Consider the following 56,145-nt stretch of genomic DNA (forward strand, 5'->3'; position numbering starts at 1 on the left):
CGGGAGTTCGACCTAGGTGTGGGGGTCTCCAGCAAGTAGGGCCTCGGCGACGGCCGTACGGGCGTAGAGGACATAGCGCCCCGTGCGGTGGGCGCTGCACAGGCCCGCTCTGCGCAGCGCGGTGAGGTGCTGGCTGGCGCCCGGCTCCGACAGGCCGGTGCGGACGGCCAGCTCGCGCGTCGAGGCGGGCTGGTCGAGCGAGGCCAGCAGGCGGGCGCGGGTGCGGCCGAGCACGGCCGCCAGCGCCTGCGGCGGGTCGCTCTCGCGGTGCTCCCACAGCGTGGCGATGCCGCGCGGCGAGTAGCGCAGCGTCGGCTGGAACGGCGGCACGGTGATGGAGAAGATCCTCGGCCAGGTGAAGACCGACGGCACGAGCAGCAGGCCGCGCCCGTCGAGCGCGCGCGTGCCGTGGCAGAACCGGTGGTCCAGGCGCAGGCGCTCGCCCTGCCAGCGCACGTTCTCGTCGAGGCCGGTCAGCATGCCGCGTACGCCGTCCTGCGTCAGCGCCTTGGCGCGGTAGAGCACGTCGCCCTCGCACAGGCTGCGGATGCGCGGCCAGTAGGGGGCGATGGCTGCCGCCCAGTACGCCCGGATCTCGCCGGCCAGGCGGGCCAGACCGGCGGCGGGGTCGTCGTGGAGTGCCTGGATCCTGGGGGTTCGCGGGCCGCCGTGGCGCCAGGTGTCGAGCTGGTCGCGTACCTCGTGCTCGGCGGCGAGCAGTCCGGCCAGCTCCAGCTCCAGATCCGGTACCGCAGTCGCGGGCGGCGGGCTGATGAAGCAGACCAGGGAGATCGTCGGCACCGGGACGAGGTCGGACAGCAGTCTCCAGTCGACGTCGGCCAGGCGGCGGCGTACCCGCTCGGCCCAGGGGCGGTTGAGGCCGGTCGGCTCCTTGAGCACGCGGACGCTGGCCACGACCTCCCACAGCGGAGAGATCGCGAAGCGGGTGTTGGCCACGTCCTCGGCGGTGAAGGACAGATCGAGGGTCATTCGATTCGCTGCTCACTTAATCAATCGCGTCAACGGACGTTAGTTCACCATCGTGGGCGGCGTGAAGACAACCTCGTTGCTGCTTGAAGCCGGATTCCGGAACCTGTACCTCGGCTCGGCCGTGAGCGCTTTCGGGGCCCAGGTGGGATATGTCGCCCTGCCGCTGCTGGCCGTGACCACGCTGCACGCGGGCGCCGGTCAGGTGGGGCTGCTCAGCGCGCTGGCCACGATCTCGGTGCTGGTCGTCGGGCTGCCGGCCGGGGCGTGGATCGACCGGATGCGCAAGAAGCCCCTCATGATCGTGGCCGATCTCGTGCGGGCCGTCCTGCTGGCCTCCGTGCCGGTGGCCGCCTGGCTCGGCGGGCTGACGATGGAGCATCTGTACACCGTGGCCGCGCTGACCGGTGTGGGCACGCTCTTCTTCGACGTGGCCGCACAAAGCCTCGTGCCCAGGCTGGTCGGCAGGGAGCGGCTCACCGAGGCCAACTCATTGCTGGTCGGCACGAACGCGGCCATGGACATCTCCGGCCGCAGCTTCGCCGGAGTGCTCGTCGGCGCGGCGGGCGCCCCGGCGGCCGTGCTGCTGAACGCGGCCGGCTACCTCGGCTCCGCGTTGTTCCTGCGCGGGGTGCCCGGCATCGAGACCCCGCCCGCCCCCGGCCCGCGGCCCAGGCTGGCCACGCAGATCGGCGAGGGCGTGCGCTTCGTGCTCGGCCATGCCACCCTGCGGCCGATCGTGCTGCAGGGCGCGATGACGAACCTGGGCTTCCCGCTGTACTCGGTTCTGCTGCCGGTGCTCGTCGTCTCCCAGCTCGGCTACCCCGAATGGGTGCTCGGCCTGTACCTGGCCGTGGGCGGCGTCGGCACGCTGGCCGGTTCGGCCACCGCCCACCACGTCGGCGCCCGCCTCGGCCGCGGCCGCGCGGTGTGGATCGTCTCCTTGATCACGACGCCCGCGTCGCTGCTGGTCCCGCTGCTGAACGACGGCGCGTGGATCTGGGTCTCGGCCGCCGCCTGGTTCGCGCTCACCTACCGCACCGGGCTCAACAACGTGCTGCTGGTCAGCTTCCGCCAGCGCGTGACGCCGGATGAGATGCTCGGGCGCGTGAACGCCACCATGCGCCTCATCCTCATGGGCGCCGTCGGCATCGGCGGCCTGCTCGCGGGCCTGGTCGGCGAGCTGTGGGGCGTGCGCGCCGCGCTCTGGGCGGGCGCGCTGTTCATGTCCCTCAGCTGGGTGCCGATCTACTTCTCGCCGCTGCGCGCCGAGCGCTGAGTCACCAGCCGATCTCGTCGCAGCCCTTGTGGTTGGCGGGCTCCACCTGCAGCGTCGCGTGCGCGACCCCATGCCGGGCGCGCAGCACGTCACGAGCCTGATCCAGTACGGCGTGGCTGCGCGACTCCTCGGCGACCAGGTGCGCGGTCGCCACGTGCATGCCGGAGGTGAGCGTCCACAGGTGCAGGTCGTGGACGTCCTCGACACCTTCGATGGCCGCGAGATCGCCCGCGACCTCGTCGGCGCTCATGCCCTCCGGCACATGCTGGCCGAGTACGGCGAAGACCTGCTTGCCCAGCCCGACGGCCCGGATGGCGACGAACGCGCCGATGGCCAGCGCCACGAGCGTGTCCCAGACGGGGTTGCCGGTGGAGGAGACGAGCCAGCCGGCCACGATGACGCCGACCGAGCCGGCCGTGTCGGCCATGACCTCCAGGTAGGCGCCCTTGACGTTGAGGCTCTCCGAGGCGCCGCTGCGCAGCAGGAACAGCGCGACCAGGTTGATCAGGAGGCCGATGGCGCCGACGATCATCATCGGGCCGGTGGAGATCTCGGCCTGCTCGCCGATCCGGCCGATCGCCTCGGCCACCACGTACACGGCGACGCCGATCATCAGTGCGACGGCGAGAAGTGAGGCGAAGACCTCGGCGCGGTAGGAGCCGTAGCTGCGCCGGCCGGTGGTGTCCGGTCTGCTCGCGATCCGCGTGGCCACCAGGGCCGCGCCGAGCGTCACCACGTCCGCGGCCATGTGGCCGGCGTCGGACAGCAGCGACAGCGAGCCCGTGATCAGTCCGAAGATCAGCTCGACCACGAAGAACGAGCCGATCAACACGAAGGAGACGACCAGCCGCCAGCGGTGCTTGGCGCCCGCGTGGCCGTGTCCGTGTCCCGCTCCCATCAGTCGTTCCCTCCACGCTCGGGATGAATGGCCTGCGTGTGCCCGGTGTGGGCGATCGCCAGATCAAGCAGCATCCGCACGTGCGCGTCCTCCAATCGGTAGTAGGCCATCCGGCCGGCGCGGCGGACCGCGACGACCCGGTGCGCGCGCAGCAGCCGCAGGGCGTGGGAGACGGCAGATTCGCTCTGGCCCGTCACCGCGGCGAGGTCGCACACGCACAGTTCGCCATCCAGGAGGGCGAGCAGCAGCCGCAGCCGGTTGGGGTCGCCGAGGAGCCCGAACACCTCTGCCGTGTCGGCGAGGTCTTCCTGGCCCGGCATCCGCGAGCGCACGGACTCCACCCGCGGCGCGTCCACGACCCTTACCGTGCAGCCATCGATCTGCACCTCTGAATAGCTGTTCATATGAGAAGGCTAGCGGAAGTTGTCTTCTTTCTGTCAATGCATACGTCTGATTTCCGCCAGTCGCCAATCCTGTCCGGCACATACTGTCGATGACATGGCACCTGTAGAGCTCGACTTCGACTCCTGCTACCGGGCGGTCTCCGCACGGGACGCCCGGTTCGACGGGCGCTTCTACACCGCGGTGAAGACGACGCGCATCTACTGCCGGCCGATCTGCCCGGCGCGCACCCCCGCCTCGCGCAACGTGCGCTTCTACCGGCACGCCGCCTCCGCCGAGGCGGCCGGATTCCGCCCCTGCAAGCGCTGCCGGCCCGAACTCTCCCCCGGCGACCCCGGCTGGGACCTGCGCGGCGACCTCATCGGCCGTGCGCTGCGCCTCATCGACGACGGCGCGGCCGACGACACCGGGGTGGCCGGGCTGGCCAAGCGGCTGCACATCACCGAGCGCCACCTGCACCGGCTGTTCGTGACCGAGCTGGGCGTCGGGCCGCTGGCCGTGGCCAGGACCCGGCGGCTGCTGCTGGCCAAGCAGTTGCTGACCGAGACGGGGCTGCCGGTGACGGAGGTGGCGTTCGCCGCGGGGTTCGGCAGCGTGCGGCAGTTCAACGCGACCATGCGGGAGACCTACGGCTTCACGCCCAGCGAACTCCGGGCCACCGCGGGACCTTTGTCTGAGTCGTCCGCCGCGGGGTTGCGGCTGCGGTTGCACCGGCGGGAGCCGTACGACGTGGAGGGGATCTTCGCGTTTCTGGCCAGCCGGGCGATTCCCGGTCTGGAAAGCGTGGACGGGCTCTCCTACACCCGGCTGGTGGCGGGCGGGACGCTCACGCTGACACCGGGGCCGGGCGTGTTCCAGCTGGACGTCAAGCTGGACGACACCCGCCAGCTGGCCCGCGTCGTGGCCCGCTGCCGCCGGCTGCTCGACCTCGACGCCGACCCGGACGCGATCGCCTCGGCCTTGGGCGCCACCTCCCTGGAGCCCCTGGTCACGGCCCGTCCAGGACTGCGGGTCCCGGGCACGTTCGACGGCTTCGAGCTGGCGGTACGCGCGATCGTCGGCCAGCAGATCTCGGTGGCCGGAGCCCGCACGCTCCTGGGCCGGATCGTCACGCGGCACGGCCCGCTGTTCCCGAGCGCCGCCGTCCTGGCCGAGGCCGACCTGGATGGCCTGGGCTTCACCACCCGTCGCATCGCGACCATGAAAGACCTGGCGGAACGGGTCGCCGACGGCCGCATCGACCTCGACGGCGGCCAGGAACCCGGGCACGCGGTGGCCGAGCTGCTGAAGGTTCCCGGAATCGGCCCGTGGACCGCCGCGTACATCGGGCTGCGGGCGCTGCGCGACCCCGACGCCTGGCCCACGGGCGACCTCGTACTGAACAAGCGCATGGCCGCCCTGGGCATCCCCGCCGACCACATCGAGCGCTGGCGCCCGTGGCGCGCCTACGCCGCCCTACACCTGTGGAGCTCCAAATGATCGAAGCCCAAATCCTGCCGACTCCCGTCGGCCCGCTCGCGCTCCTCGCCCGCGAGGGTGTCCTGGTGGCGGCGGGCTTCACCGCCGACCCGGTGGAGATGTTCACCCGCCTGTCGCCCGACCTCCAGCCCGAAGGCCTGGACGTCGTGGACGACCTGGGCGACATCACCCGCCTGACCAAGGCCTACCTGGACGGCGACCTGGAGGCCATCGACACCCTGCCCGTCGCCCAGCCCGGCACCGCGAAGCGCCGGGCCCTGCACAAGGCACTGCGCGAGGTGAAGCCCGGCACCACCGTCACGTACGGCGAACTCGCCGAACGCGCCGGCCTCCCCCGCACCGCGGCCCGAGCCGCCGGCACCGCCTGCGCCCAGAACCTGATCGCCCCCTTCGTCCCGTGCCACCGGGTCCTTCCCGGCAGCGGGGGCTATGGCGGGTATTACTACGGCACGGCGGTGAAGGAGTGGCTGCTGGCGCATGAGTCGGCAAAGATCTGAAACACTCCGTCATCTGACACCAACAGTCCGTAATATTTACTCCATGCCGGCATTGGCTCACGAGTCCCTCGTGGACCTGTTCAGAAACCACCCCCTGCTCGCATCCACATTGGTGGGCGAACACGGCGTGGACATCCCCTCCCACGATCAGGTCAGCTTGGAGTCGGGCGACTTTCCCGACATCAGGCCAACCGAGTATCGCGCCGACGCCGTCATGGTGCTCCGGCGCAGGAAAGAGGCACAACTCGCCGTTATCGTCGAGGTCCAGCTCAAGCACGACCCGCGCAAGGAGTGGTCATGGCCGGTCTACATGACGACCCTGCGCGCCCGGCTGAAATGCCCGGTCGTCCTCTTGGTCGCCTGCCCCTGCCCCAACGCCACCAAGCGGTACAGCGCGCCCATCCCCCTGGGGCATCCGGGCATGACCCTGCTCCCGCTCATGGTCGGGCCAGGGTCGGTTCCCGTGATGTCCGACGTCAAGGAGGCGATCGAGCGGCCGGAGCTCGCGACGCTGTCGGCCATCATGCACAGCAAGACCGCAGACGCCGCTGTATCGTTCGACACGTTCCGGCAGATGCTCGCATTCCTGCCCGTCGAGCAGCAGCCCGTCTACTGCGACGCAGTGCTCGGAGGACTAACCTATGAAGTAGCCATCGCGTTCTGGAGGGAACTCATGTCCGTGGCGACCCAGAAGTTCAAGAGCCCGATCATGCAGAAGTTCCAAGCCGAGTGCATAGCCAAGGGTGAGGCGGAGTCCATCGTCAAGTTCCTGCGCGGCCGTGGCGTCGAGGTCACGGAAGACGCCGAGCACCGCATCCTGAGCTGCGATGACACTGAGCAGCTCGACTCCTGGCTGACCGGTGCCATCACCGTCAGCCACGTGGACGAGCTTTTCGACTGAGCACGTAGCAGAGCAGGAGGGTCCCGGTTCTGGGCCCTCCTGCTCTGTATTCAGGCGGTGGCCAGGGTGTGGCGGCGGGCCTGGACGCCTGCCAGACCGGCCACTCCCAGGCCCACCAAACCCAGGAGGGCGGCGGTCCAGGCGGGTGAGGTGTAGCCGAGGCCCGCGTCGATGGTGAGGCCGGCCGCGAAGGAGCCGATGGCGTTGCCCACGTTGAAGGCGCCGATGTTGGCCGCCGAGGCCAGGGTCGGGGCGCCGGCGGCGGCGTCCAGGACTCTGGTCTGGAGGGGCGGGACGGTGGCGAAGGCCGCCACCCCGAACAACGTGATGGCCGCCACGAAGGCGATCTGGTTGCCGGCCAGCCAGGCGACCACCACGGCGAGCAGTGTCAGCGCGGCGACGGAGCCGTAGATGGCGGGCATCAGTGCCCGGTCGGCCAGTTTGCCGCCGATGATGTTGCCCACGACCAGTCCGACGCCGAACAGGGCCATGACGACGGGGACGGCGCCGGGTGAGAAGCCGCCGACGCCGGTCATCATCGGGGCGATGAAGGTGATCACCGCGAAGACCGGGGCGAAGCCGAAGACCGTCATGGCCAGGGCCAGCCATACGCCGCCCTTCTTGAACGTGGCCAGTTCCGCGCGCAGGCTCACCGGCCGGCGGTCCTGGCGCGGGACCAGGGCCAGGACTCCCGCCAGGCCGATGACGCCGATCACGACGACGACCCAGAACGTGGAGCGCCAGCCGTACGCCTGCCCGATCCAGGTGCCGAGCGGGACCCCGAGCACGTTCGCGAGCGTCAGGCCGGTGAACATCAGCGCGATCGCGCTGGCCCGCTTCTGCGGCGCGACGAGGTCGGCGGCGACGACGGAGCCGACGCCGAAGTACGCGCCGTGCGAGAACGCGGCCAGGAGGCGGCCTGCCATCAGGACGCCGTAGTCGGGCGCCAGGGCCGACAGCAGGTTGCCGGCGATGAACAACAGCATCAACGCGAGCAGCATGGTCTTGCGTGACCACCGGCTGCCGAGCATGGTCAGCGGCGGCCCTCCGACGGCGACGCCCAGGGCGTATCCGGAGACGAGCAGGCCGGCGGCGGGGATGGTGACCCCGAAGTCGTGGGCCATCTCGGGGAGCAGGCCGTTGATGATGAACTCGGTGGTTCCGATGCCGAAGGCGCTGATCGCGAGCGCGAACAAGGCGAGAGGCATAGAATATCCCTTAGGTGACGTTAGTGAGCGTATGCATTAGTTGCACACGCCGACTATATGAGCACACAACGAGCTGAGGGGTCAAACCATGGCCATCGCCGACGACGCCGTGGAAGCTCGCGCCCAGGGCTGGCGCACGCTCGCCGCGCTGCACGCCCGCATCGAGGAGCGCCTGGAGAAGTCGCTGCAGAAGGGGCACGGGCTGAGCGTGAGCGAGTACACCGTGCTGGACGTGCTCGACCGGCAGGACGGCTGGCACATGCGCATGCAGCAACTGGCCAGGGCGGTCGTCCTGAGCCAGAGCGCCACCACCCGGCTGGTCACCAGGCTGGAGAACCGCGACCTGCTGCGCAGGTACCTGTGCGAGGACGACCGGCGCGGCATCTACTCCGAGGTGACGCCCGCCGGCCGCGCGCTCCTCGCCGAGGCGAGTCCCACGCACGACGCCGTGCTGAAGGAGGTGCTCGACGAGGCCGCGCGGCTACCCGAGCTCGCCCCGCTCGTCAGCGTGATCGCCGACCGCTAGGGCCGGACCGTGCTCTGGACCTCCCCCACGGGAACGTCGCGCCGCGCCTGGACCTGGACGGGCGCGTACTGGAACGGCACCACGTCGTCCACGACCTCCACCGGCCACACCGTGGTGACCGTGAGCACGTACACCTTGCGCGCCTGGTCGACGGAGGCCTGCAGGTAACGCACGCCGCAGGTGAACTCCCCACCCTTCACGTACGGCCGGCCGCTCGTCCCGCACTGCTCGCGCACCTCGGCCCGCCGCTTGTCGGTGCCGGGGTCGATCTTGATGTCCTCCAGCGTCGCCCGCACCGTCGCCGACATGACGCCGGGGATCGAAGCCGTCACCGACCGGCTCGTCTCGCCCACGCCGTCCAGCCACACCCAGGTGGGCAGGTTGACGTAGCTCTTGGCGTCGGGGTTCAGCTTGACGTCCGGCTCCGGCACGGTCAGCGCGGCACGGGCGATCTCGGCCAGCTCGGCCAGCGTGATGCCCGACGGCGGGGTCGTACCCGGCGGAACCCAGACGAACTCATCCAGGCCGCCCCAGCACGCGCGGCCCCGCGAATCGGCCTCGTTGTAGGCGGGCGTCCACCAGCGGCCCGGCTGGCCGATCTTGTCCTTGAACTGCTTGAGGAACTTCTCGAACTGCTCCTCGGTCCCGTTCGGGTTCATGCGGAACCAGTACGCCCGCACGTCCTCCTGGGTCTTCAGCATCTCGTCGGCGCCGGGTCCCGGCTCGTACCAGCAGGGGCGTTTGAGCTGGTAGCCGTCGCTCTTGCCGCCCTTCACCCCGTTGCCGGTGATCACGATCTTGGAGTTCTCCAGCCGGACACCGGCGGTGCGGCCGTCCTGGAAGCCTTCGCCACGCGTGCCGCCGGGGTCGAGCAGCAGGACTCCCGCGGCCAGTACCGAGAGCAGGCGGTTCATCGGTCACACCCTTCGCTGCTGTGGCGGAAGTCCTTGACCCGCCAAACGCCGTCGTCGCCGCGGTGCGTGATCGCGGCCTGCAGGTAGGTCTCGCGCGTCCACGAGGGCTGGCGCGTGAAGGCCCGGCCGGTGCTCTTGGAGATCAGCCGCAGGCCGGTCTCGTCGACACACGCGTTGATCTGCGCGCCCTCGCCCATCCGCGCGCTCACGGCCAGCGCGTAGAGCTTCGCGGTGCCGGTCACCGAACTCCTGCCGAAGCCCTTCACCCAGTCGTAGGACTCCTTCGCGGCCGGCCCCTCGACCTGCTCCAGATAGGTGTCGTCGCCGCTGACCACCGCCCGCCACGAGTCCACGTAGTAGTCGGTGAACGTCTTCAGCAAAGGGTCGGCGGCCGCGGGCCACTCGACCTGGACCGTGAGCTTCTCGCCGACCTCGATCGTCTCCGTGGTCGGCGACGGTACGGCGGAAGCCGCCGACCCGACGGGAGCGGGAGCGACCCTGGGCGTGTAGACCTTCTCCGGCTGCGCCGCGCACCCGGCGACCAGCAGGCACGACACGATCAGCACGCGCCTCATGCCGACGACTCCCTCACGATGTGGATCCGCCAGGACGGCAGCAGTTCGTCGATGAGCGCCTCGGTCTCCGGCGCCATTCCGCCGCCGTACGGGTGCGAGGACGACCTCCTGGTCAGCCCGTCGACGACGGCGCGCAGCCGTACCTGGTCGCCGGTGGCGTGGGTGGCGCGCAGCAGGTCGCGCCAGAGGCCCTCGTCGTCGGCGGCCAGCAGCAGCCCGGCCCGCGCGGCCGCGACGGCGGCGTCGGGCTCGCCGTGCGCCAGGCGGATCTCGCACAGCCGGTGGGCGGCGTCGGCGACCCCGGCCGCGACGTCGTACTCCAGCTCGTCGGCGGCCAGCCACGCGTATCTGCCGGGCGGGCGTCCGCTCAGCAACGGGCCTCTGACCAGCCCGAGGGCCTTGTCGAGTATGACGGCCCGCGCCGTGGCATCCCCGTGCGAGCGCCTGACCAGCTCGCGGAAGAGCACCCAGTCGGTACGCACGCCCGGTCCGAGCCGCAATCTCCCGGCGTCATCGGTGAACAGGTGTTCCTCGCCCAGCCAGTCGGCCACGCGGGCGATGGTCGCGTCCCTGACCATGGCCTGCACGCCACGGGGCCACAGCACGCCGCCGAGCACCACCGGATGCACGCCGCCGGGATGGGTGGCCAGGTAGATCAGCAGCTCGACGGCGATCGCCATCCGCCCGGCCTCCAGCGGTTCCGGGCCGATGACCTCGATCGGGCCGAGCAGCCTGATCTCGACGGCGGGGGGCTGCATCTCGTCCAGCGGCTCCGGGTCGGGCACGGCCTCGCCGTCGAGCTGCTCCGCCGTACGGAAGAGATCGATCAGGGCCTTGTAGTGACGCCGCGGCAGGAGCTGCGCGGCGACCTCGAAGCCGAGTTCGGCGATGCGGGCGCGGCCGTCGTCGGTGATCTCCAGCGTCCAGGTGGCGTGCGGCGACTCGCCGGGCACGACGTATCCGGCGGTGTCCTTGCGGGCCAGCAGCGCCAGGCGGCGCGCCTCCTCCTGGGTGGGCGCGACCGCCGACAGCAGGAAGTGGGCGTCGCGCGGGCTGCCGTTGACGCGCCCGGTGAGCACCTGCTCGCGCGGCGCGGCCGTGGCCTCCAGCTCGGGCAGCACCTCGGCGAGGCTGCCGACCGCCTTGATCCGGTCGGGGGCGATCGCGGTCAGCTCCTCGCCGAACCCGATCAGCGTGACGCGCATCCGGTCGGACCAGCGGTTGGTGGCCAGCTCCACGGCGAGCGCGCCGAGCGCCGCGGTCGTCTGCGCGCCGCGGATGTTGATCAGGCCCTGCGCCGCCTCCAGGTCGATCAGGACCCGTCCCGACTCGTCCGTGCCGAGCGAGACCAGCCCGGGGTACGGCGCGCCGCCCTGCTGGGCCGGTCCCTGGTCGGTCAGCAGGCGGCCCTCGTGCGCGTACAGCCGCCACACCTGGCCGCCGTCCTGGACCGTCCAGGGCGCGGGCGGGTCGTTGTCCGGCGGGTGGATCCACAGGTCGAGGTGGCGCGCGGACAGATGTGCGGCGTAAACGGTGGGCGGCGTGCGGTCCTGGGCCGCCAGCTCCGCCCCGAGCAGGCGCAGGCCGACGTCGAGAATGCGGGTGCCCGGCGCGTCCGCGCCGAACCTCAGCGCCACCTCGGCCTTGGCGGCGTCGTCACGCGGTCGCACCACGCGATGGCCGAACGCGCGCCGCCACAGTTGTTCGCGCCTGCGCCTGCCCAGCACCACCAGCAGGCCCGCCGCCGCGAGCGACGCCCCCGCCAGGTAGTCCACCAGATCCAGCCCTTGGCTCATCTCCTCCTCGGGCATGGGCTGTTGCGGCGTTTCGCCTACTATTTCCGGCTTTTTCGTGATCTCGGGCTGGCTGGTCGTCTCCTTCTTGACCAGCGGCGCCTGCTCCTGCGTGGCCGACTTCTCCGCCTTGCCGGACACCCTGCCGACCGGCTCCGCGCGTCCCGGATGCTCGCGCAGCGTCTCCACCCGGCCCTGCCCGGCGGGCACGACGTGCACGTTGCGCGCGTCGTCCGGCATGTCCAGCACCCAGCCGGGCCGGATCAGGTCGGCCATCCGCAGCCGGGTGCCGTCGGGCTGCTCCTTGTGCTGGTTGAGCCGGTAGATCTCCGGATATCGCCGCCCGTCGCCCAGGCACTTCTCGGCGATCTCCCACAGGCTCTCGTGGTGGCGGCCGTGCGGCGGCTGCACCACGTACACCTTCTTGGCCTTCTTCGTCGTCTCCGCCTCGACGATCGGGGCCGCGAGCGCGACCGTCGCGATCGGGTGCGAGGCCGGCGGCGGTGCGCCCAGCCGGGCGATCGGCACCACGGCGGCGGAGGCGGTGAACAAGAGCAGCACCGCCGAGACCAGCTTGTTGGCCAGCACCTGAGTGCCGCCGGACAGGGGTACGCGGGCGGGCATCCCGACCCGTCGTACGCCCGCGTAGACCTCCACCACCACGCAGACCAGCAGTTGGAACCAGGCCAGCCACACCAGCAGGACCAGCAGCGCGACGATCGTGCTCGGCCCGACACGGCTGGTCAGCAGGTCGAGGTCGAGCAGTTCCGCGGTGATCGGCGGGCCCGCCAGCACGAGCAGCGCGTACGGCACGCCGCCCACGAGCGCGACCAGCACCACGAGCGCCCCGAGCCCGGCGAGCACGTCACCCGCGGTCCGCCTGGTCGGGATGCGCACGGGCGCCCGCCTGGGCCGCACCGGCTCTCGCGTCGGCATCGCCACTCCCTTCTCGCTCCAGCGTTGTCATGAACGGCCCGCCCGGGCCAGCGAGTGGCCGGTTTCGGTCTGGATCATCTGGCGTCCGGCGCCGCGGTGGCCTCGCCCTCCATCTCCGATCCGGTGAAGCCGAGCGCGCCGAGGAAGAAGGCGTCCCAGCGGACGGTCACGGTGACGCGTACCTCGGCGCCGCCGGAGACCGCGCAGTCGCCGCGCGCGACCTCGTCGGCGTCGTGCGCGGAGACCACCTCGTCGGCCCGCCCGCACACCTCGCTCTCGCCCAGCAGCCTGGCCTGCCCGGTGGCGCGCAGGTGCTCGACGTCGACCTGGTCGGCGGCGGCGCGCGCCGCCTGCTCGGCGATGTCGGTGGCGCGCAGCTTGGCGTTGATCGCGGCGCCGCCGTCCACGAGCAGCCCGGCCAGCAGGAACACCACGACCGAGAAGAGCACGGTGAACACCGACATCGAGCCCCGCTCGCCGCCGCTCATTCGACCCTCCTGAACTGCTCCAGCGGCACCACCGAGGTCCCGGTGAGCCGCTTGGTCGCGCCGAATCCGAGGAAGCCCAGGTCCAGCTCGCAACTGACCTCGGCGTGCACCTGGCCGCCCTCGGTCCACTCCGACCCGGACAGCGACACCTCGTGCGACTGGCACCTGCCCCTGAGCGCGTGCCCGGCCGACGACTTCGCGGCGGTCTCGGCCGTGTCCATGGTCCGCTGCACCGACGCGGCGCGGGCGGAGTCCCTGGCCGCGCCGTTCACCTCGCCCTGGGCCTCCACCAGCCGTCCGGCACCGACCAGGAACATGAGGAACAGCAGGAACACCGGCGCGAGCATGACCGTCTCGACCGCCATCGACCCCTGGTCACCTCTCATCGCAGTCCAGCCCGCCGTCGTCGGGACGGAAGCACTCGACCGGGCCGCCCGAGGTCGCGCTGACGGTGAACGCCAGTTCGGGCAGCAGCGGAATCACCTGGACGGCGGTGCCGGTCACGGTCACCCAGCGCTCGTCGGGCTCCCTGGTCGAGGTGGTGGCGTCGGCGCCGGTCAGCAGGCGCGGGCCGATCGCGCCGACCACGGCCTTGGCCTTGGCCTTGGCCGGTTCCTCCCAGGCTCCGCTCACGGGCGCCGACCTGGCGACCCGCGCGCCCTCCCTGGCCGCGGCCTCGGCCACCTGCCTGCCGTGGAACCAGAGCGCGACCTGCACGATGAGCAGGGCGACGGCCAGGATGACCGGCATGAGGAAGGCCAGCTCCACGACCGTGGCGCCGCGGTCATTCCTTGCCGCCACCGCCGCCGCCATTGCCGAAGCTGTTCTGGATCTCGCTCTGCTTCTGCTCGACCAGAGTTTTGATCAACGTCGCCAGGCCCAGCGCGACTCCCGCGATGATCGCGGTAATGATCACCCATTCGACGGCCGAGGCGCCGCGCGAGGGTGCGGTGCGCGCGCGATGGACACGCACTCCCAGGTAGGCGACCAGGTAGACGACCCAAGGATGGTTCAGCATCACGACCCCAACATCTTCATAGCGGCGGGAAAACTGAGAAAGATCACAAAGCCCGCGCAGAGCAGCAGCTGGGCGACGAGCATCGACTGCGAGCGCTCGCCCGCCCGCCCCTCGATCTCGGCCAGCTCACGTCGGCGCAGGGTGGCGGCGCGGGCGGTGAGCGAGGCGCGCACCTTCGCGCCGTCGTCGGCCACCAGGCCCAGCGCGGCGGACAGGTCGCGCAGCTCGTCGACGTTGATCTCCTCGCCGAGCTGGCCGAGCGCCTGCCACGGGGTGATGCCGACGATCCGCGCGCCGCTCAGCGCGTCGCGGATGCGGGACATCGCCCAGTTGGGCTGCTCGCCGCTGACCGACACGGCCATGACCAGCGCTTCGGGTACGCCCCGTCCGCCGGCCAGGTTCATCGACACGAGGTCGAGGAAGGCGCCGACGACATGGCGGAAGTCACGCCGCCGGGCCGCCGCGTCCCGCCGTATCTGCAGGTCGGGCAGGAAGAAGAAGACCACGGCCACCACGACGGCCGCCCAGAACGGCATCGCCGGCGAGGTGCCCCACTCCATGAGCACCAGCCAGCCGAGCAGCACGGGGAAGGCGAGCAGCCCGGCCGCCGCGAGCAGCACCTTGGTGGCCAGGAACCCCTCGAACGAGCGCCCGACCAGCGCCAGGTCCGCCCTGATCGAGCGCGCCTCCCAGCCCCGCGACAGCAGGAGGCGAGCCAGGCGCACGCCGAGCCCGCGGCGGAACGCGCTGACCTCCTCGTCGGGAAGGACGAGCTGCAGCCGGGGCGCGCCCGCGTCCTCGCGGACCGCGTCCAGCGCCAGCAACCGCGCCACCAGCCCCGGCCTGGCCGGGAACAGCGCCCGCAGCAGCAGGAAGGCTCCCAGCCCGAACGCGCCGCCCGCCAGCACACCCTCAACCATGCTTCACCGCCTGCGGTACGTCCGCGGCGACCTGCGGGGCCAGCAGCCGCGTCGGCTTGTCGAACCTCGCCAGGCGCCGCATCCACGCGAACCCGGCGCCGAACAACCCCGCCACCACGAGCAGCACGGCCTGCCCCAGCCACGAGCTGTACTCGCTGACGTAGGAGGGGTTGAACACCACCAGCAGCCCGGCGAAGACCAGCGCGGTGATCACCACGATCTGCACGCTGCGCCGGGTGGAGCGGCGTTCGGCCTCGACCCGTCGGCGCATGTCGAGTTCCTCGCGCGCCGAGACGGCCAGCGCCCCCAGCACGTCGCGCAGACCCGGCCCGCGCAGCCGCGAGTTGAGTATCAGCGCCGCCACCACCAGGTCGGCCGAGGGGTCGTCCAGCTCGTCGGCGAACAGCCGCAGCGCGTCGGGCAGCGCCATCCGGGAGTGCATCCGGTCGACCAGCGCGCGCAGGTGCGGCCTGAGCATCGGCGCGGCGGCCCTGATCGAGGCCGGGATGGCCTGTTCGAGCCCGGCGGCGCCGGCGATCGTGTCGCGCAGCGACTCGGTCCAGGCGGCCAGTCCTTCGAGGCGGCGCATCGCCCCGCGTTCCTCCGAGGCGCCCCCTGACAGCCCGCGCCACGCGAACACCAGCAGCACCGCCCCCACCGCGACCACCGGCCAGCCGGTGACCACCATGATCAACGCCGCGCTGACGCCGGCGATGGCGGTGCGGGTGGTCAGCATCCTGATGACCTCGCGCTTGGGCCTGCCGGGGTGGGGACGCATGCCGTACAGGGAAAGAAAGAGCAGGAACAGGCCGCCGCCGGTGGCGGCGCCCGCGAGCATCGTGAAGGGGTCGAGGTTGATCATCACCAGTTCCCCAGATCGGCCTGCACGGGAGCATGGGGTACGGCGTGGCCGTCGGGACCGGGCGCGAAGATCTCGCTCGACAGCACGCGGCCGTCGCAGCCGTTGACCTCGCGCACGCTGGAGACGAAACGGCGCAGGCTGCCGCCCTGGTCGTAGTCGTTGTGCTTCTCGATGAAGACGACGAAGTCGATGGCGCCGGCGATGAGCATGTGCGTGGCGTCGATGGGCAGGCGCTCGTTGGCCTGGAGGGCGTAGGTGGCGATGCGGTTGAAGACCTCCATGCTGGAGTTGGCGTGGATGGTCGACAGGGAGCCGTCGTTGCCCTGGGTCATCGCGTTGAGCATGGTGACGATCTCGTCGCCGAGGACCTCGCCGACGATGACGCGGCTGGGGTTCATGCGCAGGCTTCTGCGGACGAGCTCGGCCATGGTGATCTCGCCCTGGCCCTCGGAGTTGGGCAGGCGCTGCTCGAAGGCGACCACGTTCGGATGGAGCTCGGGGAACTGGTCGAGTCCCAGCTCCAGGGCGCGTTCGACGGTGATGAGACGCTCGCCGGAGGGGATCTCGTTGGCCAGGGCACGCAGGAGCGTGGTCTTTCCCGCGTTGGTGGATCCGGCGATCATGATGTTCTGGCGCGTGGCGACCGCCGCCTGGAGGAACCTGGCGATGTCCGGGGTCAGCGTGCCGTTGCCGACCAGGTCGGACAGGAACACCTTGCCCAGGCGGCTGCGGCGGATCGAGACGGCCGGCCGTACCGTGACGTCCATGACGGCGCTCAGCCGGGAACCGTCGGGCAGGCGCAGGTCGAGCTGGGGGTTGGCGGTGTCGAACGGGCGGCTCGACAGGCCCGAGTAGGCGGCCAGGATCTGGATGAGCTCGACGAGTTCGTCGTCGGAGTCGGCGACCGGCTCGTGCAGCGACTCGCGGCCGTCGGCGTAGGAGACGAAGACCTTGTCGTGGCCGTTGATGTCGATGTTCTCGACCTCGGTGTCGTCGAGGAGCGGCTGCAGGCGGCCGACGCCGAACAACGCCGCGTGGATGCCCGCGGCCAGCCCCTCCTCCTCCTCGATCGTCGGCGGGGTGCGGCCCATGCCGATCTCGCCGCGCGCGTGCTCCTCCAGGACCTGCGAGATGAGCGCCCTGGCGAACTGGCGCTCGTCCTCGCCGGTCATCGCGGGCAGGCCGTTGGCCTGGTCGATGCGGCGCTGGTGGGCCAGGCGGTCGCCCACTTCCTGGCGGAAGCGCTTGACCAGGGAGTGGTCGATCACTGGTGGTTCACCAGCCTTCCCGCCAGGTCGCGTGCCGTACGGATCAGGAGAGATCGGTCGAGGCGGCCGCCCCATTCGCCGCGTAGCAGTTCGGCGCCCTTGGGGTCGTCGGCCAGGCCGTGGACGAACGTGACGTTCGGGCCGACGACGCGGCGTACCTCCTCGATGGAGGCGCGGTAGCGGCGCGGGTTGGCGATCACCACGACGCCGTGGGCCTTGGTGATGGACAGGCGCTCGCGCAGGTGCGCGACGTGGTCGAGGCTGGGCCTGGTCAGCAGGACGGTCACCGCGGCCTCGTGGATGAGGTCGTTGACCTGTGGATAAGTTCCGAGGCGGCCGCAGTCGGCGATGACGTCGGCGTTGGGCATGCCCGCCAGCGAACGTCCCAGGGGTCCCCACAGCCACGTCAGGCCCGCCGCCTGCTCACCGTGCGTGAGCCCGGCCAGCACGTCGAGCCCGCCGACGATCTTCTGGGTGTGCTCGTGGATCTGGGCGGGTTCGATTCCCCTGCGGGCGACGGCGCCCAGGCTGAGCAGCCCCTTTCCCGGGTTGAGCACGCCGCCGTCGGCGGCCGGCAGCCGGTAGGCCAGATCACCTCCCGCGGGATCGCACTCGGCGAGCAGCACCGGCCGCGGCCACACGGCGGCCAGGGCCGTCGCGGCGGTGGTGACGCCCGGCGCGCCCTTGTCGGCGGCCAGCACGATCAGCGCCACGTCAGCGGGCCCCCGGGAGTTCGGCCACGGCGATCTCCCCGCTGGAGGCGTAGCCGACCACCTCGGCCGAGACGGCCGTGTCGACGATCACGGTGACCAGGCCCTTCTCCCCGACGCCGTGGACCAGCGCGCTCGCCGCGAGAACCCTGGACCGTTCGGTACCGCTGCGGCTGGGCACGTGCACGACCTGGACCCGGTCACCCTTTGTCAGGCCCTCTGGCATCTGCCCGGGTTTCAGCGCCAATCCCACCTTGGCCTTTCCCGGCCCGAGCTCCCTGCTGGCGTTTATCCCCATGTCACTCGTGAGCAAGGTGCCGGGCAGGATGGTGACGGCGGCAAACGATTTGATCACCTCTCCGCGCTGCGACCACGGAACGTAGTCAATGCCGGTGTCGGCGATCTGGACTTCTTCCAATGCCTGTTCGGTGAATTGCTGACCGGCGCCCACCTGCTGGATCACGCGGACCGCGGAAATACGGTCGCCGCTGCGCATCACCAGAAGCGTGGTCGCCAGGGCGCCGCCCAGAATCAGGAGGACGGCGAGGGCGGCCAGAGCGGGCTTACGCTCGCGTGGGGGTACGGGGAGCTTGCGCTCGGCGGAGAGCGCGCCACTTGGCCCCGCCGAATTCGTGGCGGGTTTCTCACTGGTCCTCATGGGTGGGGGGCTCCCATATGCGAAATTGTAGAATTCACGCCATTATGTGCATCCACGTGCGGGAGTGGGGCGGGAATGCGGTGACCAATGCTCGTTTCGCAGGTGGGGGCCTGTCAACACCAAATCGGTAGACCGGTTGGGTTGGGTTGGTTGATTCAGACCGAAATTTCGTGATACAGGGCGCAGAAATCACAGGCGTCACAGATGTCACAGTGCTGGGGATCTTGATGTGATATTTGGGGATCTTCTGAACGGGTTCAGGTTGTGGGATCATTCGGGCATGGCCAGTCGTGTGCGGTCGTTCCTTGCTCGTCCTGGTGTGCGGGCGTTTGTGGGGCGGGTGGCTTCTGCCCGGGTGTCGCGGAGGGTGGCCGGGAGGCTGCATCGGGCGGCGAGCGGGCTGGCGGCGGTGACCTCCGAGGTGGACGCCTATGCGGGCCTCCTCGAAGAAAAGGCCGACGCCCTCCACGCCAAAACCCACCCCCAAAAATCCCCCTAACCTCCCCACCTCCCCCACCGCCCTTACCCCCACTCGCCCCCCTCGGCCACGACACCCACCCCGCCACGCCTCGCACCGCGCCCCCACCCCCCGCGCCCCGCACGAGCTTCCACGCCACGCCGACCCCGTCCCTGCCCGTCAGCACACCCCTCGCTGCACGCCCGCAGGCACTTCCTCGCCGGTCACGGTGTCCACGCCGCCCCTTCCCCGACGCCTCTCACGCTCCACAACGCCTCCCCTCCTTCCGCTCCCGGCGTCCACCACGCCCCTCGCCCCGCCGGCTTTTCGCCGCCCCGCCGCCTCCTTCCACGCTCGAAATCGTCACTCCCCGTAATCGAGCGCTTGTCGCCGTTGTCCGCGCTTCCGGAGCGGCGGGGCGCGGCCCGGCACGCCCGTCGATCCCCAAGCTCCCCCTGGCCAAGGCCCTGGTCACAGCGTGCGTCCACAGGGTTATCCACAGGCCATGTCCCAAGTCCTGGCAAAATCTCCCCATGTTTTCCACAGGTCCGTTTCGTTGTCCACAGGCAAGCCCGATCATGCCCGTGCCGTCAATCCGCGGGCCTAACCTCACTTCTGGCGTTACCGTGACGCCGAGGTCCGACCCCCTGCGAGGAGACGGCACATGCGGATCATGCTCACCGTGCTCGGCGAGCAGGGCGACCGTGACGTGGTGGTCGAGCTCGACGACGGCGTCACCGTGGCCCGGGTGGCCGAGGCCCTCGACGGGGGGCGGGAGCCGCTGGCCAAGGTCGTCAAGCTGCCCCGGTCCCGGGCTCCTTATGGGATGTCGTCGGCGCCGCCGTACCCGCAGCGTCATGAGCGTGCGGTCCCGCGCGTCCCCGAGCAGCGCGAGCCCGAGCGGGGCGACGGGCTGGGGCAGGAGGGTCCGGCGCTGTGGCGGGGCGGGCGGCAGGTCGACTCGCGGGCGCTGGCCAGGGCGGTCCTCCACGACGGCGACCGGATCACGCTCGAACGCCATCTGGCCCGCGCGACCGTCACCGAGGAGCCGCTCGGGGTGGCCGAGGTGCGGATCGTGGGTGGTCCGGGGGCGGGAGCGGTCCACCGGCTGAGCCTGGGCTCCCATGTGATCGGCTCCGATGCCATGTGCGCGATAGCCGTACCGGATCCTGTGCTGGCGCCGGAGGCGGCGACGCTGCGGATCACGCCCGAGGCGATCACGATCGAGCCGGTGCGCAGAGAGCCGCCGCCGGGACCGCGGCGACGGCGGATCAAGGGCCGCTACGCCGAGGAGCTCACCGAGCTGGCCGAGCGCGACGACCAGCGCGAGGCCGACCGCTGGGAGGCGTCCGAACGCGCCCGTTATCTCGCGCCCGCCGACGACGACCTGCGTGCCGTCTGGCCCGGCGGTCCGCCCGAGCTCGACGGCAAGCCACTGGCCGAGGCCGCCGACTGGCCGGAGCACGCGTTGCTGACGTGCGGGTCCTCGGTGTTCGCGCTGGGTGCGGTGGAGCCGCGCGACGCCCATCTGGCGCCCGCTCCCGAGGGGGGTGTGGCGTACAACCGGCCGCCGAGGCTGCGGCGCCCCGAGCCGGAGCGCAGGTTCGAGCGGCCCGCGGAGCCGCGCAAGAACGAGGGGATGCGGCTGCAGTTGCTGGCCGCCTTTCTGCCCGCCGTGCTGGGAGTGGTGCTGACGCTGGTGCTGGGTCAGTGGTACTTCCTGCTCATCGCGCTGATGACCCCGCTGATCATGATCGGTCAGTGGTGGAGCGACCGCCGCCACGGCAGGAAGCAGCACCGCCAGGCGATGCGCGAGCATCAGGAGCGGCTGGCCGAGTACGAGCGGGTGGTCGAGCGGGCCCGCGCCGACGACGAGGTGGCACGGCGTTCCGACGCCCCCGACCCCGCCGAGGTGCTGCTGACCGCGACCGGCCCGCGCAGGCGGCTGTGGGAGCGGCGCATCCACGACCCCGACGCGCTGCGGCTGCGGGTGGGTCTGGCCGACCTGCCCGCCAACCTGGAGCTGGTCGAGGAGAGCGGCGGTGGGCGGCTGGACCCGCCGATGTGCGCCAGCGTGCCCGTGGCCCTCGCGATGCGCCGCCTCGGCGTCGCCGGGGTCACCGGTCCGCGCGAGACGTCGACCTCGCTGGCGGGCTGGCTGATCGGCCAGGCCGCGACCCTGCACAGCCCGCGTGACCTGGCCGTGGTGGTGCTGTCCGCGCATGCCGACGGGGAGCGGCGCTGGAGCTGGGTGCGCTGGTTGCCCCACTGCGCCCCGCGCGGCGGTGAGGACTGCCTCGTGCTGATCGGCGCCGATCCCGACTCGGCCGCGCGGCGCGTGTCCGAGCTGGCCGCCCTCATCGACGAGCGCCAGAACACCGCCATCCCCGAGCTCGGCAAGATCCCCACAGGCTGGGACGATCTGGGCGGCCCCGAGCCTCCCGCCTTCTCCACCTACGACGAGCGTCCCTACGACGTCCTGGTCGTCCTCGACGGCGCCCAGGCCCTGCGCGGGCTGCCGGGCATGCCGCAGGTTCTGCGCCACGGCCCGCGCGCGGGCGTCTTCACGCTCGCGCTCGACGAGGACCAGCGCCTGCTGCCCGAAGAGTGCGCCACGGTCGCGACGTGCGGAGCCGACGGTCTGGTACGCCTGCGCGGCGGCGGCCTGGACGCCATCGGCGCGGTGCTGGCCGACCAGGTGTCCCCGCAGTGGTGCGACCGGCTGGCCAGGTCGCTGGCGCCGATCCGCGACGTGAGCAGGGACGACCCGTCGGGCAACCTGCCGGAGTCGGTACGCCTGCTCGACCTGCTCGGCCTGCGTGCCCCTACCGGCCAGGACATTCTCGCCGGATGGCGCGACACCGGGTCCACCAGGGCGTTGATCGGCATGGGTCCTGATGGCGCGTTCCCGATCGATCTGCGCCTCGACGGTCCTCATGGGCTGGTCGCGGGCACGACCGGCGCGGGAAAGTCGGAGCTGCTGCAGTCGCTGATCTGCTCGCTGGCCGTGGCCAACCGGCCGGACCAGCTGGCGTTCGTCCTGATCGACTACAAGGGCGGGGCGGCGTTCAAGGAGTGCGCCCGGCTGCCGCACACGGTGGGCATGGTCAGCGACCTCGACGGGCACCTGACCCGGCGGGCGCTCGACTCGCTGGGCGCCGAGATCAGGCGACGCGAGCGGCTGCTGCTGGACGCGGGGGCCAAGGACATCGACGACTACACCGACCTCCGGCGACCTGACCTCCGGCGGCCGTCTCCCGGCGACCGGGACGTCACCGGCTCACGGCTCGGCAGGCCGTACGCGGCTTCCTCTGCGGACGGCCTGAGTCCTGGTGTGCCCGCCGGTCAGGCCCGGCTCGATCGGGGGCTGGCCGGAGAGGCTCGGCTCGATCGGGATTTGTCCGGAAATGACCGGCCTGCGATGCCGCGACTGGTGCTGATCATCGATGAGTTCGCGGCGCTGGTGGCGGAGCTGCCCGACTTCGTCGCCGGGCTCGTCGACATCGCGCGGCGTGGCCGTTCGCTGGGCGTTCACCTCATTCTGGCGACGCAGCGACCGGCCGGGGTCGTGACGGCTGACATCCAGGCCAACACCTCGCTCCGGATCGCGCTGCGGGTGACGGAGCCGGTCGAGTCCACGGATGTGATCGACCTGCCTGACGCGGCCCACATCCCCAAGTCGGCGCCGGGCCGCTGTTACGTGAAGTCGGGGGCCGGGGCGGCGGTAGCCGTACAGACGGGGCGGGTGGGGGGTCGCGCGCCCGGCGCGGCCGCGGACGAGGACGGCAGGCGGCGCGCGGTCCGCGTGGTCGAGCTGGACTGGCGTGCCCTGGGCAGGTCGCTGCCCGCGGCCCCGGAACCCGCCGAGACCTCCGCCGTCACCGACCTCACCCTGCTGGCCGACGCTCTGACGGAGGCCGCCAGGCTGGCCGGCGTACCGCCCCAGCCGAGCCCGTGGCTGGAGCCACTGCCCCACCACCTCGTCCTCCCCTCCGACGGCGGCACTCCGCGTACCGGCGACTTCGACGGGGACATACCGCGGACCGGCCATTTCGACGGTGGCACCCCACGGACCGGCGACTTCGACGGGAGCACGCCGTGGCCCGGCGACTTCCGTGAGGTGGAACCGCTGGTGTTCGGCGCCACCGACCGTCCCTGGGCGCAGGACCGGCGGCCGCTCACCCTCGACCTCGCTCACGGCGGCCACCTGCTCATCGCGGGCGCCGCGCGAAGCGGCAGGTCCACGGCGTTGCGGACGATCGCGGGCGCCATAGCGGCCCGCACCTCCCCCGCCGATGTACACCTGCACGCCGTCGACTGCGGTTCCGGCGCCCTCCTCCCCCTGGTCGCGATGCCGCACTGCGGCGCCGTGGTCACCCGCGACCAGCTGGACCGGGTCGAGCGCCTCCTGTCCCGCCTGCGCGCCGAGGTGGGCCGCCGTCAGCAGATCCTCGCCGAGGCCGGTCACGCCTCCCTGGCCGAATGCCGGCAAGCGGGGCACCGGCTTCCCTGGCTGGTGCTCATGCTCGACCGCTGGGAGGGGTACGTGGCCGCTTTTGAGGCGTACGACTACGGCCGGCTCACGGAAGCCCTCCTCCAGCTGCTGCGCGAAGGCCCGGCGGTGGGGTTGCGGGCGGTGGTGACCGGTGACCGTTCCAGCCTGCTGGGGCAGGTCTCCACGGTCTTCGACGACCGCCTGATCCTCCGCCTGGCCGACCAGGCGGACTACGCCCTCGCCGGCCTCCCCCTCAAGGACCTTCCCGCCGCCATGCCCCCCGGCCGCGCCCTGTCCACCGGCGAACACGGCGTGGTGGAGAACCAGATCGCCCTCCTGACCGAAGACCCGTCCGGCCAGGCCCAGGTGGCGGCCCTGCAAGCATGGTCCAGAGAGGCCGCTCCCGCCGGCCTCGGCGAAGACCAGCGCCCCCTGCGCGTGGACGCCCTCCCCATGCGCATGACCGCCGACCAGGCCTTGGCCCTGCGCCCGTCCTTCACCGCCCCGTCGCCGCTGTGGGCCCTCCTCGGCGCGGGCGGCGACGCCCTGGCGCCCATGGGCATCGACCTCCTGGCCCACGGCCCAGGCGCGGTGATCGCCGGCCCGCCGAGATCCGGCCGCTCCTCGGCCCTGATGACCGCCGCCCACTCCCTGATCGCCCAGAACACCCCGGTGATCGCGGTGGTCCCCCGCCGCAGCCCGCTACGCGACCTCGAAGGCGCCGCGGCCATCCTGGACGGCAACGGCACCGGTCTCCAGGATCTGGTGGCCCCGCTGACGAGCTACGTGGTGATCGTCGACGACGCCGAACTCATCAACCCCGACGCCCCACTCGGCATGGCCCTGGACGAGATCCTCCGTACCGGCCGGGACGGCGACCATGGCCTGATCATCGCCGGCGCGACCGGCGACCTGGCCACGGCCTACCGCGGCTTCGTCGCCGAGGCCCGAAAGTCCCGCACCGGTCTCCTGCTGTCCATCCAGAGCCCGGCCGACGGCGACCTCTTCACGGTACGGCTCCCGCGCGGCGCCGTGGGCGGCCCCCCGGGCCGCGGCCTCCTCCTCACCATGGGCACCACCACGCCCATCCAAACCGCCCTCCCCACCCGGCCTTCGTAAGCTCCCACCCGCCTGAAGGGCCCGTTCGGAAATCCGCGACCGTTCCGTCACCCCGTTCCAGAGCACCGCACATGACATTCCCCAGCTCACATCACGGTGGGTTGCCGGCACGGGACGCGCCGCCCGGCCTGTCGGCACGGCGCACAGCCCGGGTTGTCGGTCGGCCCGGGTCCGGGAGCCTGGGAGAACTCGGCCATCGAGAAGTGGGACTACTCGGCCGCCGCGGGTTGGCAGGCAGGGGATCGAGGCTCGGCCGTTGTGGACTGGTTGGCGTGGGTTTGGGGTGTTGGCGGCGGGGTGTTGGGTCAAGGGGCTAGGTGGAGGCGTTGGGAACGCGTCAATGGGGTGTAGGGAGGGCGTCAAGATCGCTGAGGTGGGGGCGGTGGGGTGGTTGTGTTTGGGAGGAAGGGGGATGCAATGCCCGATCTTGGCAGCCTGCTCAATCACGGACACGCACGGCCCAGCGGCGCCCCGCCCGGGATGCGCGCGGACCAGCCGATGTGGAGGGATTCAGGACCAGACAACGAAGCGGCTCCGCACCGGGGTGAGGCGGGGATGGACCGGGGGCGGGTACGGCGGCTGGCCGAGGATCTGACGGAGCAAGGGGTTCCGCCTCTGGCCCAGGCGCTGGAGAAGATCGTGGGGCTTCGGGTGATCGAGGCCGCGCCGACCGCGTTCACGCTGAGTCTGTTCGCCGCTTGTGCCGAGGCCGAGGGGTATCTGGCCCAGCGTGTACGGCGGCGCCTGCAACGGGTCACGGAAGCCGGCGCCAAGCTCATGGACGGACGGCAGAACTGGAAGCGGGGCGAGGATGCCAGCACGGTGTCGCCGGGGACGTTCGATGCCTGATCCCTGGCAGCGCGTCCCGGAGGCGACCGTTGCCGCGCTGGGCTATGGGAAGTACCTCGCGCATGCCAACATCGGGCTCGCCACCGCCGCCTGCGCGGTCGTGTGGGGCGGGTGGCCGTTGCTGGGCAAGCTTTATGTGCATCAGTACGACACGGGTGCCCTGGCGGCGGCGTACCAGGTGCTTGAGGATGCGGCCGGCGATCTCGGGGCGGGACGGACGAACATCGCGGACCTCGTGGCAGGGTTGAGTGCCGAGCAGTGGCCAGGGGATGATCGCCGGGACTTCGACGCCTGGATGCGCACGCTCGGCAGCGACCTGCTGTCCGAGGAGATGTCGGCCCGGCTGCTCGGGATCATGTTGCTGGTCAGTGCTTCGTTGTTGTTCGCGTTCATCGTCTACACCTCGGCGGTCGTGTTGCGGTTGGTGTGGCTTGCCGTACAGGTGGCGCGAGCGTCGTTCGGCGGCGGGGTGGGGTTTCTCGCGGCGCAGGTGGCGGCGGGCAAGCAGGCGCGGGTGTTGTTCGCGCAGTTCCAGGCGCGGGAGGCGCGGCTGACGACGGCGCTCAACGGGATCGCGACGGCCATCGCCGCCGGACTGGGGGCCAAGGTCGCCAAGGACAGCCTGACCGGCGACCGGCAAGGACTGCTCGACCTGCGGCAGGCGACGATCAATCAGGGACCGGCGCTGGTGTGGGGGTTCGCCAACCATGTGGAGCGCAACCTGACGGCGAAGATGATGACCGGCCGTTCGCCGCTGTCCTCGGGCCGCGCGGGAACGGGCGCCAAGGGCCAACCCCGACCCATGCCCACATCTCCCCACGACCTGACCCCGACCAAGTGGCAACTCGGCGCCGCGGCCAAGGGCGCCATGGACGTGATCAGTGGCCGCATGCCCACCGGCTTCCTTCTGCCAGATCGCTACGAAAGCGGCGCGTACCAGGGATACGAGGACATTGAGCGACGAATCTAGGCATTCCTTCGGCTTCGACCCCGACGAGATGCACACCTTCACCGGCGACTTCCTTACGGCGCTCAGCCAGGTGCAGGAGGAGATGGCAGAGCTGACCGGCCAGGGACAGGCCGCGGACGGTCAGGTATCGGTGGCGTACTCGGAGCTGGAGGGCGTCCACAACCTCAGAATCGGCCCGCGCGCGATGCGGCTGGGCGCCGACGTGCTCGCCGAGACCATCCTGGAAGCCATCGCGACCGCCAGAACCGACCTCCGCACCCAGGCCGCCGACCTGGTCACCGACTCCCTGGGCGCCACCTCCAGCCTCGAAGACACGGTGACCACCCTGGCAACCTCCGCAGAAGACGCCCTGACCCGCAGCCTCCACAACACCACCACCCTCACCAACCGCCTCCGCTAGCCATCCCCACACCCGCGCAAAACCCCAAGCACCAGCCGGTACGGCAAGCCGCCCCGGCACGAGAGGCCGAGGCGCTGGCCCGGCACCGGCAAGGGCAGGGGATGCGGGACACCGGGCGTGAGACACCCGCAGAGCACAGGCCCAGGACGGCAGGCGCGCGCGGACACCCACAGAGCACGGGCCCAGGACGCCAGACGCGCGGCGCGCGGACACCCACAGAGCACGGACCGCGACGCCAGACGGGACACGAGGCACGGGAGACGAGGCGCGAGGCGCCCGCAGAGTGCGGACCCAGGACGCGCGGAATGCGTGACACGGGGACACGAAGCGGGCAGGGGAAGTGGCGGGATGGCTGACAGGTGTGAGGCGGCGGGGAGCGAGAGGACGGGGAGGAGGTGGGGTCAGGGCGGGAAAGCAGGGCTGGGAGCGAGAACGCGGAGCGGGGAGGAGGTGGGGGACAGGGCTGGGAGCGAGAACGCGGAGCGGGGAGGAGGTGGGGGGCAGGGCTGGGAGCGAGAACGCGGAGTGGGGAGGGGAGAGGGCGGGGAGGGGGTGGCGGGCAGGAGGCAGGGCGGGGAGGGGTGGTGGCGGGGAGGTGGGGTGGTGTTTGGGGGTGGTGGGGTGGGAGAAAGGTGGGTGTTGTCCGGGGAAAGGTGGTTCACCACTACTCTGGGGCGCGTCGTGTGATCGGGGAGAGGTGACATGCAGACCAAGAAGGACCTCTACCAAGCGCACCGCCTGATGCAGCAACGCCTGGGCATGGCGCTGCTGCAAGCCGAGCCGGATGTGCCAGAGTCGCCCCTGCGCCGCCAGAACATCGCGATGTTCGGCGGCATTCTGGTGGCTGTTCTGATCATGGCGGTGTTCGGGATCTGGGGTCTGGTCAGCCCGGGTGGCGCCACCAAGCTCACCGAACCCGGCCAACTCCTGGTGGAGAAGGAAACGGGCGCCAAATACGTCTACAGCCAGAAGCAGAGCAGGCTGCTGCCGGTGGCGAACTATGTCTCGGCGCGGTTGATCCTCGACACCCCCGACGTCAAGACGCGCAGCGTGGCTTCGGCGTCCCTGGACGAGCTGGCCAGGGGGCCGCTGGTCGGCATCCAGGGGTTGCCCGACTCCCTTCCTCCCCGGGCCAAACTGGTCAAGGCGCCCTGGTCGGTCTGTGTGGTGGACGGGCCCGACCCCGCGGGGGGCGTGAAGCAGTACACGACGATGATCGGCGGGATCGACGTCGGCGGGCGGCCGGTCGGCGCCGGGGTGATGGTCGTCATGGACGACCACGGCCAGAAGTGGGCGATCTGGAACAACCAGCGCATGCGGATCAACGACTCCGGTGTGAGTGCGCTCAGCGCCAAACCTCGCAAGGTCCCCGCCTCGTGGCTCAACGCGGTCAAGGTCGGCGTCGACTTCGCGGGGCCGAAGGTGGCCGAACGCGGCAAGAAGGTACGCGGCCCGGACGGCAAGGTGACCGCGATCGTCGGCCAGGTGTTCAAGGTGCCGTCGATGACCGGGGGCCCCTCCCGCTGGTACGTCCTCCTGAACGACGGCCTGGCCGCGATCACCGAGACCCAGGCCCTTCTCCTGCTGGAGGACCCGGCCACGAAGAAGGCGTACGGTAACCGGAGCGCCCAGCCGATCCAGATCGACGCCGCCTCCGCCAACGCCTCCCCGTCCCGCCAGCAGATCGCCGGCGCCGGGCTGCCCGAGACCTTGCCCAAGGCGATGTCGCTGCCCGCGACGGCGCCGCTGTGCTCGGTGTACGGCGACACGCTGAAGGGCTCCTTCTCCGCCAGGATCACCGGGGGCAGTTCGCTGGCCCTGCCGATCCCGGCGTCGAGCGGCGGCCAGGACCGGGTGGACCAGATCCTGCTGCCCCCGGGCAGCGCGGTGGTGGCGGGTCAACTGCCCGGAGACGGACAGATCGGCTCGATCACCACCTACTTCCTGATCAGCGATCAGGGCGTCCGTTATCCGCTGCAGTCCGGCGACCAGATCGCCAAGCTCGGCTTCGAGGGCGGCGACGTGGCCCCAGTCCCCGGCAACCTTCTCCAGCAGATCCCCACGGGCCCGGTCCTCGACCCCGCCGCCGCCCTGTCCCCCCTGACCGTGGCCAGCCGATAGAACCCGTGGCCACCCGGTAGAACCCCACCCTGACCTCTAGGCAAAGCACCAAGCCGGAAAGGCCCTGGACGCGCTGCTCCGCACCATCCTCGGGGCCATCACCATCGGATAGGCGCTCTCGGGCGGGCGTCTCTGCGGCACTCGCGTACGGCAGGGCGATCCGCGCGGTCGGCCAGGCGGTGGGCCCGCTGAGATGGCTCCGGCCTTCAACCTGAGCCCGATGACGTTCACACAGGCTTCGCGCATCTCGGGTCGCTGGGCACGGTGATCCTCTCGGGCGGCAGGGCGATGGCCGGGTGTCAGGGATGGGAGTTCGGCGAGGCGTGGGGCGCGTCCGGCTCGACAGGGGCGGCCAGCCTGGTGAAGTCCGGCGGTGACATCGGCGTCTCGGCGGTGGCGTCCGGCGCCCGCGTCTTCTCGCGTCACGGCATGATCCGCCTTCAACCCGGCGCCGGCCGTGCTCAAGAACCCGCTCACATCGGGCTTCCGCGTCGTCATACCGCTCAACACGCCGGCCGAGGTCGGGAAACGTTCCACATTTCGCGGCACGGAAGCCCAGCCATGCCGTTCGAGACGGCTCGCTCGCCGACGCGGGTGCCCTCGACCCGCTAGATGCCCATCTCGGGCACGATGCTGGTGTCGGGTGCCTTCATCTTGGGCATCGGGTCATCGCCGATCGTCAGTTCGGCCGGATTCCAGACGGCCTTGGCCTCGATCAGGTTCGGCGCGCTCTGGTTCAGCGCGGACATCATGGGCAGCATCCGGGTGAACTGGCCGAACGCCGCCCCGGCGACCGCCACGACGGCGGAGGCCTTCCAGATGAACTTGGTGTGGGAGCCGAACACTTCCTTCAGGCCCTTCCAGAGGCCGATGACAGCCCTGGAAGCGGCGACACGGGCCTGGGCGTGCATGGGTGGATACACCGTGGACGCCAGCACGTACGCCGCGATCATGGCGATGACGAGGGCGTAAGCGCCAACCAGCCAGGACAGGAAGTGGGTGACCGAAGCCGAGGTGTCAAGCGTCCGCCCGGCCCCCTGGCCGCACCGGTCGATCTCGTCGAGTGATTTGTCGAGAAGATCGACCTTTCCCATGAACGCCTGATATGCCTCGCCGGTCCAGATCTTGTCCTTGCCCGCGTTCACCGCCATCGTCCGCACCGACTCGCGCAGGAGCTTGATGGAGGACGACGACGGGCACTGGTCGTCGATGGAGGTGGTGGCCACGCTGAGCCATTCCTGCGAGGCCTTCTTCATCGCCGCCGGATCGGAAATGATCAGGCCGAGTATCGCCGCGATCGGCGCGGCCTCGGGCAGCACGACGGTGGCCGCGGTCACCTCGGCGAAAGCGTTGCGGAAGCGCTCGAAGTCGTCCTCGTAAGCCATGCCGGTCGGTCACTCCTTGCCGAGTACGGGCGGTGCGATGTCCTCGTCGCCGCCCCAGACACCCTCGTCCTCGGTGAGGTACGTGGAGCGTTCGCGGTCCTGGTTTCCGTCGCCGCCGGTGCCCGCGCCGCCCATGGGAGCCATCGGCATCATGGGCATGCCGCCGCCGTTGAGCGCCTTGGCGATGTTGCCCATGCCGTTGGCCCCGCCGAGGCCGCCGCCCGCACCACCCCTGCCCAGCCCGCTGTCGGCGCCGGAGAAGCCGCCGGTGCCGGTGCTGGTGGGCGTACCGGTGAGCCGGCCGTCCGGCAGGGTGGGGTTCCGGTTGGCCAGGTCGTTCAGGCCGGGCACCTTCGGATCCACGCCCGCCAGGTCCGTCTTGGCATCCTGCAGCCTCTTGTCCAGGTCGCCGGTGTCGAGGTTCGGCGTATTGGTCGTCGGCAGGTTCGGGTTGGGAATGTTCGGGTTGGGAATGTTGGGGCTCGGGGTGTCGGGGCCCGGCCGGTTGCCCAGGTTGTCGTAGTCCGGCTGCTTCGGCGTGTCGATCTTGTCGGAGTCCTTGGGGTTCTTCAGGTTCAGGTCGTCCAGGTCGGACGGCTTCTTCCCGAGGTCGCCGGGACCCTTGATGTCGTCGGGACCGGGCATCTTGAGCCCGTCGCCCGGTCCGCCGGGGCCCGTCTTCAGGCTCGACGGGTCGAAGCCGGTGCCCTTCGGCATCTGGGGTCCGGGCCCGGTCTCAGGCCCCGCGTTGGGCGGGGGCTTGCTCTTTTCATGGGCGTCGTCGACATGTTGTGCGACGTCGCCCAGCGCCTTCTTCCAGGAGTCCAGGACTTCCTTGCCGTCGGAGAGGGCGCTGGCGGCGCTGTCGACGGTGTTGCGATGGGCCACGTTGAGGCCGCCGCCGATGAACCCGAAGGTGCCGCTCGGCATGTCGATCACTCTGGTCTTCTCGCTCAGGCCCGTCAGGTCGCTACTGCGGTTCCCGATGTTGGTGCCGAGGTCTCTGACCAGTTTGGTGTTCATCTCGAACCCGCGGTCCTTGGTCGCGGGGTCGACGACCGACGCTCCGGGCATGGTCAAGCCGGCGAACGGGTCGGACGCGCTGGAGCTTCCTGATTCCGCCACTACGCCCCCAAAAAGCTGATCACATCCATCACATACGTTACGCCGATCCCACGCGTGCCGTACAGGAAACTTCTGGACATGTCGCCGAGAGCACACCTTGTGGGCCTAAAACCCACTGAGCAGGCACAACTTCACATCGACGCAGAATTGTTATGGAGAGTTAACCTGATCTTCCAGGCAAGGTGCGACGTATGGTGACTAATGTGACCAAAGCGCCGACATTGTCTGACGTGGTATGTCAGCAGGTCACGTCAAGGCGCAACCGTGAACCAGCTGAAGGAGAAACGTGGGAGCCGAGCCGCAGACTCAAGTAAGCCAAGCCGACCTGACCGCCGCCATGCACCTGATCGAGAAGGCGGCCGAGGACATCCGGAAGATTCAGCTGAATCTCGACATGGCCGGTGCGTCCCTGAAGAGCAACTGGGTCGGCGAGTCGCATGCCGCCTTCAACGCCGTGCACGTCAAGTGGCACGAGCGCATGGACGTCATCCTGAGCAGCCTGCGCCGTCTGGCCGCCAGCATCCAGGGAAGCGGCAAGAACTACGCCGAGTTCAACCGCGAGCGGACCGAGGCGCTGAACAGCATCGCCAACCTGATCAACCAGGCACCGGTCACCCGCTGAACCCCGTTCTGACTTCCCGAGACTGGAGACCACGTGTCCGACGACATCTACGACGTCACAAAGATCAACTACGGCGGCCTGTCCACGGGTGAGACCGAGTTCGGCACCGCCTTCAAGAGCCTGGTCACCACGCTGGAGACCCTGCAGACCGAGCTCGACAAGAAGACCGCGATCTGGCAGGGCGAGGCCAAGGTCGTCTACGAGAGCGTCAAGCAGACCTGGAACACCGAGGCCAGGGACCTGGCGCAGTTCGTTGACCTGCTGGCCAAGAACATCAACATCACCGGCATGAACATGCGGCAGGTCGAGAAGGTCAACTCCCAGATCTTCGACGGCCGCTAAACCGGTCCAGGGGGGATCGTGGGAGACTCTGGCGGCGTCGACGTAAGCCGCAAAGCGATCAAGGCACTGCGGACCGACCTCGAGGAAGCGCTCGGGATGCTCGATCCCACGCTCAAGCAAGGGACCCCGGCCCCGGGGATGAAGCCGGTCCTGCGCGCGGACGGCGAGGCGTACCAGGTGGCGCAGGGAAAGGCGCTCGCCGGTTTCTGGCCTGCCGCCACCGGGTTCCAGACGAGCACGATGAACGCGGTCACGACGGTCTCGAACTCCTACAACATGATCAATGTGCAGGTGGGCAACGCGATCGACCTGTTCACGCAGGTCCTGAAGAACCTCGACGCCTTCGAGACCGGCGGAGCGGGCGAACCCGGCCAGGCGGACGTCTGAGGAAGGGGGGTCCGTGCCCGAACAAGAAGACGCCATCAAGTTCCAGATCACCAGCACGGAGTTCGACGGCGCGACGCTCGACATGCTTCGCGAAACGCTGAAGAACAACAAACCCGAGCTCGTGAAGCTGGCGGCCGCCGAGCTCTCGTCGGCGAAGAAGCGGCTGGACAACCTGGTCGCCGTCCTGGACAAACACCTCGCCGCGCTGGAGACGTCCTGGCCCGCGGGGCAGGACGCCACGATGGTCAAGGACCAGTTGCGCAGGCTCAAGGGATCGGCGGAGAACGTCTCCAAGGCGATCGCGTACGAGTCCGGCGGGAAGGCGTTCGGGGTCGCTCCCGCCTTGGTCTCGCAGGCGACCGTACTGGCCGCGATGAGCGGCAAGAGCGTGCCCAAGGATCCGGGCAGTGACATCTCCTTCCTGGAAGCCGCCTACGAGGGTGGCACGGCCGGAACCGTGGTGGGCGCGGGGGTCGGCTTCTTCGTCGGTGGCGTGGGCGCCGTCCCCGGTGCCGTGATCGGCGCCGTCACCGGCTCGATCATCGGCGGCATCACCTCGTTGTTCACCGACACCCCCTTCGCCAACCTGTTCGGTGAGTCCAAGGAGGAGAAGGAGCGCAAGCTCGCCAAGGAGCACATCCAGAAGCTGAGCGAGCTCACCAAGATCAACAACGATCTGTTCCCCGACACACTCCGGACCAACACGCCCGACTGGGACTTCTCCTTCAAAGGCCCGGAGCTGTCCCCGTACAACGGGTCGATGCCCAACCCGGGCGGGTTGCCGACCGGGACGAACGTCGCCTTCGACCCTGACGCGCTCAAGGGCTTCGACCCGAGCCTCAACGGAGACCTGAACGCCGGCAAACCCGGCCAGATCCCCGGGTTCGACGCGTTCGACCCGTCGAGCAAGCTGCCGGGCGGCGCCAACCTCAACGGAACCGGCCTGCCCGGCATGGACGGCAACGGCCTCGACGGCAACGGCATGAACGGCGACGGGAACCTCAACGGCGGTGCCCCCAACGGGAACCTGCCCGGCACGCCCGGCTTCGACCCGAACGCGCTCAGCGCCCCCAACGGCAAGGGCGGCCCGGAAACGACCCTGGCCGGGTACAACCCCGAGCTGTCCGCCTACAACACCGGCGGCCCTGCCACGACGCACGGCAACGCCAACGTGGGCAACGGCGGCTTCGGCGGTTCGGGCGGAGGTTCCGGCAACGCCAACGGCGCGATGGGGGCCGTGCGCGCGTACGGCGGCGCGGGCTCGATGACGCCGATGCTGCCCATGACCGCCGCGGGCAACAAGAGCGAAGAGGAGGAGCGGGAGCGCAGCACCTGGCTGCTGGAGGACGACGACGTGTTCACCAGCGACCAGAAGACCACCATCCCGCTGATCAACGGCAAGTCGAAGGGCAAGGCATGAAGCCCCCGGACGACTGGGGCCAGGCGCCCCCTGCGCTCGAACTCACTCCCAACTGGCCGGGGCTGGACGGGTACGGGGACCACGACGGCCCGCACATCGACCACACGCGGGTCAAGCAGATCCTCAAGGTGCTCAGGGAGGATCTGGGCTCCCTGAAGGGCAAGGCGGGCGAGCTCAGCGCGGGTGGAAGCGGCACCCCCGCAGACCTCAAGACCGCGAGCTCCATCGGCCCGGAGCAGACCGGCAAGTGGGATGTCGCCAACTACTTCGGCCAGAACGCCACGCAGGCGCACGAGGTGCTCACCGGCAAGTACCTGATGCTCATCGACCATGTCGAGAAGCTGGTCGAAGGCATCGAGAAGGCTGTGCAGAACTATGAAAAAGGCCACCAGGACAGCAGTGCTTAGGATCGGCAATGGCTGAGAACAAGGGCTGGGAGCCCATCCGGATCTACGACTACCTGGGCGAGCTCGAAGAAACCAAGCTGACCAGGGACGAGATCGACCGGCTCCTTCAGGCGACCGACCCGGACAAGGTCGCCACCGCGGGCCAGGCGTTCAAGGCCGCGATGGATCTGGTCGGAGCCGACGACGGCGGCATCAAGGGCGCGCTGACCCGCGCCGCCACGGAGCTGGCGAAGGTGTGGCGCGACGACGGCGCGACGACGGCGCAGAACACCCTGCGCGCGCTGCACTCCACCGCGGGCGCGATCGGCGACGCCATGAAGCAGACCGCGACGCCCCTGTCCTCCTACGCGCAGACGCTGCGCCAGTACCGCACCACCGTGCCCTCCAGCACGCCGGAGAAGACCGGTGAGGTCGGCGGCACGACGGGCGATCCGGAGACGAACACTCCCAAGACGCCCGACGAGGCCGCGCGAGCGCATCTCAAGGCGCTCAACAACGCGATCATCACCTACAACGGGCAGCTCGCCGACGGACTGGCCTTCGACTTCCCGGCCATCACGCCGATCGAGGTGGCCACCAAGAAGGCGCCCAACATCGACCCGGGCGGCGGCTCCAACGTGCCCACCGGCAAGGACGGGACGTGGCAGGGCGGCAACCAAGGCACCGGAGGAACTGGCGGCACCGGTGGAACCGGGGACACGGGGAGCACAGGGAACGACGGCGTCCAGAAGCCCGGCGACCAGACGCCCGGTGACACCAAGCCGGGCGACCAGACACCGGGTGACGACAAGCCAGGCGACGACAAGCCCGGCGGCAACACACCCCCTGGCGACGGCAAGCCCGGAGACGAGAACCCGGGCGAGCAGAACCCGGGCGACCAGAACCCCGGTGACCAGAAGCCGGGCGAGGACAAGCCCGGCGACCAGAAGCCCGGTCAGGAACAGGAGAGCGTGCCCCCGGTGATCGGCGGCGAGCCGAAGACCGAGCTGTCCGACTTCCAGAACAACCCGCCGACGACACAGACGCAGACGCCCACCCCGACGCCGAACACGACGCCGATCACCCCGACGACCACGGGCAACCCGCTCACGCCGACGGGGGTGATCACCAACGGGCAGCCACTGCCCGGCACGGGCTACGGCCCCGGCTCGACGGGTGGTCCGGGCGCGGCGCCCGCGGTCCTTCGCGGCGGTACGCCCGGCACCGGCTCACCGTTCATGCCCTTCATGCCGGCGGCAGGAGGCGCGGAGAGCGGCGGCTCGGAGCGCGACCGGGACATCTACGACCCGGAGGGTGACATCTGGGCCGTTCCCCACCAGCTCAGCCCGGACCGCATCGGCTAGTCCCTTACATGTCCATTCGATCGCGGATCCGGTCGAGTTCGCCCATGGCATCCTCGACCACGCGGTTGTAGGCGGATTCCGCCATCCGGACCTCGGCGAGCATGCCGTCGGGGTCATTGGCGTACCGCATCGGGTTCTGGTCGCCGAAGGCCTTGTCCATGGCCTCGGCGATCTGGCCCTGGAGGTGGGCGATGGCCTCGGAGATCAGCAGCTTGATGCGGTCGGCGAGCTCGCCCGAGCTGAGCCGCATGGCCTTGGGGTGGAGCGTGAGTTCGCTCAGGCCCGCGCTGGTGTACTCCACGAAGACGAGCCCGTCCTCGTCCTGCGCGCGTCCGACGAGCTCGGACAAGGTCTGCTGAAGCTCCCCCACCTTGGCGAACTGGCGTTCGGCCGATCGCATGACCTTGTCCAGGTCTTCGGCCCGGAACTCCCCTTCTTCCATGAAGCCCCTCCAAAACCGGCTAAAAGGATCAAACGCTCGGAGCAGCCTGCCCGAAGGTTTACGGCTTGTCCAGCGGAGCCGGGACCTGCTTGGGCTCGATCCAGTCGAACTTCTCGTGCCCGTCCGGCATCGCGCCCGGCTTGGGCGGCACCTTGAACGACGGGTACTTGCCGCTGTCGAAGGTGATGCTCTTGAAGTCGATCGCCGCGTCGCCGCCGGGCGTCACGTAGCCGAACTGGTGCCGCTTCTTCAGCACGGTCGTCATCACCTCGCCGGCCGACTTCAGCGTGGACGACAGCACCATCGTCAGGATCGCGGTGGTCGCGTTGACGCCGAGCGTCACGAACTTCTCCAGCAGCATCCCGGCCATCGCGGTCTGCGGCACCATCTGGAGCCGCTTGGAGAAGATCAGCAGGGTCGCGGCGGCGACCGCGAGGTTGGCCATCCGCAGCCAGAAGCTCCGGTAGCTGGCCGCCACCTCGTCGATCATGCCGCCGACGTCGCCCAGCGTGGAGCGCAGCGCGCCGATCTCCCGGTGGAAGACCCACAGCACCCGCTCGAACTCCTCGCGGTCGCGGGCGATCCAGCCGTCCTTGGAGGTGCTGATGAGCTGCGGGAGGAGCTGTTTGATGCCGTCGTCCAGCCGGGCGGAGACGCCGTTCTTCCAGTTGCTGGCGGCCTGGGCCATGCCGGGCTCGTTGGCGACCATGCCGCCCGCGATGGCGATCGCGGGCGACAGGCCGAGCCCGATCCGGCCGACCTTCTTCAGGTATCTGTGCACCTTCGCGCCGAACGGCTCCGCCGCCGGGGGCGGCGAGGCGGGCGGCACCGGCGGGGCGGCCGGATACCCCGGCGGCGGGCCGCTGGGCATCGGCGGGGGCGGCATGCTCATCAGCGGTACCGGACCTTGCTGGCCTCCTCGGCGGTGCGCCAGTTGCGCCTGGCCTGCTCCAGTCCGGAGGACCAGCCGTCGACCGCGCCTTTGGCGTCGCCGAGCGTCGTGTCGGCCCAGGCGCGCAGTTCCTCGTACGCGCCACCCATGATCATCCCGCCGAACGCCCCGAACCCGATCCCGTCCACGCCGGTGGTGCCGACCAGGTCGCGCACGAAGGTGACCGCTACCGCGAGCTCGTTGTCGAGCCGGGTACGCAGGTGCGCGATGGACGAGGAGGTCACGTAGACGTCCTGCGCGGGCGGCGCCGCGGCGAGGCCGTTCATCGGCTGATTTGTTGCCACAAATCCGGATTCTTGCCGACATTCAGCGCCATCCCTGCCGATAGCGCCGGTTTTCATGATCGGTTCAGCGAGGCGTCAGCCACCGCTCGCCATCGGTTAACCCGCCGCCGGTGGCCTTCCCCTCATGGAGTACAGCGAACACGACCTCGACGACCTGGTCCGAGCCAGCGAGCGCGGCATGCGCGAACTGCTCGACGCCATGGAAGGGCTGAAGGAGGTCTCGGGCGCGGGCGAGAGCCGTAGCGGCATGATCAACGCCGAGGTCGGCCCCAACGGCCGGATCAGCAGGCTCAAGATCGAGGCCCGCGCGATGCGGCTCGACTCCGCCGAGCTGGCCGAGCAGGTGGTCGAGGCCGTCACCGCCGCCCAGGACGAGCTCGACCGCGCCACCCGCGCCCTGCTGCCGCCCGGCGAGAACGCCGACCCGGCCGACATCGTGCGGCAGTTCGAGGACCTCCAGGACGGCTTCGCCCGGGAGAGCGACGACCGCGTCGACCGGCTCCAGCGCCTGCGCACCCGCGACCGGGACGAGTAGGCGGGCGGCCGGGTCAGCCGGACAGCCCCCGGATCCACGAGTACACGTCCAGCACGCCCAGAGCGAGCGGGAAGAGCGCGACGATCAGAATGACGTCCACGATGTCCCCGGCCCTGCCCCAGAACGGCGAGGGCCGCCCGGCGGGCAGCCATAGCCCCAGCCCGAGCGCCAGCAGCGCGGCCCAGAGCAGCCCCAGCGCCAGCCCGGCCGCCGCGACCGTCCCCATGCCCGCGCTCATCCCGACTCCCAGCGCGACCAGCCCGGCCACGCCGGTGACCAGCAACCAGATGCGCTGCCCGAGCCCGTGGTAGACCCGCGAGCGCATGATCAGGGCCAGGCAGAGCACCGCGGCCATCGCCACGGCCATCCACGTGGACTCCATGACCAGGAGCACCAGCGCCCCGGCCGCGGTCAGCGCGAGGCCGATGATCATTCCGGTGGAGTAGCGGCGGGCCTGTCCGGTCCGCTCCAGCACGGCCGCGCTGTCGAGCCGCTGGTTGTCGGCGCGCAGTTCCTCGGCGTTGGTCGGCAGTTCGGGCAGCGGCACCCTGGCCATCTTGAACGACAGCCCGGGAACCATCGGGCTGAAGGCGATCAGCAGCGTGATGGTGATCGCGGCCACCCCCGCCGCCGGGACATCGAAGATCATGACGACGGCCGCGCCGATCGCGCCCACGACCGTGGCGATGGCCGTACCCAGGAATCCCGCGACGCCGTCGGAGGTGAGCGCGGCGCCGAGCGTGGCCACCAGCGCGGTGCAGGCGAGCGCGGCGAGCAGCTGCGGCGCGCCGACCACCCCCGAGCTCAGCGCGAACAGACCCCCGAGGAAGGCGTACGGCAGCGCCGTGTAGCCGATCAGCGCGCCGGCGAAGGAGTTGCCCACGGCCCGCGACAGCACCGTGCCGACGATCAGCAGCACCAGCGCGAGCATCCCCGACACGACCGCGAGGCTCACCGCCGACCCGCCGGCCAGCATGAGCGCGGGCGCCCCGAGCGCGAGCAGCCCGGTGGCCACCCCGACGCCCATGGCCTTGGTGTGGCGCTGCTCCCAGCGTCCGGAACCGTCCTTCACGCCGGTGGCCACCACGTCGGCCACGTCGTCGAAGAGGGCGGCGGGCATGGCCGCCTCCCGGGGACGCAGATAGAGGATCTCCCCGTCGAGCACCCCCAAAGCGCCCAGCGACTGCCCGAGGTCGAGCGGCGCGCCGCCGAGGCGCTGCAGCACCCAGCCGGGGTCGGAGGCCGCCTCTCCGCCCGCCTCCCCCAGCGCGCGCAACAGGCCGGGCATCACGTGTGGCAGCGGGATGTCCGCGGGGAGCGCGAGGTCGGCCCTGCGGCGCGGGGCGACGACGGTCACATGACACAGGGGTGTCAGCGGGGCCGGGGCCTGCGGCAACGCACCCTGCTGGACGGGTTGCATCGGCTGTTGCATCGGCTGATGGGCAAGCGAAGTCACGACCGTTCCTCCTCCAAGGGACAGGCCGAACATATCGGGACATTGCATCTGGTATGAAGGTGATCTGCGACAGGAGGTTTCACCGCCAGTGAGCATCGTTGTAGTACGGCGCCCGGAACGCCGGCCCAGCCCGCAGCCTCCCCGAGGGGAGATTCTGCTGGAATCGCCCCCCGAGATCCCCGAGGTGCAGCCCGCAGGGCTGATGGGCATGCTCACCTGGGTGCCGATGCTCGCCGGGGGCGCGGCGATGGGCCTGATGTTCACCGCGGGCGGCAACTCCAGCCCGCTCATGTACGTCGCCAGCGGCCTGTTCGCCGTCTCGATGCTCGGCATGTCCATCGGCCAGATGGGCCGCAACGCCGGCGAGCGCAAGAACCGCCTCAACGGCCTGCGCCGCGACTACTTCCGCTACCTCGCCCAGATCCGCCGCAAGGTCCGCAAGGCCGCCGTCCAGCAGCGCGAGGCGCTCGAATGGAGCGGCCCCTCGCCCGACTCGCTGTGGTGGGTGGCCATGGGCCCGCGCCTGTGGGAACGCCGTCCGCGCGACGACGACTTCGGCACGGTACGGCTCGGCACCGGCGTCCAGAAGCTGGCCGTGCAGCTCGTCCCACCGGACTCCAAGCCCGTCGAGGACCTCGACGCGCTGTCGGCCGGCGCGCTGCGCAGGTTCGTCCGCGCCCACTCCACGGTCTCGCAGCTGCCCGTGGCCGTGGCGCTCAACTCCTTCGCCCGCATCCACCTCAGTGGCGACCCGGTGGCCGTCCGCGAGCTGGTCAGGGCGATCATCGCCCAGTTGGCCGTCTTCCACTCCCCCGACGACATGCGGATCATGGTCTGCGCCGGCCAGGAGTGGATGCCGCACTGGGAGTGGGTGAAGTGGATGCCCCACGCCCTCCACCCCGAGGCGCGCGACGGAGCCGGCCAGGTCAGGCTGATCACCGACAACATGGGCGAACTCGACCAGATGGTCGGCGACGAGCTCAAGGAGCGGGCCAGGTTCCGGGCCGGGAGCCCCGCGGACGCGCTGCCGTACCACGTGGTGATCGTGGACGGCGGGACCGTGCCGCACGACTCCCAGCTCGGCACCGACGCCATCCAGGGCGTCACCGTGATCGACCTGTCGGAGTCCACGGGCGTGGTCGAGGAGCGCAGCATGCTCCGCCTGGACGTGCAGGCGGACGGGTTCCACATGGTCAAGATCGACCACGCGGGCAAGCGTTCCACCACGCGGCTCGGCGACCCCGACGCGCTCGACTTCCTGCGGGCGGAGGGCCTGGCCCGCCAGCTCGCGCCGCTGCGCGCCTCGGCCGTGTCCGGCGGCGGCGAGGCCCAGGACATCCTGGGCGTCAACACCTCGCTGACCGACCTGCTCGGCGTCGGCGACCCCAGCAGGCTGCACCCCGCCGTGACCTGGCAGCCGCGCGCGGGCCGCAACCGGCTGCGGGTGCCGATCGGGCTCGGCGCCGACGGCCGCGTGGTCGAGCTGGACATCAAGGAGTCCGCTCAGGGCGGCATGGGCCCGCACGGCCTGGTCATCGGCGCGACCGGATCCGGCAAGTCGGAGCTGCTGCGCACGCTGGTGCTCGGCCTCGCCATCACGCACTCCTCGGAGATCCTCAACTTCGTCCTCGTCGACTTCAAGGGCGGCGCGACCTTCCTCGGCCTGGAGACCCTCAAGCACGTCTCCGCGGTCATCACCAACCTTGAGGACGAGCTGCCGCTGGTCGACCGTATGCACGACGCGCTGCACGGCGAGATGGTGCGCCGCCAGGAACTGCTGCGCTCGGCGGGCAACTACGCCTCGCTGCGCGACTACGAGCGCGCCCGCGAGCAGGGCGCCGACCTGCGGCCGATGCCCACGCTGTTCGTCGTGCTCGACGAGTTCAGCGAACTGCTGTCGGCCAAGCCGGAGTTCATCGACCTGTTCGTCATGATCGGCCGCCTCGGCCGCTCGCTCGGCGTGCACCTGCTGCTGGCCTCGCAGCGCCTGGAAGAGGGACGGCTGCGCGGCCTGGACACCCACCTGTCCTACCGGATCGGCCTGCGAACCTTCTCGGCCATGGAGAGCCGGGTGGTCCTGGGCGTGGCCGACGCGTACGAGCTGCCGTCCGCGCCCGGCAACGGCTACCTGAAGTTCGACACGACCGGCATGACCCGCTTCAAGGCCGCCTACGTCTCCGGCGCGTACGTCGCCGACCCCTCCGGCGCCGTCACCTCCGACGGCCGCGCGCCCTCCCACCAGATCTTCGAGTACGGCACCGCCTTCGTCCCCCTCCCGGAAGAGGACGAGCCACCCGCGCCCGAACCGGACGAGGAGGACCAGCAGGAGGAACCCGCCGCCGGCGGCCAGAACAGCCTCCTGGACGTCGTCGTCGGCCGCCTGTCGGAGCACGGCCCGGTCGCGCACCGCATCTGGCTGCCGCCGCTCGCGGAGCCGGCCACGCTGGCGCACCTGCTGCCGCCGCTGACGGTCACCCCCGAGTTCGGCCTGTCCACCGCCGACTGGCCGGGCAGGGGCAAGCTGCACGCCGTCGTCGGCATCATCGACAAGCCCTTCGAGCAGCGCCGGGACCCGCTCTGGCTGGACCTTTCCGGCGGCGGCGGCCACGTCGGCCTGGCCGGCGGCACCCAGAGCGGCAAGAGCACGGCCCTGCGCACGCTGGTGGCGGGCATGGCGCTCACCCACACGCCCCGCGAGGTGCAGTTCTACTGCCTGGACTTCGGCGGCGGCGCGCTGGCCTCCCTGGAGGGCCTGCCGCACGTGGGCGGCGTCGCCACCCGCCTGGACGGCGACCGCGTACGCCGGACGGTCGCCGAGATCTCCACCATCCTGGAACAGCGCGAGCGCGGCTTCGCCGAACAGGGCATCGAGTCGATCACCGCCTACCGCCGGATGCTGGTGGAGGGCACGATCGAGGGCGACGGCTGGGGCGACGTCTTCCTGCTCGTGGACGGCTGGCTCACGCTGCGCCAGGACTTCGAGGGCCTGGAGCCGACCATCACCGACCTGGCCGCGCGCGGGCTCGGCTACGGCATCCACGTCATCGCCTCGACCAACAAGTGGTCGGAGTTCCGCCCCAGCATCCGCGACCTGTTCGGCACCAGGATCGAGCTCAGGCTCGGCGACTCCTACGAGTCCGAGGTCAACAGGAAGAAGGCCCTGGCGGTGCCCGAGGGAGTCCCGGGCCGCGGCCTCACGAAGGACGGATTCCACTTCCTGTCGGCGCTGCCGCGCATCGACGGCGTGCAGAACCCCGATGACCTCGCCAACGGGGTACGCGGGCTCGTGCAGGCCGTACGCGACGCCTGGAAGGGCCCTCAGGCCCCGGTGGTACGCCTGCTGCCCGCCGTCCTGCCCGCCTCGACGCTGCCGGGCCCCGACCAGGCCTCGCCGCACCAGATCCCGATCGGCATCGACGAGGCGACCCTCCAGCCCGCGCTGCTGGACTTCGACAACGACCCGCACTTCATCGTGCTGGGCGACAACGAGAGCGGCAAGTCGAACCTGCTGCGGCTCGTGGCCGAGAGCCTGGTCGCCAGGCAGACGCCCGCCCAGGCCATGATGATCATGATCGACTACCGCCGGGCGCTGCTCGACGCGGCCGTCGGCGACCACCGCATCGGCTACGCCGCCTCCAGCGCGGCCGCCGCCGAGATCATCAACGACGCCAAGGGCGCGCTGCTCAGCCGCCTGCCCCCGGCCGACCTGACCCCCGACCAGCTCCGCTCGCGCAGCTGGTGGGCGGGCTCCGACCTGTACATCTTCGTCGACGACTACGACCTGGTCGCCACCTCGTCCAACCCGTTGCTGGGGCTGGTGGACCTGCTGCCGCAGGCCCGCGACATCGGCCTGCACGTGATCATCTCGCGGCAGATGGGCGGCGCGGGCCGGGCGATGTTCGACCCCGTCATCCAGCGGATCAAGGACATGGCCAGCCCCGCGCTCATCATGTCGGGCAGCAAGGACGAGGGCTACCTGTTCAACAACGTACGGGCGCAGCCGCTGCCTCCCGGACGCGGCACCCTCGTCGACAGGAAGTTCGGCACGCGCCTCATCCAGACCGCCTTCCTCAGCCCACCGGAGACCGAAGAGTAGGAAATGGCGAACCTCGAGATCCACTACAAGGCACTCGACCAGTGCCGCACTGCCATCTACAAGGCCAAGAACCAGTACGGAGACGTCCGGCTGGAGAACAACGACGGCAAGGAGCCCACCTACGACAAGGAGGGCAAGGTCGAGATCCGGCGCAAGGCGACCCCGGCGGAGGCGGCCGGGCACCTGACGGACTCCGCCGCCCTGGTCAAGATCGTGGACGAGGTCTGGTCGACGCTGATCAACGAGGGCGACCAGGCCAGGAGGAAGCTCCACGACGTCGAGATCGGGCTCAGCGCGGTGGAGCAGAACATCAAGGACGCGCACAAGGCGACGTCATGAGCGCGACGCCGGCCGTACCGGAGAGGATCGCGGCGCTCCAGCGCAAGGTCACCGGCGACCCCGCGGCACTCGACGCCATCGCCAAGTCCTGGCGGGGCATCTCGGACGAGACCGACGACTACGTGGGCTCGCTGGGCCGCGCCGTCAACGTGGTGGACGAGGCCTGGTACGGCCGCTCCGCCGACGCCTTCGTGGAGTACATGCGCAAGTACGGCAAGGCCGGCGAGGGCCTGTACCTGCTGCTGTCCAACGCCGCGTCCTCCCTCGACACGGCGGCGGCCTCGCTGCGCTCCGCCAAGTCGGGCGTGGACGGCATCGCCACCAAGCTGATCACCGACATGACGAACCACCACACGACCTACTTCGCCAACAACAAGGACGCCACCGAGGCGGGCTGCGACGCGGGCACGAAGCCGCTGATCGACCAGGCGGAGATCGACGCCAAGGTGCACGTCGACAAGGCGGAGAAGGACGTGAGCGCCGCGAAGACGGCGATCCGCGGCTTCCTGGACGGCCGGCCGCTCACCTTCGCCGCCATCCCCGAGGTCGCCAAGGAGGAGTTCACGCCCGCCAAGGGCCGCACGATCGTCTGGGAGCCCACCGAGGGCTACGGCAAGAACGGCGGCGGCGCGGGCGGCCCCGACGGCGGCGGCGGACGTAACGTCGGCGGCTACGGCCCCAGCGGCCCGCCACCCGCCGCGGGCGGCGGCCCGGCGCCGACCGGCAAGGTCAAGGAGTGGATCGACCAGGCCATGAAGATCCTTGAGGCCAACGGCGTGCCGATCGGGAAGATGAACCCCAACGACATCTGGATGATCATCCAGCACGAGTCGGGCGGCAACCCGCACGCCATCAACCTGTGGGACTCCAACGCCGCCGCCGGCCACCCCTCCAAGGGACTGATGCAGACGATCGACCCGACGTTCAACTCCTACGCGCTGCCGGATCACAGGAACATCTACGACCCGGTGGACAACATCATCGCCGGGGTCCGCTACGCGGTCAGCAGGTACGGATCGGTCTCGAACGTGCCCGGCGTGGTCGGCATGAAGACCGGCGCCGGCTACAGCGGCTACTAAAAGGAAAGCGCCCCCCGGTTCCTCCCGGAGGGCGCCTTCGTATCCGCTATCCGCAGTTGGCCCAGCCCGCGCTGGTGCTCCCGGAGCCGGCGCTCCCGGAGAACCGCACGCACTTGCCCTTGGCCGGCAGCTTCACCGGACCCGCGTAGTACTCGAAGTTGCCGCTGTCGGTCTTGGTCCCGCCGCCCTGAACCTCCAGGGTGGCGCTGACCGGGCTGGCCTTGCCGACGTTGACCGTCTTCATCGTGACCACGCAGTTCTCACCCGTGCTGTTGTTGTACAGCTGGTAGGTGACGCCGCCGGCGAACGACTGGCTGCGCTGGACGGAGAATCCGCCACCGCAGGCCGAGGTCGGCGTGTGCGGGTTCGGCTTCTCCGGCTCCGGCTTCGGCGGGTCGGGCGTCGGCTTGGGCTTCTCCGGCTCGGGCTTCTCCGTCGGAGTGGGCTTCTGCGTCGGCGTCGGCTTGGGCTCCTCCGACGGCTTCTGCGTGGGCTTCGGCGTCGGGGTGGGCTTCGGCGCCTCGGTGGTCGGCGTCGGAGTCGGCGTCGGAGTCGGCTTGGGCTCCTCGGTCGGCTTCTGCGTGGGCGTCGGGGTGGGCTTGTCCGACGGCTCCACGGTCTTGGTCACCGTGGCCGTCGGGGACGGCTTGCCCGAGCCCTTGCGCGGCTTCTCCGTCGTCGGCTGAGCCGTGGGCTGCTGCGCCGTGGGCTGCGTGGTGGCCACGTTGGGCACCGAGGGCGCGCTGGTCGGCGTCGGCGGCGAAGTGAGCTCGGGCACCGACGGCGTACCACTGGCCGAGGGCCACTCGGTCGGCAGCACCAGAGGGCCCACGCCGTCGTCGTCCAGCGGCGGAGAGGTGACCGCCCACGGAACCGTGACCGTGGGCTGCGGCTGATCGGGCTGCCCCTGGCCGTCTGCGGGAACACCGGCCGAGGGCACGCCCCCGGTCCCGGTGCCCGACTCGCCGGCGACCGACGGGATCTTCACCACGTTGTTGCCGCTGGCCGCCGACTGCGCGACCGGCTGGATCTCCGCGTACCGCCCGGCGCCCCACAGCCCGATGCCGGACAGCAGCGCGATGACGCCGAGTCCGGCCACGAGGGCGAGGGGGAAGCGCTTGCGCGGGCGCTCGGCGCCCACGGCGGTGCCGGCGAGCGGCTCCATCCTGATCGGCGGCTGCTGCTGGTTCGGGATCTGCGGCGGCCCCCACGAGGGCCCCTGCTGCTGCGCCGGCGGCGCCACCGGAGCCACCGGACCCGGCTGCACCGGCACCCCCTGAACGGGCTGCTCCTGGTGGACCATGGTCTCGGCGTCCGGGCGTACGGCCGGCGGCGGCGGGATCATCCCGCTGGCCGGACCGGTGTCGCCGAGCAGTTGCAGCAGCGCGGTGTAGGTGGTCGGGCGCTGGTGCACGCCCTTGGCCAGCGCGGCCCGCACGACACGGTGCAGCGGCTCGGCGTCGAAGGGCAGGTGCGGCTCGGCGTTGAGCACGGCCTGCCCGTCCTGGCCGAACGGCGGCTCGCCGCTGCCGGCGAAGGCCACGACGGCGCCCCAGGCGAACACGTCCGCGTACGGCCCGTACTGCAGGCCGTTGATCTGCTCGGGCGCCTGGTAGCCGACCTCGCCGACGGGGTCGCCGAGACCGACGTCGGTGACCCTCGGGCCGTCAGCGCCCATGATCACGTTGTGCGGGGTCAGGCTGCGGTGCGCGATGCCCGCCAGGTGCACGGCCGACAGGGCGGTGAGCATGCCGAGTGCGAGCCGTTCGAGCGCGTCCTCGGCCAGCGGGCCGTCCTCGGCCACGGTCTCGGCCAGGCTGCGGCCTTCGACGTGCTCGCGGACCAGGTACGGCCGGTCCTCGTGCCAGCCGGAGTCGAGCACACGCGCGATATAGGAGCTCGAGACCCGCCTGGCCGCGGTGAATCGAGCGAGAGCCTCCGGTGTGACCTCGGGCTCGGGCGGCAGCAGCTTGATCGCCCTGATGGGGGCGTCGTCCTCTGCCCGGCCCAGATACATGGCCCCGCGAGGTCCCTCACCCAAAAAGCCGATGAGGGTGTACTCGCCGATCTGCGGGGGATCCTCCGGCCGCAAAGGCGTCATTGGCCGTCTCTTTCATGAGTAGTCATGATCGAGACACATTGAACCAAAAAAGCCCCATATGTATCAGTAGTTTCGGTTACGATCCGACATTTCACTGTCAAGACGCCGTACTGACACTAAATCGGGCCGCGGGCCCGCCTGCGGCTCATGGGCATGAAGACCCGGGCGGTGATGACGAGGATCACCAGGAGCGTGGCCACCCCCGCGATGATCCCGGCCTTCGCGATCGCGTCGTGGTCCACCGGAGGCGCCTTGGTCACCACGTCCCTGCCCATCGGCGCGGGCGGCGGCGGGGCCACCACCGGGGCGTTGACCGGCTCGTACGGCAGGACCATCGTCACCGCCAGCATCGGGTTGACCATGCCGGCGCCGGTGCCCTTGCCGGTGGAGCCCTCCGCGGTGGCGATGACGCGGCGCCGTACCTGGTCCTGGTTGAGGTGGGGGAAACGCGCGCGCACCAGCGCGACCACGCCCGTCACGTACGGCACGGCGAAGCTCGTGCCGTTGAGGTCGGCCTGGTAGGACTTGCCGGGCCAGGTCGCGGTGATCTCCTGGCCGGGGCCGAGGACGGCCACCGGTGTCTTGGAGTTGGAGAAGTCGGAGCGCACGCCCTGCTTGCCGGCGGCGCCGACGGCGAGCACTCCCTCATAGGCCGCGGGGTAGGCGGCGCTCTCCGTGCGGTCCTCTTTCCTGATGTTGCCCGCCGCGGCGACGATCACCGCGTCCTTGGCCAGCGCGTAGTCGACGGCGGCCTTCAGCGCGGGGTGGTGCTCGGCCTGGATCGAGATGTTGATCACTTCGGCGCCGAGGTCGGCGGCGGCCTTGATGCCCCGCACCAGCAGGCTGAGCTCGCCCTTGCCGTCGTGCGACTGCTTGAACGACATCAGGTTCACGTTCGGCGCCATGCCGTGGAAGGCGACGCCCTTCATGTCGCGGGCGGCGATGATGCCGGCGACGGCGGTACCGTGGCCCACGCAGTCGCGGTAGCCCTTGCCGGTCAGGTCCGCCTTTCCCGACACGGGGATCTGCGGGTGGGTCAGATCGACGCCACTGTCGATGACGGCCACCTTGACGCCGTCGCCCCGGGTCAGCGGCCACACTCGCCGCACGTCCATGCGCTGCTGCGCCCACGAGACGCCGGGCTGGAAGTTGCCCTTCTCCGGGTCGCAGTCGTCGCGCGCGGCCTGGGCCGCGGCGGGCGCGGCGAGGAACTGCAGCGCGACCAGGCTGACCAGAAAGGCGCGACCCATCATGGCCGTTTACCCTATCCGGTCGCGTTTTGCCCGACCCCGTCCGGCTTGAAGAAGGCCTGACCGGCTTCGGGCGGCCTGACTGCTCCTGCTCCTGCTTCGGGCGGCCTGGCTACCCCCGCTCCTGCTTCGAGCAGCCACGCGGTACGGCTCCGCGGCCCGGGACCGCGGAGCCGTCGCGGGTCAGCGTGTGGCGGACTCGATGTTGCCCCGGTAGGTGTTGATCACCCGGGCCGCTTCCTGGAGTTCCTCGGCCATCCGCTGGAAGGAGGCCCGGTAGGTCTGCCAGGCACCGTTGAAGCGGTCGGCGCCCGGACCCGTCCAGGCCGTGCCCACCTTGGCGGCCTCGCGGTCCAGCGCCGCCATCGTGGCCCGCACCGTCTCCGACTGCTGCGTGAACTGGGTCGCCATCTGCTGCATTTCCGCGGGGTTGCCACCTAGCAGACCCTGACTCATGGTTGCCTCCTGCTGTCGCGACGAGAGAGCGCCCTCACCATAGGCATCAGAGGGGCCCATCGCCCCCAGTTATGCCGAGCGGTTATGGTCTTCCAGAGGATTGTTCTGACCTGGAGGAGCTTCGTCCCCATGCGCGAGGTTGTCGTCACCGGCGGCGGCACCGGCATCGGATACGCGATCGCCGCGGCGTTCATCGCGCTCGGCGACCGCGTCACGATCACCGGCCGCCGCGAGCATGTCCTGAAGGAAGCGGCCCGGCGGCTCGGCGCCGCGCACGTGGCCTTCGACGCCGCCGCGCCCGAGGCGGTCAAGGACGCCGCGCCGCGCCTTCCCGGGCACGTGGACGTGCTCGTCAACAACGCGGGCGGCAACACCAACCTCGACCGCGAGCCGTCCGGCGAACTCCCGGACGTGGCCGAGGCCTGGTGGGCCAACCTCAACGCCAACCTGCTGTCCGCCGTCCTGGTCACGACCGCGCTGCTGCCGCGCTTCGGCAAGGGCGGCCGGATCATCTCGATCGGCTCCATCGCCGCCCGCGGCACCGGCTCCGGCTCGTACGGCGCGGCGAAGGCGGCCGTCGAGTCGTGGACCGCGGACCTGGCCGCCGAACTCGGCCCACGCGGCGTCACCGCCAACGTCGTCTCCCCCGGCCTGGTCGTCGACACCGAGTTCTTCAGAGGCCGCCTGACCGAGGACGGCATCAGGGCCAGGGTCAACAACACGCGCAACGGGCGACCCGCCACACCGGCCGACGTGGCCGAGACCGTACTCTTTCTGGCCTCGCCCGGTGCGAGACATCTGACGGGGCAGGTGGTCCACGTCAACGGAGGGGCGTACCTCGGTAGATAAACTCCGTTCCAGCTTGTCGAGGAAGGAAAGACACCGGTGCACAAGGTTCTCATCGCCAACCGGGGCGAGATCGCCGTACGGGTGGCCCGCGCGTGCAAGGACGCGGGCATCGCCAGCGTCGCCGTCTACGCCGAGCAGGACCTCGACGCCCTTCACGTCAAGACCGCCGACGAGGCCTACGCGCTCGGCGGCCAGTCTCCCGCCGAGACCTACCTCGACATCGCCAAGCTGCTGCGGATCGCCGCCGAGTCCGGCGCCGACGCCGTCCACCCCGGCTACGGCTTCCTGGCCGAGAACGCCAGCTTCGCCCAGGCCGTCATCGACGCCGGGCTGACCTGGATCGGGCCGCCGCCCGCCGCCATCGCGGCGCTGGGCGACAAGGTGCAGGCCAGGCACATCGCCGCCAAGGTGGGCGCGCCGCTGGTCGCCGGCACCAAGGACCCGGTCTCCGGGGTCGAGGAGGTCGTCGCGTTCGCCGAACAGCACGGCCTGCCGATCGCCATCAAGGCCGCGTACGGCGGCGGCGGCCGCGGCATCAAGGTGGCCCGCACCCTGGAGGAGGTCCCCGACCTCTACGAGTCGGCGGTGCGCGAGGCCGTGACCGCGTTCGGGCGGGGCGAGTGCTTCGTCGAGCGCTACCTCGACCGCCCGCGCCACGTCGAGACCCAGTGCCTGGCCGACGCCCACGGCAACGTGGTCGTGGTCAGCACCCGCGACTGCTCGCTCCAGCGCCGCCACCAGAAGCTCGTGGAGGAGGCGCCCGCCCCGTTCCTGTCCCCCGAGCAGGTCGAGACCCTCTACACCAGTTCCAAGGCCATCCTGCGCGAAGCCGGCTACGTCGGCGCGGGCACCTGCGAGTTCCTCGTCGGCCAGGACGGCACGATCTCCTTCCTGGAGGTCAACACCCGGCTCCAGGTCGAGCACCCGGTCACCGAGGAGGTCTCCGGCATCGACCTGGTGCGTGAGATGTTCCGCGTGGCCGACGGCGAGGCGCTGGGCTACGACGACCCGGCGCTGCGCGGGCACTCCTTCGAGTTCCGCATCAACGCCGAGGACGCGGGGCGCGACTTCCTGCCCGCCCCCGGGACGCTGACCGTGCTTCGGGCGCCGTCGGGGCCCGGCGTGCGGCTCGACTCCGGGTACGAGGCGGGGATGACGGTACCCCAGACGTTCGACTCGCTGGTGGCCAAGCTGATCGTGACGGGGCGCGGCCGTACCGAGGCGCTGGAGCGCTCGCGCCGGGCGCTGGCGGAGTTCGAGATCGACGGCATGCCGACCGTGCTGCCCTTCCACCGGACCGTCGTCGAGGATCCGGCCTTCACCGCCGAGCCGTTCGCCGTCCACACCCGGTGGATCGAGACCGAGTTCGACAACACGATCCCGCCCTATTCCGGGGAGATCGCCGCCGGTGAGGCCCCGGCCCGGGAGACGGTGACCGTCGAGGTGGGGGGCAAGCGCCTGGAGGTGGTCCTGCCCGCCGGTCTCGGCACCGCCGGCAGTACGCCCTCGGCGAACACCAAGGCCCCCAAGCGCGGCGCCGGCGGCGCCAAGAAGGCGGCGGGCGGCGACGCGCTCGTCAGCCCGATGCAGGGCACGATCGTCAAGGTCGTGGCCGGCGACGGCGACACGGTGGCGGAAGGCGACACGGTGGTCGTCCTGGAGGCCATGAAGATGGAGCAGCCGCTCACCGCGCACAAGGCGGGCGTCATCACCGGCCTGGCCGCGGCCGTCGGGCAGACGGTGACCTCAGGGGCGATCATCTGCGAGATCAAGGATGCCTGAGGGCTCCAAGCCCGCCCAACGCCCATCCGATGCCCTCCAGACGGGTAACGTGCGAGATGAGGAACTTTCCCGACCGCCCGTTCGTCCTGAAGGGCGAAGGAGGCTAGCTGCCCATGACCCACTCGCTGCGCCGAGCGGGGGCCGCGACCGCGGCTCTGATCGCCGGTCTACTCGCTGTATTCGCGCTGTCCCCCGCTGCTCACGCCGCGGCGCCGCCTGACGCCCAGACCATCCTGTCCCATTGGAAGGACAAGAAGGATCCGCTCTACGTGGAGAACGGCTCCGCGTTGACGTCCGACGAGCAGTCGGAGATCCGGTCCGCCCTGAAGGACTCCAAGAGCGACATCTACGTCGCGGCGCTGCCCGACGGCTCGGTCACCGACGTGAAGACCTACCTGACCACCCTGGGCAACGCGACGGCCGCGGCGAAGAACAACGCCCGCGTGACCGTCGCCGTCCTCGACGGCAAGACCCTGTTCGCCGGATCGAACTTCGGCAGCGGCAGGACCGGTCAGATCGCGAACCTGTCGACGCGCAACAACTCCGACATCGCCGCAGGCATGAACGAGTTCGTCAACCGGATCAACCTGCTGGCCGAGGGCAAGAGCAAGTCCGCGCTGTCGTCCGGCTCGCCCAGCAGTGGCGGGAGCGGCACCGGCGCGCTGATCGGTCTCGGCGCCATCGCCCTGGTGGGTGGCGGCGGCTACTTCCTCTACTCCAAGAACAAGAAGAAGAAGCTCGCCGAGAAGCAGGCCAAGGAACTCGCGATGGTCAAGACGACCGTCGACGAGGACGTCACCAAGTTCGGTGAGGAGATCACCTCGCTCGACACCGACGTCACCCTCGCGGGTGAGGGCGGCCAGCACATCGACGAGTGGCAGCACGCGCTCGACTCCTACGAGAAGGCCAAGACCCAGCTCGCCACGATCGAGCGGTCCGACCAGATCCGCGAGGTCACCCAGACGCTGGAGGACGGCCGCTACTCGCTGGCCGTGGTCAAGGCCAAGGTCAACAACCAGCCGGTGCCCGAGCGCCGCGCGCCCTGTTTCTTCAACCCGCAGCACGGCCCGTCCGTCCGCGACGTCAGCTGGGCCCCGCCCAACGGCGCCGTGCGCGAAGTGCCGGCCTGCGCGCAGGACGCCGAGGCGGTCGAGCGCGGCTTCGACCCGCAGATGCGCGAGGTCATGGTCGACGGCCAGCGCCGCCCGTACTACGACGCGGGCCCGGCCTACCAGCCGTACGCCTACGGCTACTACGGCGGCTTCGGCGACATCATGACCGGCATGTTCATCGGCACGATGATGGGCAGCATGATGGGCGGCTGGGGAATGGGCGGCTACGGCGCCGGCTACTCCGACGCGGGCGCCGGCGGCGACTTCGGCGGCGGCGGAAGTGACTTCGGCGGCGGCGACAGCGGCGGCGGCTGGGGCGACTTCGGCGGCGGCGACTTCGGCGGCGGCGACTGGTAGACGTCTCTCATCCGATAGACACCGCGGGCGCGTCCTCTTCGGAGGGCGCGCCCGTCGTCTTGAGGGCCTTCCGGCCGTTACGGCAAGTGGAGGGGCTTACGTCTTACCCGGCCAAGGTGGGCCGTAGCGGCGGCGCGTCCGTGCGACGTGAGAAGCGACCCCCACGATCGGCGCCCGCGCGGGGCGGCGGGTGGCGTGGGAGCGGCCTGCCGTAACGGCTGGAAGGAGGGGTAAGGGGTGGGTCAGATGCCGATGGCCGCTTCTGGTTGCATGAGGCGGCGGGCGGCTTCGGTGATGCTGCCGGACAGCGACGGGTAGACGGCGAAGGTGTGGGCCAGCTGGTCCACCGTCAGGCGTTGCTGGACCGCCACCGAGACCGCCAGGATCAGTTCGGAGGCTCTCGGGGCCACCACCACGCCGCCCAGGACTATTCCGGTGTGGGGGCGGCAGAACAGCTTCACGAAGCCGTCGTTGAAGCCCGACATCTTGGCTCTGGCGTTGGTGGCCAGGGGGAGTTTGACGACGTTGGCCTCGATCTCGCCCGCTTCGATCGAGCGCTGTGCCACGCCGACCGCGGCGATCTCCGGGTCGGTGAAGATGTTGGAGGCCACCGTGGCCAGGCGGAGCGGCTGGACGGCCTCGCCCAGCGCGTGCCAGACGGCGATCCGGCCCTGCATCGCGGCCACCGAGGCCAGCATGAGCACGCCGGTGCAGTCGCCCGCGGCGTAGACGCCCGGCGCGGAGGTGCGGGAGACCTTGTCGACCTTGATGAAGCCGTTGCGGTCGAGCTGGACCCCGGCCTCGGCCAGGCCGATGCCGGTGGTGTTGGGGACCATGCCGACCGTCATCAGCGCGTGGGAGCCCTCGGCCACGCGGCCGTCCTCCAGCGTGACCAGGACGCCGTCGGCCGTACGCGTCACCGAGGCGGCCCTGGAGCGGCCCATGACGTTCATGCCGCGCCTGCGGTAGACCTCCTCCAGCACCTCGGCGCCGTCGGCGTCCTCGTTGGGCATCATGCGGTCGCGGCTGGAGACGAGCGTGACCTCGCAGCCCAGGGAGCGGTAGGCGCCGGCGAACTCGGCGCCGGTGACGCCGGAGCCGACCACGATCAGGTGCTCGGGCAGCGCGTCGAGGTCGTAGAGCTGGCGCCAGGTGAGGATGCGCTCGCCGTCGGGCTCGGCGCCGGGCAGGATGCGCGGGGTCGCGCCGGTGGCCACGAGGACCACGTCCGCCCTGATCGTCCGCTCGCCCGCCTTGACGACCTGCGGATCCACGAGGCGCCCGTGCGCCTTGATGATCTCGACGCCCTCGGCGGCCACCCTGGTCTCGATGTCCATGGACTGGGCCTGGGCCAGCTCCTTGACCCGCTTGTTGACCAGCGGCAGGTCGACCTGCGCGACACCGGCGTCGCCGTCGAGCCCGCCGGAGAAGGAGACGCCCAGCGACGGCGCGTCCATCAGCGCCTGCTTGCGGACCGAGGTGGCGATGAGCGTCTTGGACGGCACGCAGTCGGTGAGCACGCACGCGCCGCCTGGACCGTCCTGCTCGACCATCGTGACCTGCGCGCCAAGTTGCGCGGCTACCAGCGCCGCCTCGTAGCCGCCTGGTCCGCCACCGATGATCACGATCCTAGTCACGTGTCCCATTCTTCCGTATGTCCTGAGCAGCAGGCGAACGGGGCGGGGGCCGGGGCGCTAGTCTTAGCTGCTGTGCCTGTCTACGCCGCATACGGCAGCAACCTGGACCCCGGGCAGATGGCCTTGCGGGCGCCGCATTCTCCAGTCCGGAGCGCGGGCTGGCTGCAGGGCTGGCGCCTGACGTTCGGCGGCCCCGAGGCGCTGGCGACGATCGTCGAGGATCCCGACGAGCACGTCTTCGTGGTGCTCTACGACGTGCCCGAGTTCGACGAGGACTCACTCGACCAGTGGGAGGGCGCGGCGCGCGGCGTCTACCACAAGGTGCGGCTGCGGGTGCAGACGCTGGAGGGCGAGCTGGTCGCCTGGTTCTACGTCCTCGACGCCTATGAGGGCGGCCTTCCGCCGGCCCGCTACCTCGGTTTCCTGGCCGACGCCGCCGAGAAGGCCGGCGCGCCGGACGACTACGTGAAGGAACTGCGCGGCCGCCCCTGCACGTCCCTCTGACCGGGCCGCGACACGCCCGGGCGCGTGTGAACACGCCCGGGATGTGCCACCGGGACGGTCAGCGCAGCGGCTGGTCCTTGGTCTCCTTCAGGGCGAAGATGTAGACGAGCGTCGAGACCAGGGCCAGCGCCGACATGTACCAGGGGAAGGCCCCGGGGATCTTGGCGTCGATGAAGGCGGTCCCGATGAGCGGAGCCGTTCCGCCGAAGAGGGCGACCGTGAGCGAGTACGGGAAGCCCGCGCCCGCGGCCCGCACCCGGGTGGGGAACAGCTCGGAGTTCACCGCGGCCGAGATCGAGGTGAAGCAGCCCAGGAAGACCATGCCGACGCACTGGATGAGCAGCAGGCTGGCGAAGGTGTTGTCCAGCATGCCCAGGAGCGGCACCGGCAGCAGGGTGAAGCCGACGCCGAAGGTGATCAGCAGGGGCTTGCGGCCGATCCGGTCCGAGAGCATGCCGAGCAGCGGCTGCAGGATCATGAAGAAGACGAGCGAGATCGTGCCGACGAGTTGCGCCTCGGTCTTGGAGAAGTTGACGGTGATGTTCGCGTAGGTCGGCAGGAACGTGGTCCACGTGTAGTAGGCCACGGTGCCGGCGATGGTGATGCCGACGATGAGGGCGGCCTGCTTGGGGTAGTTGCGCAGGAAGTCGAAGAGCCTGGGCCGCTCGACCTTGCCTTCCTGGATCTCCTGGGCGACGTGCGAGGTCTCGTCGGCGCCCTTGCGGATCCACAGGCCCACGAGGCTGAGCACGGCGCCGATCACGAAGGGGATGCGCCAGCCCCAGCCGTTCATGTCGGATTCGGCCAGCATGGCTCCCAGCCCGGCGGCCAGGCCCAGAGCGAGGAGCTGGCCGATGGTCGTGCTGACGTACTGGAAGCTTGAGAACAGGCCGCGGCGGCCGGGCCCCGCCGACTCCACGAGGAAGGTGGTGGCGGCGGCGAACTCACCGCCGACCGACAGGCCCTGGATGAGGCGGGCCAGCGTGAGGATGATCGGGGCGAGGACGCCCGCCGCCTCATAGGTAGGAGTGACAGCGAGCATGAGGGAGCCGACGCCCATCAGCACGATGGTGAAGGTCATCGCGGCCTTGCGGCCGAACCGGTCGGCGAACGAGCCGACGAGCAGGCCGCCGAGTGGCCGCATGAAGAACCC

The 56,145-nt window shown here is 70.5% G+C and carries 52 protein-coding genes (2 of these 52 only partly in view); 25 read left to right on the top strand and 27 right to left on the bottom strand.

Annotated features, from left to right (window positions below; translation table 11 throughout):
• Nucleotides 1–39, top strand: partial view of an NYN domain-containing protein gene (locus tag ACIBHY_RS38645; RefSeq protein ID WP_184957816.1) — the end only. 906 nt of this gene lie to the left of the window's left edge; only the last 39 of its 945 coding nucleotides appear in the window; its start codon lies off the left edge, out of view; the stop codon is at nt 37–39.
• Here ACIBHY_RS38645 and ACIBHY_RS38650 read toward each other — a convergent pair.
• Nucleotides 13–990, bottom strand: coding sequence for a DUF5937 family protein (locus tag ACIBHY_RS38650; protein ID WP_397252183.1), 978 nt, complete (start codon nt 988–990; stop codon nt 13–15). The genes ACIBHY_RS38645 and ACIBHY_RS38650 overlap by 27 nt on opposite strands.
• Nucleotides 991–1,051: 61 nt before the next feature.
• Between ACIBHY_RS38650 and ACIBHY_RS38655 the strand changes: the two genes are divergently transcribed.
• Entirely contained in the window at nt 1,052–2,266 is a 1,215-nt protein-coding gene (locus ACIBHY_RS38655) for an MFS transporter (RefSeq protein ID WP_397309295.1), read from the top strand.
• 1 nt (nt 2,267) lies between these two features.
• On the opposite strand, the gene ACIBHY_RS38660 is transcribed toward ACIBHY_RS38655, so the two are convergent.
• Together ACIBHY_RS38660 and ACIBHY_RS38665 are read right to left on the bottom strand one after the other, a co-directional pair.
• Nucleotides 2,268–3,164, bottom strand: a complete 897-nt coding sequence (locus tag ACIBHY_RS38660) for a cation diffusion facilitator family transporter (protein ID WP_397252185.1) — start codon at nt 3,162–3,164, stop codon at nt 2,268–2,270.
• Complete coding sequence (locus tag ACIBHY_RS38665; protein ID WP_184957820.1) at nt 3,164–3,568, bottom strand: metalloregulator ArsR/SmtB family transcription factor; 405 nt, start codon at nt 3,566–3,568, stop codon at nt 3,164–3,166. The genes ACIBHY_RS38660 and ACIBHY_RS38665 overlap by 1 nt, the downstream gene beginning before the upstream one ends.
• A gap of 94 nt (nt 3,569–3,662) precedes the next feature.
• Here ACIBHY_RS38665 and ACIBHY_RS38670 point away from each other — a divergent pair, with 94 nt between their 5' ends.
• Genes ACIBHY_RS38670 through ACIBHY_RS38680 form a run of 3 tightly spaced genes read left to right on the top strand, consistent with a single transcriptional unit; the run spans nt 3,663 to nt 6,443 of the window.
• Nucleotides 3,663–5,045 carry a DNA-3-methyladenine glycosylase 2 family protein gene (locus ACIBHY_RS38670; RefSeq protein ID WP_397252186.1) on the top strand — a complete coding sequence of 461 codons (1,383 nt, stop codon included), beginning with the start codon at nt 3,663–3,665 and terminating at the stop codon, nt 5,043–5,045.
• Nucleotides 5,042–5,542, top strand: a complete 501-nt coding sequence (locus tag ACIBHY_RS38675; protein ID WP_397309296.1) for a methylated-DNA--[protein]-cysteine S-methyltransferase — start codon at nt 5,042–5,044, stop codon at nt 5,540–5,542. Before ACIBHY_RS38670 ends, ACIBHY_RS38675 begins: the two co-directional genes overlap by 4 nt.
• A 43-nt stretch (nt 5,543–5,585) precedes the next feature.
• On the top strand, nt 5,586–6,443 hold the full coding sequence (locus ACIBHY_RS38680) for a hypothetical protein (protein WP_397309297.1): 858 nt from the start codon (nt 5,586–5,588) through the stop codon (nt 6,441–6,443).
• A 50-nt stretch (nt 6,444–6,493) separates the two neighbouring features.
• Here the strand turns inward: ACIBHY_RS38680 and ACIBHY_RS38685 are convergent, their stop codons facing one another.
• Entirely contained in the window at nt 6,494–7,651 is a 1,158-nt protein-coding gene (locus ACIBHY_RS38685) for an MFS transporter (protein ID WP_397309298.1), read from the bottom strand.
• Between the two features lie 88 nt (nt 7,652–7,739).
• Between ACIBHY_RS38685 and ACIBHY_RS38690 the strand changes: the two genes are divergently transcribed.
• Nucleotides 7,740–8,177 (top strand): MarR family winged helix-turn-helix transcriptional regulator, encoded by a 438-nt coding sequence (locus tag ACIBHY_RS38690; RefSeq protein ID WP_397252190.1) that lies wholly within the window; start codon nt 7,740–7,742, stop codon nt 8,175–8,177.
• Here the strand turns inward: ACIBHY_RS38690 and ACIBHY_RS38695 are convergent.
• The 12 genes from ACIBHY_RS38695 to ACIBHY_RS38750 all read right to left on the bottom strand — a co-directional run bounded on the left by ACIBHY_RS38695 (nt 8,174) and on the right by ACIBHY_RS38750 (nt 18,319).
• On the bottom strand, nt 8,174–9,091 hold the full coding sequence (locus tag ACIBHY_RS38695; RefSeq protein WP_397252191.1) for a hypothetical protein: 918 nt from the start codon (nt 9,089–9,091) through the stop codon (nt 8,174–8,176). The genes ACIBHY_RS38690 and ACIBHY_RS38695 overlap by 4 nt on opposite strands.
• On the bottom strand, nt 9,088–9,666 hold the full coding sequence (locus ACIBHY_RS38700) for a hypothetical protein (RefSeq protein WP_397309299.1): 579 nt from the start codon (nt 9,664–9,666) through the stop codon (nt 9,088–9,090). The genes ACIBHY_RS38695 and ACIBHY_RS38700 overlap by 4 nt, the downstream gene beginning before the upstream one ends.
• Nucleotides 9,663–12,395 carry a BTAD domain-containing putative transcriptional regulator gene (locus ACIBHY_RS38705; RefSeq protein WP_397309300.1) on the bottom strand — a complete coding sequence of 911 codons (2,733 nt, stop codon included), beginning with the start codon at nt 12,393–12,395 and terminating at the stop codon, nt 9,663–9,665. Before ACIBHY_RS38705 ends, ACIBHY_RS38700 begins: the two co-directional genes overlap by 4 nt.
• 74 nt (nt 12,396–12,469) lie before the next feature.
• Nucleotides 12,470–12,883 carry a pilus assembly protein TadG-related protein gene (locus ACIBHY_RS38710; protein WP_397252194.1) on the bottom strand — a complete coding sequence of 138 codons (414 nt, stop codon included), beginning with the start codon at nt 12,881–12,883 and terminating at the stop codon, nt 12,470–12,472.
• A complete protein-coding gene (locus ACIBHY_RS38715; protein WP_397252195.1) occupies nt 12,880–13,248 on the bottom strand; it encodes a TadE family protein in 369 nt (122 codons plus the stop codon). The genes ACIBHY_RS38710 and ACIBHY_RS38715 overlap by 4 nt, the downstream gene beginning before the upstream one ends.
• A 10-nt stretch (nt 13,249–13,258) precedes the next feature.
• Entirely contained in the window at nt 13,259–13,684 is a 426-nt protein-coding gene (locus ACIBHY_RS38720; RefSeq protein ID WP_397252196.1) for a TadE/TadG family type IV pilus assembly protein, read from the bottom strand.
• Nucleotides 13,668–13,901: a hypothetical protein gene (locus tag ACIBHY_RS38725; protein WP_379609969.1), complete on the bottom strand. Its 234-nt coding sequence runs from the start codon at nt 13,899–13,901 to the stop codon at nt 13,668–13,670. The genes ACIBHY_RS38720 and ACIBHY_RS38725 overlap by 17 nt, the downstream gene beginning before the upstream one ends.
• Nucleotides 13,901–14,821 (bottom strand): type II secretion system protein, encoded by a 921-nt coding sequence (locus tag ACIBHY_RS38730; protein WP_397252197.1) that lies wholly within the window; start codon nt 14,819–14,821, stop codon nt 13,901–13,903. Before ACIBHY_RS38730 ends, ACIBHY_RS38725 begins: the two co-directional genes overlap by 1 nt.
• Nucleotides 14,814–15,683 carry a type II secretion system F family protein gene (locus tag ACIBHY_RS38735; RefSeq protein ID WP_397252198.1) on the bottom strand — a complete coding sequence of 290 codons (870 nt, stop codon included), beginning with the start codon at nt 15,681–15,683 and terminating at the stop codon, nt 14,814–14,816. Before ACIBHY_RS38735 ends, ACIBHY_RS38730 begins: the two co-directional genes overlap by 8 nt.
• Nucleotides 15,683–16,951, bottom strand: a complete 1,269-nt coding sequence (locus tag ACIBHY_RS38740; RefSeq protein WP_397252200.1) for a CpaF family protein — start codon at nt 16,949–16,951, stop codon at nt 15,683–15,685. Before ACIBHY_RS38740 ends, ACIBHY_RS38735 begins: the two co-directional genes overlap by 1 nt.
• Nucleotides 16,948–17,664, bottom strand: a complete 717-nt coding sequence (locus tag ACIBHY_RS38745; RefSeq protein WP_397252201.1) for a hypothetical protein — start codon at nt 17,662–17,664, stop codon at nt 16,948–16,950. The genes ACIBHY_RS38740 and ACIBHY_RS38745 overlap by 4 nt, the downstream gene beginning before the upstream one ends.
• Before the next feature lies 1 nt (nt 17,665).
• Nucleotides 17,666–18,319: a hypothetical protein gene (locus tag ACIBHY_RS38750; protein WP_397252202.1), complete on the bottom strand. Its 654-nt coding sequence runs from the start codon at nt 18,317–18,319 to the stop codon at nt 17,666–17,668.
• Between the two features lie 1,121 nt (nt 18,320–19,440).
• Here ACIBHY_RS38750 and ACIBHY_RS38755 point away from each other — a divergent pair.
• From ACIBHY_RS38755 to eccB, 5 genes are all read left to right on the top strand, one after another.
• A complete protein-coding gene (locus tag ACIBHY_RS38755) occupies nt 19,441–24,390 on the top strand; it encodes an FtsK/SpoIIIE domain-containing protein (protein WP_397309301.1) in 4,950 nt (1,649 codons plus the stop codon).
• 555 nt (nt 24,391–24,945) lie between these two features.
• Entirely contained in the window at nt 24,946–25,239 is a 294-nt protein-coding gene (locus ACIBHY_RS38760; RefSeq protein WP_397252204.1) for a hypothetical protein, read from the top strand.
• Nucleotides 25,232–26,209, top strand: a complete 978-nt coding sequence (locus ACIBHY_RS38765; protein WP_397309302.1) for a hypothetical protein — start codon at nt 25,232–25,234, stop codon at nt 26,207–26,209. The genes ACIBHY_RS38760 and ACIBHY_RS38765 overlap by 8 nt, the downstream gene beginning before the upstream one ends.
• On the top strand, nt 26,193–26,609 hold the full coding sequence (locus ACIBHY_RS38770) for a YbaB/EbfC family nucleoid-associated protein (protein WP_397309303.1): 417 nt from the start codon (nt 26,193–26,195) through the stop codon (nt 26,607–26,609). The genes ACIBHY_RS38765 and ACIBHY_RS38770 overlap by 17 nt, the downstream gene beginning before the upstream one ends.
• Nucleotides 26,610–27,311: 702 nt before the next feature.
• Nucleotides 27,312–28,730, top strand: a complete 1,419-nt coding sequence (eccB, locus tag ACIBHY_RS38775; RefSeq protein ID WP_397252207.1) for a type VII secretion protein EccB — start codon at nt 27,312–27,314, stop codon at nt 28,728–28,730.
• A 608-nt stretch (nt 28,731–29,338) separates the two neighbouring features.
• Here the strand turns inward: eccB and ACIBHY_RS38780 are convergent.
• Both ACIBHY_RS38780 and ACIBHY_RS38785 read right to left on the bottom strand, forming a co-directional pair.
• On the bottom strand, nt 29,339–30,115 hold the full coding sequence (locus ACIBHY_RS38780) for a hypothetical protein (protein WP_397252208.1): 777 nt from the start codon (nt 30,113–30,115) through the stop codon (nt 29,339–29,341).
• Between the two features lie 9 nt (nt 30,116–30,124).
• A complete protein-coding gene (locus ACIBHY_RS38785; RefSeq protein ID WP_397252209.1) occupies nt 30,125–31,240 on the bottom strand; it encodes a hypothetical protein in 1,116 nt (371 codons plus the stop codon).
• Nucleotides 31,241–31,526: 286 nt separating this feature from the next.
• Here ACIBHY_RS38785 and ACIBHY_RS38790 point away from each other — a divergent pair, with 286 nt between their 5' ends.
• The 6 genes from ACIBHY_RS38790 to ACIBHY_RS38815 are packed head-to-tail and all read left to right on the top strand — an operon-like array spanning nt 31,527 to nt 35,761.
• The gene (locus tag ACIBHY_RS38790) at nt 31,527–31,862 is read left to right on the top strand and encodes a WXG100 family type VII secretion target (RefSeq protein WP_397252210.1); all 336 of its coding nucleotides are present in this window, start codon (nt 31,527–31,529) and stop codon (nt 31,860–31,862) included.
• A 33-nt stretch (nt 31,863–31,895) separates the two neighbouring features.
• A complete protein-coding gene (locus ACIBHY_RS38795; protein WP_397252211.1) occupies nt 31,896–32,204 on the top strand; it encodes a WXG100 family type VII secretion target in 309 nt (102 codons plus the stop codon).
• Nucleotides 32,205–32,222: 18 nt separating this feature from the next.
• Nucleotides 32,223–32,591, top strand: coding sequence for a hypothetical protein (locus ACIBHY_RS38800; RefSeq protein WP_397252212.1), 369 nt, complete (start codon nt 32,223–32,225; stop codon nt 32,589–32,591).
• Nucleotides 32,592–32,604: 13 nt separating this feature from the next.
• Complete coding sequence (locus ACIBHY_RS38805) at nt 32,605–34,011, top strand: WXG100 family type VII secretion target (RefSeq protein WP_397309304.1); 1,407 nt, start codon at nt 32,605–32,607, stop codon at nt 34,009–34,011.
• Nucleotides 34,008–34,418 (top strand): hypothetical protein, encoded by a 411-nt coding sequence (locus ACIBHY_RS38810; protein WP_397309305.1) that lies wholly within the window; start codon nt 34,008–34,010, stop codon nt 34,416–34,418. Before ACIBHY_RS38805 ends, ACIBHY_RS38810 begins: the two co-directional genes overlap by 4 nt.
• Before the next feature lie 8 nt (nt 34,419–34,426).
• On the top strand, nt 34,427–35,761 hold the full coding sequence (locus ACIBHY_RS38815; protein WP_397309306.1) for a hypothetical protein: 1,335 nt from the start codon (nt 34,427–34,429) through the stop codon (nt 35,759–35,761).
• 4 nt (nt 35,762–35,765) lie between these two features.
• Here ACIBHY_RS38815 and ACIBHY_RS38820 read toward each other — a convergent pair whose 3' ends face one another.
• From ACIBHY_RS38820 to ACIBHY_RS38830, 3 genes are read right to left on the bottom strand one after another with little or no spacing between them, the layout of a single operon-like run.
• A complete protein-coding gene (locus ACIBHY_RS38820) occupies nt 35,766–36,203 on the bottom strand; it encodes a YbaB/EbfC family nucleoid-associated protein (protein ID WP_397252216.1) in 438 nt (145 codons plus the stop codon).
• 58 nt (nt 36,204–36,261) lie between these two features.
• A complete protein-coding gene (locus ACIBHY_RS38825; protein WP_397309307.1) occupies nt 36,262–37,095 on the bottom strand; it encodes a hypothetical protein in 834 nt (277 codons plus the stop codon).
• Nucleotides 37,095–37,421 (bottom strand): hypothetical protein, encoded by a 327-nt coding sequence (locus ACIBHY_RS38830; RefSeq protein WP_397252218.1) that lies wholly within the window; start codon nt 37,419–37,421, stop codon nt 37,095–37,097. The genes ACIBHY_RS38825 and ACIBHY_RS38830 overlap by 1 nt, the downstream gene beginning before the upstream one ends.
• Nucleotides 37,422–37,563: 142 nt before the next feature.
• On the opposite strand from ACIBHY_RS38830, the gene ACIBHY_RS38835 reads away from it, so the two are divergent.
• Entirely contained in the window at nt 37,564–37,974 is a 411-nt protein-coding gene (locus ACIBHY_RS38835; RefSeq protein ID WP_397309308.1) for a YbaB/EbfC family nucleoid-associated protein, read from the top strand.
• A 13-nt stretch (nt 37,975–37,987) separates the two neighbouring features.
• Here ACIBHY_RS38835 and eccD read toward each other — a convergent pair whose 3' ends face one another.
• Nucleotides 37,988–39,430 (bottom strand): type VII secretion integral membrane protein EccD, encoded by a 1,443-nt coding sequence (eccD, locus tag ACIBHY_RS38840; protein ID WP_397252220.1) that lies wholly within the window; start codon nt 39,428–39,430, stop codon nt 37,988–37,990.
• Between the two features lie 88 nt (nt 39,431–39,518).
• Between eccD and eccCa the strand changes: the two genes are divergently transcribed.
• From eccCa to ACIBHY_RS38855, 3 genes are read left to right on the top strand one after another with little or no spacing between them, the layout of a single operon-like run.
• Nucleotides 39,519–43,526, top strand: a complete 4,008-nt coding sequence (gene eccCa, locus ACIBHY_RS38845; protein WP_397309309.1) for a type VII secretion protein EccCa — start codon at nt 39,519–39,521, stop codon at nt 43,524–43,526.
• Nucleotides 43,527–43,529: 3 nt separating this feature from the next.
• Nucleotides 43,530–43,865, top strand: coding sequence for a hypothetical protein (locus tag ACIBHY_RS38850; RefSeq protein WP_397252222.1), 336 nt, complete (start codon nt 43,530–43,532; stop codon nt 43,863–43,865).
• Complete coding sequence (locus ACIBHY_RS38855) at nt 43,862–44,944, top strand: transglycosylase SLT domain-containing protein (protein WP_397252223.1); 1,083 nt, start codon at nt 43,862–43,864, stop codon at nt 44,942–44,944. Before ACIBHY_RS38850 ends, ACIBHY_RS38855 begins: the two co-directional genes overlap by 4 nt.
• Nucleotides 44,945–44,990: 46 nt before the next feature.
• Here ACIBHY_RS38855 and ACIBHY_RS38860 read toward each other — a convergent pair whose 3' ends face one another.
• The 3 genes from ACIBHY_RS38860 to ACIBHY_RS38870 all read right to left on the bottom strand — a co-directional run bounded on the left by ACIBHY_RS38860 (nt 44,991) and on the right by ACIBHY_RS38870 (nt 48,751).
• Entirely contained in the window at nt 44,991–47,045 is a 2,055-nt protein-coding gene (locus ACIBHY_RS38860) for a serine/threonine protein kinase (protein WP_397252224.1), read from the bottom strand.
• Nucleotides 47,046–47,161: 116 nt separating this feature from the next.
• Complete coding sequence (locus ACIBHY_RS38865; RefSeq protein WP_397252225.1) at nt 47,162–48,298, bottom strand: S8 family serine peptidase; 1,137 nt, start codon at nt 48,296–48,298, stop codon at nt 47,162–47,164.
• 180 nt (nt 48,299–48,478) lie between these two features.
• A complete protein-coding gene (locus ACIBHY_RS38870; RefSeq protein WP_184957858.1) occupies nt 48,479–48,751 on the bottom strand; it encodes a WXG100 family type VII secretion target in 273 nt (90 codons plus the stop codon).
• A 129-nt stretch (nt 48,752–48,880) separates the two neighbouring features.
• On the opposite strand from ACIBHY_RS38870, the gene ACIBHY_RS38875 reads away from it, so the two are divergent.
• The 3 genes from ACIBHY_RS38875 to ACIBHY_RS38885 all read left to right on the top strand — a co-directional run bounded on the left by ACIBHY_RS38875 (nt 48,881) and on the right by ACIBHY_RS38885 (nt 52,851).
• Nucleotides 48,881–49,600, top strand: coding sequence for an SDR family NAD(P)-dependent oxidoreductase (locus ACIBHY_RS38875; RefSeq protein ID WP_397252226.1), 720 nt, complete (start codon nt 48,881–48,883; stop codon nt 49,598–49,600).
• A gap of 36 nt (nt 49,601–49,636) precedes the next feature.
• Entirely contained in the window at nt 49,637–51,382 is a 1,746-nt protein-coding gene (locus ACIBHY_RS38880) for an acetyl/propionyl/methylcrotonyl-CoA carboxylase subunit alpha (RefSeq protein WP_397252227.1), read from the top strand.
• A 113-nt stretch (nt 51,383–51,495) separates the two neighbouring features.
• Complete coding sequence (locus tag ACIBHY_RS38885) at nt 51,496–52,851, top strand: LPXTG cell wall anchor domain-containing protein (protein ID WP_397252228.1); 1,356 nt, start codon at nt 51,496–51,498, stop codon at nt 52,849–52,851.
• Nucleotides 52,852–53,093: 242 nt separating this feature from the next.
• On the opposite strand, the gene ACIBHY_RS38890 is transcribed toward ACIBHY_RS38885, so the two are convergent.
• Nucleotides 53,094–54,488 carry an NAD(P)H-quinone dehydrogenase gene (locus tag ACIBHY_RS38890; protein WP_397252229.1) on the bottom strand — a complete coding sequence of 465 codons (1,395 nt, stop codon included), beginning with the start codon at nt 54,486–54,488 and terminating at the stop codon, nt 53,094–53,096.
• 72 nt (nt 54,489–54,560) lie between these two features.
• On the opposite strand from ACIBHY_RS38890, the gene ACIBHY_RS38895 reads away from it, so the two are divergent.
• A complete protein-coding gene (locus ACIBHY_RS38895) occupies nt 54,561–54,992 on the top strand; it encodes a gamma-glutamylcyclotransferase (protein WP_184957863.1) in 432 nt (143 codons plus the stop codon).
• A 58-nt stretch (nt 54,993–55,050) separates the two neighbouring features.
• On the opposite strand, the gene ACIBHY_RS38900 is transcribed toward ACIBHY_RS38895, so the two are convergent.
• On the bottom strand, nt 55,051–56,145 hold the 3' portion of the coding sequence (locus ACIBHY_RS38900) for an MFS transporter (RefSeq protein WP_397252230.1). 210 nt of this gene lie beyond the right edge of the window; only the last 1,095 of its 1,305 coding nucleotides appear in the window; its start codon lies off the right edge, out of view; its stop codon occupies nt 55,051–55,053.

The sequence above is a fragment of the Nonomuraea sp. NPDC050547 genome (genome assembly GCF_044457345.1).
GTDB lineage: Bacteria > Actinomycetota > Actinomycetes > Streptosporangiales > Streptosporangiaceae > Nonomuraea.

Excerpts from the sequence above, each read along its gene's own strand:
- ACIBHY_RS38780 (WP_397252208.1), bottom strand. The coding sequence starts at position 30,115 with ATGGCTTACGAGGACGACTTCGAGCGCTTCCGCAACGCTTTCGCCGAG.
- ACIBHY_RS38830 (WP_397252218.1), bottom strand. The coding sequence starts at position 37,421 with ATGAACGGCCTCGCCGCGGCGCCGCCCGCGCAGGACGTCTACGTGACC.
- ACIBHY_RS38820 (WP_397252216.1), bottom strand. The coding sequence starts at position 36,203 with ATGGAAGAAGGGGAGTTCCGGGCCGAAGACCTGGACAAGGTCATGCGA.
- ACIBHY_RS38885 (WP_397252228.1), top strand. The coding sequence starts at position 51,496 with ATGACCCACTCGCTGCGCCGAGCGGGGGCCGCGACCGCGGCTCTGATC.
- ACIBHY_RS38680 (WP_397309297.1), top strand. The coding sequence starts at position 5,586 with ATGCCGGCATTGGCTCACGAGTCCCTCGTGGACCTGTTCAGAAACCAC.
- ACIBHY_RS38855 (WP_397252223.1), top strand. The coding sequence starts at position 43,862 with ATGAGCGCGACGCCGGCCGTACCGGAGAGGATCGCGGCGCTCCAGCGC.
- ACIBHY_RS38860 (WP_397252224.1), bottom strand. The coding sequence starts at position 47,045 with ATGACGCCTTTGCGGCCGGAGGATCCCCCGCAGATCGGCGAGTACACC.
- ACIBHY_RS38750 (WP_397252202.1), bottom strand. The coding sequence starts at position 18,319 with ATGAGGACCAGTGAGAAACCCGCCACGAATTCGGCGGGGCCAAGTGGC.
- ACIBHY_RS38660 (WP_397252185.1), bottom strand. The coding sequence starts at position 3,164 with ATGGGAGCGGGACACGGACACGGCCACGCGGGCGCCAAGCACCGCTGG.
- ACIBHY_RS38825 (WP_397309307.1), bottom strand. The coding sequence starts at position 37,095 with ATGAGCATGCCGCCCCCGCCGATGCCCAGCGGCCCGCCGCCGGGGTAT.
- ACIBHY_RS38870 (WP_184957858.1), bottom strand. The coding sequence starts at position 48,751 with ATGAGTCAGGGTCTGCTAGGTGGCAACCCCGCGGAAATGCAGCAGATG.
- ACIBHY_RS38710 (WP_397252194.1), bottom strand. The coding sequence starts at position 12,883 with ATGAGCGGCGGCGAGCGGGGCTCGATGTCGGTGTTCACCGTGCTCTTC.
- ACIBHY_RS38765 (WP_397309302.1), top strand. The coding sequence starts at position 25,232 with ATGCCTGATCCCTGGCAGCGCGTCCCGGAGGCGACCGTTGCCGCGCTG.
- ACIBHY_RS38700 (WP_397309299.1), bottom strand. The coding sequence starts at position 9,666 with ATGAGGCGCGTGCTGATCGTGTCGTGCCTGCTGGTCGCCGGGTGCGCG.
- ACIBHY_RS38735 (WP_397252198.1), bottom strand. The coding sequence starts at position 15,683 with ATGATCAACCTCGACCCCTTCACGATGCTCGCGGGCGCCGCCACCGGC.
- ACIBHY_RS38755 (WP_397309301.1), top strand. The coding sequence starts at position 19,441 with ATGCGGATCATGCTCACCGTGCTCGGCGAGCAGGGCGACCGTGACGTG.
- ACIBHY_RS38865 (WP_397252225.1), bottom strand. The coding sequence starts at position 48,298 with ATGATGGGTCGCGCCTTTCTGGTCAGCCTGGTCGCGCTGCAGTTCCTC.
- ACIBHY_RS38835 (WP_397309308.1), top strand. The coding sequence starts at position 37,564 with ATGGAGTACAGCGAACACGACCTCGACGACCTGGTCCGAGCCAGCGAG.
- ACIBHY_RS38650 (WP_397252183.1), bottom strand. The coding sequence starts at position 990 with ATGACCCTCGATCTGTCCTTCACCGCCGAGGACGTGGCCAACACCCGC.
- ACIBHY_RS38695 (WP_397252191.1), bottom strand. The coding sequence starts at position 9,091 with ATGAACCGCCTGCTCTCGGTACTGGCCGCGGGAGTCCTGCTGCTCGAC.
- ACIBHY_RS38760 (WP_397252204.1), top strand. The coding sequence starts at position 24,946 with ATGGACCGGGGGCGGGTACGGCGGCTGGCCGAGGATCTGACGGAGCAA.
- ACIBHY_RS38725 (WP_379609969.1), bottom strand. The coding sequence starts at position 13,901 with ATGCTGAACCATCCTTGGGTCGTCTACCTGGTCGCCTACCTGGGAGTG.
- ACIBHY_RS38815 (WP_397309306.1), top strand. The coding sequence starts at position 34,427 with ATGGCTGAGAACAAGGGCTGGGAGCCCATCCGGATCTACGACTACCTG.
- ACIBHY_RS38810 (WP_397309305.1), top strand. The coding sequence starts at position 34,008 with ATGAAGCCCCCGGACGACTGGGGCCAGGCGCCCCCTGCGCTCGAACTC.
- ACIBHY_RS38705 (WP_397309300.1), bottom strand. The coding sequence starts at position 12,395 with ATGCCGACGCGAGAGCCGGTGCGGCCCAGGCGGGCGCCCGTGCGCATC.
- ACIBHY_RS38730 (WP_397252197.1), bottom strand. The coding sequence starts at position 14,821 with ATGGTTGAGGGTGTGCTGGCGGGCGGCGCGTTCGGGCTGGGAGCCTTC.
- ACIBHY_RS38850 (WP_397252222.1), top strand. The coding sequence starts at position 43,530 with ATGGCGAACCTCGAGATCCACTACAAGGCACTCGACCAGTGCCGCACT.
- ACIBHY_RS38675 (WP_397309296.1), top strand. The coding sequence starts at position 5,042 with ATGATCGAAGCCCAAATCCTGCCGACTCCCGTCGGCCCGCTCGCGCTC.
- ACIBHY_RS38690 (WP_397252190.1), top strand. The coding sequence starts at position 7,740 with ATGGCCATCGCCGACGACGCCGTGGAAGCTCGCGCCCAGGGCTGGCGC.
- ACIBHY_RS38715 (WP_397252195.1), bottom strand. The coding sequence starts at position 13,248 with ATGGCGGTCGAGACGGTCATGCTCGCGCCGGTGTTCCTGCTGTTCCTC.
- ACIBHY_RS38875 (WP_397252226.1), top strand. The coding sequence starts at position 48,881 with ATGCGCGAGGTTGTCGTCACCGGCGGCGGCACCGGCATCGGATACGCG.
- ACIBHY_RS38670 (WP_397252186.1), top strand. The coding sequence starts at position 3,663 with ATGGCACCTGTAGAGCTCGACTTCGACTCCTGCTACCGGGCGGTCTCC.
- eccB (WP_397252207.1), top strand. The coding sequence starts at position 27,312 with ATGCAGACCAAGAAGGACCTCTACCAAGCGCACCGCCTGATGCAGCAA.
- ACIBHY_RS38665 (WP_184957820.1), bottom strand. The coding sequence starts at position 3,568 with ATGAACAGCTATTCAGAGGTGCAGATCGATGGCTGCACGGTAAGGGTC.
- ACIBHY_RS38685 (WP_397309298.1), bottom strand. The coding sequence starts at position 7,651 with ATGCCTCTCGCCTTGTTCGCGCTCGCGATCAGCGCCTTCGGCATCGGA.